Genomic DNA, 56,706 nt, shown 5'->3' on the forward strand with positions numbered 1-56,706 from the left:
GGCAGGATATATTCCCGATGCAACTCCGGTAAAAAGAAGAATAGACCCAAGGAATATCCAAAGATTTGGATCGGTGAGTCGAAGACCGAGGTTAATGGTAAAGAGGTTATTGAACCAAGGAAGAAAAACAAAGGCACCAAGGAGGAGCCCAAAAAACAAAGCAAAGAGTGTCACAAAGATGTTTTCGGCAATGAACTGGATGATAACTAAGCGCCTATTGGCTCCTATCACCTTCCGTACACCAATTTCTTTCAACCGCTTTGATGCGGAAACGATGGCGATATTGATGTAGTTGAAGCATGCAAGCAGGAGCATAAACATGCCGATGATTGGCAATATCAAACGAGCTTCATCCTCCACTCCAGAAGAAATGTCACTGCTGATATCTCCAGATTTATTGTGCAAATCTGCAAGCTTTACAAACTCAAACTTAGAGATGGCCCAGTCCTCTCGCGCAGCGTTCTGAAGGGTGCGATATTTTTCCATACCATTCTCGATGATGGTCAAATCTGAAGGCTGTTCTACTTGTATCAGTGTGGCATTGACGAATCCACGCCAGTTGGTCAAATCATAATCGGGATGGGTGGTGTTTAGGTTTTCAAAATTGACAAGGAAGTTGAAGTCAATGGCATGTGCTAGCGGGAAGGGCTCAGCGACTCCTGAGATGGTGAAAGTTTTGCGTACATCCCCAAATTTCAAAAGAACACTCTTGCCTATAGGATTTTCATCTCCGAAGTACTTGATTGACATCCTTTCGCTGAAGATGATGCTATTCATATCCGTAAGTGAACTGGCCTGGCCCCATTTCAAGGGGAAGGTGAACATTTCCAGGAATTCGGGATCAACGAAACGAACGCCTTCATTAAATACTTTGTCTTCATATTTTACAACCGTGCCAAAATCTTCCACTCGGCAAACCTTCTTAATGTGTGTGAAATCTTCTTTGAGCATTGCACCGAGAGGTGTTGGAGATAACCCTAAATGTCTTTCGGTACCATCTCTATCCACATGAAAAGTTGTTAAATAAACCTCGTGTTTATTTTCATGGAAGTCGTCGATCGTGTAATCAAATTCCATAAATGAATAGACAATCATGCAGACACCAATGGCTACTGCTAGTCCGAACAAGTTGATGAATGAGCTTAATGGGTTTTTTAGTAAGCTTCTAAGGGAGGTTTTGAGGTAGTTTTTGAACATTGGGTTTCCTTTTTTAGTCCTGAATTGGGTGATCGGCACCACCATTGAGGTAGAGCTACGCTCTAATAGATGCCCATTTTGAGGAAAGGTTGCGTAAATGGCGAAAAAATTGGCTTAACACCTTTGATTTGCTGAAATAGCTCATTTAATGCCCAAATACTCATTGGCAAACGCATTTTTTTGAATAAGTTTTAAGAACTTACCATGAGCTGACGTTGTTCCATAAATCAGTCAGGTATGGTTTCCAAGTTTATTCCAGATATAAACAAAGTTTATTTCATAAATAAGTACACCATCTTTCACATCATGGATGGGGCAGGGTTGATCCAGGTAGACTTTAAAAATTACGACGATTGGCGCGACAAGATCATCTACCTGGAGCCGGGGCAATACATCAAATTTTTTTCAGACAATTTCAGCGTTAGAAAGATCGAATTTGAAGACGAAGCTTTTTTTAAGAATAAAGAAGTGCGCGTTCTCTTTAAGCACCTGATTTCGCTCGGATACATCGATTTTGAAGAATGTGCTGAATGTCAGCAATACCTATCCTCAACTGTATTGTCACCTGAGGTTGGAAATATCATTGATGTCTCATCTCAGCAGTGGTTTTGGCAAAATCCCTTTCAAGCTAGCAAAGAAGAGTATCACATTATTTTTGACATAAAAGAAGTGATTGACCGGGAGTTTCATCACAATATCACACAGCAGCAAGTCACCGAATTGATCAATTCCAATGAATTGTCTGCTCAGAAATTGATGAAAAATAAGGTGGGGATATCCGTGAAAAAATTGATGCTCGAAAAGCGGTTGTTAGAAGGGAAGCGTGCACTTGCCTTCACAGATAAAAACGTACAAGAAGTGGCGTATGACCTTGGCTACAAGGATCCGGCCTATTTCAATCGCCTGTTTACGCAGACGGTGGGTACTAATCCCAAAGAATTTAGAAAGACCGTAGACTTCAAGCACAGGGATTCCTTTGTGGAGGATATCCTGGAGCTTTTAAAGATGTACCACAAAGAGCATCATTCCATAGGTTTTTATTCTGATAAGATGAACCTGTCAGTGAAAACACTATCGAAAAAAGTAAAATCCAGGCTAAGCACTTCCTTGGGGCAGCTCATCAGAGAAGAGATAGTTCATTCAGCCAAGCAAATGCTAATGAGTGGCGAGTCGGTGAAGCAAGTTTCCCAAGCCCTTCATTTTGAAGAGATAAGTCATTTTTCATCTTTTTTCAAGCATTACACAGCTCAATCACCCTCTGATTTCGCTGACAAAAAGTACAATTAAAAACGACTTTTTTGTAAGTACAACTCAGCTCACCCATTCCACTTTTGTGAAAACAAAAATTAACAAAAATGGAACTAAGAGAACACGTACAACAGATAGACGAACTGGTATCACAAGGTGATATGGTTGGTGCTATAAATCAATTTTTTTCAGAAGATGCGCAAACATCTGACTATGCCAATGTAACAACCACTGGGAAATCTCAGATGATAGAGAAGATGAGTGGATTTCTTGAAGCTATCGAGAAGGTAAATGGCATTGAGCACCATCGCACCATGGTTGATGGGGATGCTTCCGCTTCAGAATTCACTTTTGATTTTAACATGAAAGACGGCAGCAAGATTTACTGGCATGAAATCATTCGTAGAATTTGGAGTGAGGGCAAAGTAATCCAGGAGCAATACTTCGACGCAAATTGAAAAAGACAACAAAATATTAAAAACAATAGATTATGAGATTTGTAACTAAGCAAATACATGCGTACCTGGATTACCCAGTAGCAATCGCACTAGTAGCACTTCCATTCGTTCTGAAATTGGGAGAAACTAACTCATCAGCTCTTTACCTGTCAGTAGCTACAGGAGTGGCTGCTTTCATTCTGACACTCTTGACAGACCACCAGCTTGGGGTCTTTCGAGTGATCTCTTACAAGCTACACTTAGCAGTAGATTTTGCTGTAGCCCTTGTGTTTATACTCGCCCCTTTCATTTTCTCATTTGAAGGGCTGGATGCCTACTACTATTGGATCAATGGAGCGGCAGTTTTAACTGTGGTGAGTTTGCATAAATCAGAGCCTGCGGAACAACAAAATCAAGACTTTTAAAAACAAAAAATCATGAAAAAAATAAATAAAATAGCATTCGCATTTTTAGTGACCATCTTAAGCACGATGACTTATGGTCAAGACAAACAGAAATACAACATTGACAATAGCAACATTGCTTTGCAAGGATATAGCGCCGTTTCCTATTTGGATTTAGGACTCGCACAAAAGGGTTCACAACAGTACAAGTCTGAATACGATAAAGTGATCTATTACTTTACTTCTGAGGAACAGAAGCAGGCTTTTGAAAAGAACCCGGAAAAGTACTTGCCTCAGTATGGTGGGTATTGTGCTTTTGGTACATATGCCGGCGCTAAGTTCAGAGTGGATCCGAACAAGTTTCTTGTGAAGGAAGGAAAATATTTTCTTTTCTTAAACAACCTGGAATTGGATGCGCAGCAGCTATGGTTAGCTGAAAAAGATCATAAGAGATTGGTGAAAAAAGCCGATGAAAACTGGAATAAGCTAAGTACTACCTATAATTAATGTAATATGGGAGGCAGGTTTTACAATCTGCCTCTGTTTTTTGCTTACTAAATCAATTACACGCATAAGTCAGTCCCATGGAAGAGCTCTTAAGTGAAATAAAAAAATGCACGATCTGTATTGATAAGCTGGAACTGGGAGCTAACCCCGTCTTGGCAGCCCATCCAAAAAGCAGAATAGCGATTATTGGACAAGCACCAGGATCGATTGTTCATAAATCAGGTATTCCGTGGGATGATAAGAGCGGGGAACGCCTGCGAGACTGGTTGGCTATTGACAATTCCTTGTTTTACAATCCAGAGAAAATTGCGCTGATCCCGATGGGATTTTGCTATCCAGGGAAAGGAAAAACAGGAGACTTACCACCAACACCCGAATGCGCCCCCCAATGGCACAACATGTTATTCAATGAGATGAACGACCTTAAATTAGTTATTTTGATCGGAACCTACGCTCAGTCATATTATCTGAAAGAAAGAAGAAAGAAAACGCTCACTGAAACAGTGAAGAACTATGCAGAATACTTGCCTGATTTTTTTGTCTTACCCCATCCTTCCCCAAGAAATAATATTTGGATCAAGAAAAACCAATGGTTTGAAAAAGAGCTAGTTCCTGAATTAAAAAGACAGGTGAATAAGGTGCTGGAATAGGTATGAAGCTATTCATTCCGCGCTCATAACACATCCTTAGCCTATGGAATTGAAATACAATTAAGAGGCTAAATATTCCTTCGCTTCCTCTACTGTGTCAAAGGTTGAAATATCCGTGTTTGTAAAGAGCTTGTACCCCCTCAGAAGTAACTTTTTTGCACCTTTAATGCCCACTACAGCACGTTTTCGGGACTTACCTTTGAATACGGTTTTACCATAATGCTTCATTTTCTCCATTACCTCTGGATCATTAAAAGCGTCCCTTACATCCAGTAGGAGGTAAATTTCTTTCTCAGATTCTTTGTACGCTTTTACCCAGTCATTGAGTGTATCCATGACAGGATCCTTCTTTTTCAGATTGCTAAAATCTACATAAAGGATTTCTCGGTTTTTATGATTGATGGTAGATACAGGCATAGTCGCAAAATTAATTTTTTTTGTATAAAACGGGAGGAATGAAATAGAGAGAAATGAATTCCTTGATACTTTTGAGGTTGCATTCAAAAAGGCTTAATCTTATGAGCTATACATGCGACTTATTACATGCACTTTTTTCGCAAAAATCATCCACCTAGAAGTAACGCTGTACCCCCTATAATATTCGTCTTTGGAATTTTGGGTTTCACCGAGGTGAATCCATGATTGAAATAAAAACCCCGAAAGCATATTATCAATTGATAATTTTTTTCCATATCTTGGTTAAGTCTTTAAGACACACCTTATCCACACCCAATCGCACACTGATCGTGCGCCTAGCTTGAGAACCTAGGCGATTAACCGTACCAACCATTATTACGATGACAGAACCTAACAAAGATCTGATTGGAAGAAATGTGCGCGTCCTATTCCAATCCTCAAAGCGAAAAAAGGTCAACAAGATCTTTATAACTATCGAAGGAAAAGTTGTTATAAACGAGATTCGTGATATTCAGCGAACGATTCTACCGACTTTTGATATATACGATTCCCTATCCATTACGCTCAAGAATATTACTGAAATTGATGTTTCAGGCATTCAGCTACTTCACTATATAAGCCAGTTTGCCAAGAATGTAAGTATAGACTCTTACTTCTCAGAAAAAGACAGGCAGTTAGTTTCACTTTCAGGATTTTCCGAGTTTTTACACAAACCTAAATTGGCCTGAAGATGGAGACAGAAGTAAATGTGCTTGTGGTAGATGACTCTGAAAGTATCAGAGAGGTGGTTTCTGCAGAACTATCTGATCAAGGGTTTTACACAGAAGAAGCGATCAATGGAGTCGATGGTCTGGATAAGTTGAAATCAAATAAAAATTATCAATTGATAATAACGGATTTGAATATGCCAGAGATGGATGGTATTTCCTTTCTGACCGAGGTAAGAAAACTAGAGGAGTACAAATACATTCCAATTCTTATTCTAACAACGGAATCTCAACAAGCAAAGAAAAATGAGGCTCGAGCTGCAGGTGCCACAGGGTGGATCATCAAGCCCTTTGACCAAAGACGGCTCATTTCTGTAGTACACAAAGTTATTAAATCATGAATAACGCACTAAAAGCATACATCATTGAGGTAAAGGAATTGCTGGCTGAACTTGAATCGGCACTTCTGATTCTGGAAAACAACCCTAATGATAAATCTTGCATAGAAAACGTATTTAGAGTGATGCATACCCTCAAGGGTAATAGTAGCATGTTTGGTTTCGATGTTATATCAGAGACGGTGCATGAGCTGGAAACTATTTATGACAATGTGAGGACAGGGAAAGTGCAGCTGGGACAGAGGTTGCTCAATTGTACCCTGGAGGCACTGGATCACCTTCGAAAAGTCGTTGAAGATCCTGATTTAGCAGTAAAGTCCAATAGCGTCAACCATGAGAGAATCTCCAATGAAATAAAAAAACTTATCGAGTCAGACGACCTTGAGCGATTGGAAATTGAGATGAATGACCTTCCTCAAGATGCCGTGACTTACTATGTTTTGTTTCAGCCATCCGTCGATTTTTTCGATGATGGATCAAATCCATTAATTCTCATAGAAGAACTGGTAAATCTCGGAGATATACTCAGTGTTCCACATTTCAAATCGATCGAATCCTTCTCGGATATGGATCCGGTTAAAAACTATACTTATTGGGAAATCTATATAGAGACAAGCGTCTCTAAAAAGGAAATTCAAGACGTATTTGTCTTTGCAGAATTCAATTCGGAGATTGAAATCATCGAGCTTTTTTATACGGGCTTAGTAAAGGATGCTACTTTCCGTGAGCAGGTAGAGCAATTTAAACATGAGGATAAAAGGATTGGGTCGGGCGACCTGCTGACCATTGCTCAGTCGGTAGGAATTCCAGCAATTCCGGAAGTGCCTAAAACAGAAGACAATCAGGAAACTGTAATAAAAAGCAATTCAATATCAAGTATCCGAGTAGGCTCTGACAAACTGGACGAGCTCATGAACCTTGTGAGTGAGCTAATTACAACACAGGCTGGACTCACATTACATGCCAACATGCTTGGCGATATGAAACTTGAGGAAATCGCAGAAAATATAGAGAAGCTATCCAGAAGATTAAGAGATGTTTCTTTCGGAATGACACTCATACCAGTGAATAGCCTCTTCAATCGATTCCAACGAATGATAAGGGATACTGCAAAGAAATTGGATAAAGAAATTTCTTTCAAGTCTGAGGGCGGTGAGACTGAGTTAGATAAATCCATCATTGAGTCATTATCAGATCCCCTGATGCACATCCTTAGAAACAGCATAGATCATGGAATTGAAACTCCAGCCGTACGAACTGAGCTAGGAAAACCTAAAAAGGGAAAATTGACCATCAAGTCGTACTATTCAGGGGTTTTCGTGTATATCCAGGTGATAGATGACGGGAGAGGAATAGACACTGCCGCAATTCGCGCAAAAGCAATTGAGAAGGAAATCATTACAGAGGGAGATGAGCTGGATGAAAAGCAACTCATTGATTTGATCTTTCATCCCGGTTTCTCCACATCAAAGGACGTATCCGATGTTTCAGGTAGAGGCGTAGGCATGGATGTGGTAAGAAAGGATATTGAAGACATGCGGGGAACCGTTTCAGTTTCTTCCGTTGATGGTAAAGGAACCAAAATCACCATAAAGCTACCGTTGACGCTATCGGTGATCGATGGATTATTGGTAGAAATAGATCAGGATAAATACGTGGTTCCTCTTTCGGTTGTCTCAAAATGCTACGAAGTGATGCAAGAGGAACTTGACAACAACTTCAACGATCTCCTTGTGCTAGATGGCGAGCAAGTCCCATTCATCAATCTAAGGTCGCAATTTGGGTACTCGGCATTCGAAAAGACGTTCACTCAAATTATTGTGATAAACAATGAAGATAGAAAAGTAGGTATCAGCGTGGATAACATCATCGGGGAATATCAAGCAGTAGTTAAAACTGTAGGGAAGTATTATAAAAATCAACCATTTGTTTCTGGAGCTACCATTCTTGGAGACGGAACTATTGCACTGATCTTGGATACAAGCAAGCTTATAGAGATGTATCGAGATCAAAAATTAAATGAATATGACAATGCAATCAACTAATACAGACGAGGCTTTGGTAGAGGATGTAGGTATTGAAACCTTTCAATCCTTTGTATCATTTCAACTAGACGAGGAACTCTTCGCTATTCCGGTGATGCGAGTGATTGAAATTCTGGAGGTTCCAAAAATCACCAAAATACCAAAATCACCTGCCTTCCTCCGAGGCGTAATTAACCTAAGGGGGAGTGTGCTCCCGGTTATAGATAGCCGGATCAAGTTTGGAATGGAGACGACAGAATTTACAGTGGATACCAGTATTCTGGTAGTGACTGTAAAGTTGAATGACGAGGAGATAAAGGTAGGTACCATCGTAGATTCAGTTCTTGAAGTCTTCGAATTAGACCAAGAACAAATTCAACCATCCCCAACATTGGGTTCAAAATACCAATCAGATTTCATTGATGGAATGATTAAGGAAAAAGAGCAATTTATGATGCTCGTGAATATAGATAAGGTGTTTTCGACTGAAGAAGTAGAAAGCCTTAAAGAACAAAATCAATAAAACCAACCACTAAAGATTAACCATGAAAACCAATAATAAAACTTTAGCCATAGTCGCAGGGATTGTACTGGCAGCCCTCTTCACGCTATGTGCACTTACGCTTGAATTACAACATTTGATAGTAGGAGGGATTGGAGTAACCCTCACCACATCTCTTGTAGTCCTATTCATCAAATCCGAGCATGCAAAAAAAGAGACCATGGCAGATTTCAGCGGTCAAATAGCCGCCATTAGTAAGTCCAACGCCGTGGTAGAATTTAACATGGACGGAACGATAATCAGAGCCAACCACATCTTTCTCAACACCATGGAGTACAGTGAGCAAGAAATTGAAAACAGGCATCACCGAATGTTTTGTGAACCGGCATACATCCAGAGTGCGGATTATCAAGATTTCTGGGACAGACTGAATAAAGGAGAATTCATCGCTGAAACATTTAAGAGACTCACAAAAAGTGGCAAAGAAGTCTATTTACAAGCCACTTATAATCCAATAAGAGGACTCAATGGCAAGCCGTTCAAAGTGGTGAAATATGCTACAAATGTCTCATCAGATAAAATAAGAAATAGTGATTTCAAAGGTCAGCTAGAGGCAATCAATAAGTCCAATGCAGTGATTGAATTCAACATGGATGGTACCATTATCTATGCCAATGATAATTTCTTAAATACAGTAGGGTATAGTATGGGAGAATTGAAGGATAACCACCATCGAATGCTTTGTGAACCTTCATATGCCGGGAGTTTGGAATACAAACAATTTTGGGATAGACTCAACCGGGGTGAGTTTATAGCTGAATCGTTTAAAAGAGTTACCAAATCAGGCGAGGAAATTTATCTGCAAGCCGTTTACAATCCGGTAAAAGATGCTGAAGGTAACCCATATAAGGTAGTGAAAATCGCCACAGATATAACAGAGGAAAAAATGAAGTCCATGGATTTTTCAGGGCAACTGGAGGCGATAGATAGATCCAATGCGGTAATCGAATTCAACATGGATGGCACAATCATCACGGCTAATACTAATTTCTTAAAGACCGTTGAGTACAGCTTGGAAGAGATTCAAGGCCAGCATCATAAAATTTTCTGTGATGCCAATTATTCCAGCAGTGCAGCATACAAAATGTTCTGGGATACCTTAAACAGAGGAGAATTCACATCTGAAACATTTAAGAGAATAACGAAAACAGGACGTGAAATTTATCTGCAAGCTACCTACAACCCAATAAGAGATTTGGAGGGGAAACCCTACAAAGTAGTCAAGTTTGCCGCTGATGTGACAGAAGAAAAAATGAAGGCCACAGATTTTGCCGGTCAGCTGGAGGCCATAGGGAAGTCAAATGCGGTTATTGAGTTTAATATGGATGGCACAGTGCTTAAAGCCAACGATATTTTCTTACAAACAGTGGAATATTCATTCGATGAAATAAAAGGCAATCATCACCGAATGTTCTGCGAAACTCAATACGCGAATAGTTCTGAATATCGAATGTTTTGGGAAAGGCTAAACCAGGGAGAATTTGTGTCGGAGACCTTTAAGCGAATTACTAAAACAGGTAGAGAGATTTACCTTCAGGCTACCTACAATCCGATCAAGAATCTGGAAGGTAAGCCTTACAAAGTAGTCAAGTTTGCATTAGATGTCACGGAAGATAAAGTTCGCTCTGCTGATTTTTCAGGACAATTGGATGCGATCAACAAATCAAATGCAGTAATTGAATTCAACATGGATGGTACTGTGAGGTGGGCAAATGAAAATTTCCTTGACACAGTCAAATACAAGCTTGATGAAATTGAAGGCAAGCATCATCGCATTTTTTGTGAACCGGGATATTCTAGCAGCGCCGAATACAAACTGTTTTGGGATCGATTAAATCGTGGAGAATTCATTACTGAAACATTCAAAAGAGTGGATAAGAATGGGGAGGAAATCTTCCTGCAGGCTACTTACAATCCAATTAAAGATTTGAATGGAGTCCCATATAAGGTTGTGAAATTTGCCATTGACGTGACGCAGCAACGAAAAGCTAATGCAGCGACGCAAGAAGCAGCAAATGAGGTGAGTAGAGTAATCAATGCCTTGGATGAAGGCGATCTGACGCAAAGATATTCTGTTGAGTCAGCAGGTGAGCTGGGTAGAATGGGTGAAAGTTTAAATAAAGCCTTGCTGAAGCTTAGCAATTTAATAAGCACCATAATTTCATCCGCATCCAGCCTTGGATCAGCCAGTAGTCAAATGTCTGGATCTTCGCAAGAGATGTCGCAGGCATCTACCGAACAAGCAAGCTCGGTGGAAGAAATCTCATCTTCCATGGAGCAGATGTTGGCGAACATCCAGCAAAACAATAACAATGCGCAGGAGACGGAAAAAATTGCTTCAAAAGCAGCAACAGAAATTGTCGAGAGCAATGAAGCCGTAGATCAAACCGTAACGTCTATGAAAATGATCGCAGATAAAATATCGATCATTGGAGAAATCACGCGCCAAACCAACTTGTTGGCACTGAATGCAGCCGTTGAAGCTGCGCGAGCTGGTGAGCATGGCAAAGGCTTTGCTGTAGTAGCCGCGGAGGTTAGGAAGTTGGCTGAAAGAAGCCAGGTGGCAGCTTCAGAGATCAATAAGGTTTCTTTTGAAAGCGTGGATATCGCTCAGAAATCAGGCGATTTTCTTAGAAATGTTGTGCCAAATATTCAGAAAACATCAGACTTGGTACAAGAAATATCAGCTGCTAGCATTGAGCAAAACTCAGGAGCAGAACAGGTAAATTCAGCGGTTCAACAGCTCAATCAGATTGTACAGCAAAATGCTTCAACAGCGGAAGAATTGGCTTCCAGCGCCGAAGAGCTCGGCGCACAAGCGGACATGCTGAGAGAGGCTGTTTCTTTCTTTAAAGTGGAAGAGGTAGAGGAAGAAATAATACCTGTGCCTAAAAAGAAAGATATTCCTGCATTCCATTCCAATGGAAATAATGGCGCTAATGGAAATCATAAGAAGCCTCATAAGAATGGAAAGAAGAAAACAAAAAGAGAAGTAGAGATCGTTTTGGACTCAAATGATGGTTTAGATAGTGGATACGAAAGATTCTAATCTGTACGTGATACCCCAAAAATCAGGTGTTATTAAGATTGGAGATAGAGAGTTTTCAAAACTAAGCTCTTTCATAAATACCAATTACGGAATCAAGTTACCTGATGTCAAACGGACGATGCTCCAGGCACGATTGCAGAAGAGACTGAAAGAAAACAATCTCTCATCCTTCAAAGACTATTGTGATCTGGTCTTTTCCGATAAAGGTGAGCAAACAGAAATTGTCCATATGATTGATATGGTATCCACCAACAAAACAGATTTTTTCAGGGAATCAAGTCACTTCGATTTTATGAAATCAACCATACTCCCCGCCTTTAGTCAAAAGGGTAAAGGAATCTTGAAAGTATGGAGTGCTGCCTGCTCGAGTGGAGAGGAAGTCTATACAATTGGCATGGTCATTAGCGAATTTATTCGCAGCAAACCTGGCTTTGATTATGCGACGCTGGGATCTGACATTTCACAACAAATGCTTCAGCGATCCAGTACAGCAGTCTATTCCATGAAGAGCGTGGAGATGCTACCAATGGAGTTAAAAAAGAGGTACTTATTGAAGAAGAAGGCAGCCGTGGACCCTGATGTCCGCATCGTTCCTGAATTGAGGAGTAAAGTACAATTTCAAAGAGTAAACTTGATGTCTGAGTCGTATCAAGTCCCTGCTGATTTTGATATCATCTTTTGCCGAAATGTCTTGATCTACTTTGAACGGGAAGTTCAGGAATTAGTCATTTGGAAATTGCTAAAGCACCTCAAGCCCGGTGGCTACTTATTTTTAGGTCATTCAGAGTCGATCATGGGAATGAACCTTCCGATCAACCAAATAAAACCAACCATCTATCAAAAAAGAAGCTTATGAAACCTAACCTAAAAAGCGTAGACCCTTTCAGTACGATCATTACACGCTTGGGGCTCAGAAATGATAAAGTAAGTGAGGAACAGCGAAAAGTGATCAAGGAACTTGCCACGTCAAACCAGAAGTTGCTCGACGCTGAACGGATGAAGTCCAATTTTCTGTCGAATATCAGAAATGAAATCAATAATCCAATTACCTCCGTTTTGGAGCTATCTAAGCGAATTACCGAAGGTACGCTGGACGAGAAGCAAACAAGAAAATATGCTGACCTAATCTATTCTGAGGCATTCAATCTGGATTGTCAAATGCGCAATATCATTGCAGCGGCTGAAATAGAATCCGGAGAGCTTGGAATCTCATTGGCAAGAATCAGCGTCTACTCCATCATTTTCGACACATTAAATTGCTTTAAACACCTGATAGCAAAAAAGAACCTCCGCCTTGAGGTAAACAATTCAGCAGAAGATAGCTTTTGCACAGATCCTGAAAAACTGGAATTGATTTTAAGAAATCTCATCGCAAATGCCATTGAGTTCAACAATGATTCAGCATCAATTGGTATAGATGTAAAACAAGTAGATGATCAGCTCATTGTTAGTATTTCTGATAACGGAATAGGAATAGATGAAGAAAAAAGAAATTACATCTACAACAGGTTTCAGCAATTGGAGGAAGGTGTCACAAAACCTCACAAAGGCCAAGGGCTAGGGCTTTCCTTAGTGAAATCTTTATTGGACTTGCTCGGGGGAACCCTTGAAGCTGAAACCAACAGTGGAGGAGGAAGTGTTTTTACGGTTTCTATTCCACAAAGTAATTCCCAAGGGCCACTGTCATCAGACAGCAATGGTTTTCTGTTTGATTCGGAAAATGAAATTGCCTTTTGATGCCAACGTTAGATCCAGACATACCAGATCACTACCTTTTCCCTTGTGCATTATTTGCAAACAGGCAGCCTCATGTTGTAAATACGATTTTAGGTTCTTGCATCTCGGTGTGTCTCTATGATACCAAGTTGAAAGTGGGGGGGATCAATCATTTCATGTTACCATTCTGGAATGGTGATGGGCTTGCGTCACCCAAATACGGAAATATTGCGGTTCAAAAACTTATGGAGCGAATGGTAGCTCTAGGTAGCTCTAAACCAAACATCATAGCAAAGGTATTTGGAGGCGCCAATCAGATGCAGAGTTCTTTGAGTGTCGGGGAAAGGAATAGGGAGATAGCCATGGAGCAATTGGAACTGGTGAACATAAAAGTAGTTGCAGAGAGCACGGGAGGATTTAAAGGAAGAAAAATCCAATTTCATACAGGCACTGGAGAAGTGCTTATGAAATTTTTGGTAAGTCAAGATTCCAATAAAGTACCAGAGTTAGACCATGTTGATAATCTAATTCGAAACAAAGCCATTTGATGATGAAAAAAATTAAGGTGCTTATAATAGATGACTCAGCTTTAGTAAGACAAACGATAAGCGCCATTCTGGAGTCGGATTCACGAATAGAAGTTTCGGGTGTGGCGTCAGATCCTTATGTAGCTGTGAAAAAGATCAAGGAAAACCTTCCGGATGTAATTACCCTTGATATTGAAATGCCAAAAATGGATGGCCTTACTTTTTTGCGGAAGCTGATGTCGCAGCATCCCATACCCGTTCTTGTTATTTCCACGTTGACGGAGAAAGGAACCGCCTCCGCGATTCAGGCATTGGAGCACGGTGCAGTGGAAGTCATCTCCAAACCCAAAATCAACACAAAGGAATACCTAGAATCTGCCAGAAAAGAGTTGTGCAGAATGGTAGTAGAAGTGTCACACGCCAACGTGTCTCGAAAGGTAGATCGGTTGATACCTACTTCTAAATTGACGGCAGACGCAGTGATAACTAAGCGTTCTTCCAGGAGTATGATCAGAACAACCGATAAGGTCATTGCCGTAGGTGCGTCTACTGGTGGAACAGAAGCTATTAAGGATTTTTTAATGGCACTACCAATCGACTGCCCGGGAGTAGTGATCGTTCAGCACATGCCCGAAATGTTTACGCGACAGTTTGCCAAGCGCTTGAATGATCTTTCTAACCTCACCATTAAGGAAGCCAAAGACAATGATCATGTACTTCGAGGACAAGTACTTATTGCTCCGGGGAATTATCATTTGCTTTTGAATAGAAGTGGTGCAAACTACTACGTGCAAGTGCAAGAAGGGCCCGTTGTGAATCGGCACAGACCTTCTGTCGATGTACTGTTCAGATCAGTAGCTAAATATGCTGGCAAAAATGCCATAGGCATCATTATGACAGGAATGGGAGACGATGGAGCAAGCGGACTATTGGAAATGAGGGAGGCAGGAGCGCACACCATCGCGCAAGACGAAAAGTCTTGTGTGGTCTTTGGTATGCCCGCAGCAGCCATTAAAATGGGTGCGGCGGAAAGAGTATTACCCCTGGATAGAATAGCTCATGCCATTCGAGAAAATGAAGAAATTATTAACACATAAGATAGATTTTAAACTTTACGATAACCACAATATACGATCATGAAAAATAGAGTTTTAATAGTAGATGATTCAATATACATGCGACTAACAATCAAGACGGCTCTGGAAAAAGCTGGTTACGAAGTAGTAGGAGAAGCTGCGAATGGAGAATCAGCTATTGAGATGGCATTGGATTTGAAGCCAGACTTAATTACGCTTGATAATGTATTACCCGATATGTTTGGAAAAGAGCTTTTAAAAATCCTCACCGAAGAGGAGCTTGAGACGCACATCCTTATGGTAAGCGCGGTAGGTCAGGATTCTGTTGTCAAAGAAGAGCTGTCCCTGGGAGCTATGGACTATATCGTCAAACCTTTTGATGAAGACCAGTTAATCAATGCAGTAAATAACATTATGCATCATGAAGTTTGATATGTTGATGGCATATCAAGAACAATAGTTAAGAGGACAGCTATTGCTACATAGCAGTCAAGACTTTTTGATGTGCTCTATCTCGGCTAACCTCGCGACAAATCGATTATTTCTGGTGACAAGTCATGATTTGATGCACAAGGATAAAGTAGATTGCATAGCAGAATCCACAAAAATTCAACCATAAATTAGTCCGCTTTGAAATACTTGATCTTACTCATACCGATATTGTTTCTCTCCAACAATGCACAGTCGCAGGAAAAAGAGAAACTAAAAAAAGCCGATGTAGCAAAGGAGTTTTCGAAAGAAGTAGCCTTACTTTTGAAAGACCCAAAGATTATGCAAGCCTTTGATTTTATCGATGAGAATGATGAGGCCTTGATGACAACTTTGATGAGCCTCACGGAGATACCAGCTCCACCATTTGGTGAGATGACTAGAGCAAAGGCATTCAGGGAGCTTTTGGAAAAAGCAGGAGCTGACAGCACCTGGATAGATGAGGGGGGCAATGTGATTGCGCTGAGAAAAGGTAAAAAATCCAGCAAAATGGTGGCACTTGATGCTCACCTGGATACGGTATTCCCTCTGGACACGGATGTAAATGTTGTGCGCAAGGGAGATACGTTGTACGCTCCAGGAGTTGGGGATGATACCCGTGGACTCGCGATGGTCTATCAGGTTTTGAAAGCCATGAATGAAGCACAAATTGAAACAGCAAGTGATTTGGTATTCATTGGAACGGTGGGTGAAGAAGGATTGGGTGATTTACGAGGAGTTAAGCATTTATTCAGTGATAAAAGCGATTTGAAGATCGATTCCTGGATAGGCATAGATGGAGGGTCAGTGGGCCGTGTGAATTATAAAGCGCTTGGCTCCATTCGATACAGGGCGAAGTTTAGTGGGCCTGGAGGGCATTCCTGGGGCGCCTTTGGATTGGCCAACCCCCATCATGCATTGGCAAAAGCAATTGATTACTTCGCAATAGCAGCTAGTGAGTACGTCGCAGAGGGGCCAAAAACATCCTTCAACATTGGCCGAATAGGAGGTGGGACATCTGTAAATTCCATTCCTTTTGAATCTTGGTTTGAAGTAGATATTCGATCACTTGATCCATTAAGGATTCGAGCCATGGACAGCCTTTTCAAGGCCAATATGCAAAGAGCAGTTAAAGACTACAACCAGTCAGGAGTAGAAGATGAAGTGGTGTTGGACTTGGAATTGATTGGAGATAGGCCATCAGGAGCTCTTTCCAGAGATTTACCTTTGATACAGCGATCAATAGCTGCCACCATACTATTGGGTGCTCGATTGCGCGAAACAACGGGTTCTACCAATGGCAACATTCCAATTTCACTGGGTGTACCGTCTGTCACATTGGGCAGGGGAGGCCAAGGAAAGAATGCGCATTCATTGGATGAATGGTGGGCCAATATTGACGGTGTGCGAGCAATTAAATTGGCGCTTCTGATCACAGTTGCTGAGTCTGGACTAGCAAAGTGACTTTATGTTATTTGTGTGCTAGGGAGAAAATCATAAATCAAATTTCTGTTGAGCTAGCTTTTGAAAAACAGCAGCGTCTGAAGCCTCAGAATACTATTTGCTATCTTACTACTCAGCTAGAACTGGAGCATATGATGAAATGAAGATTTTCAGGAAAGTAAGGAATGCGCTAATCAAAGAAGGAAAATTGAAAAAATACCTACTGTATGCCGTCGGAGAAATTTCACTTGTTATGATAGGCATCCTTTTGGCTTTTCAAGTCAATGATTGGAATATGCAACGCCTTAAGAATAAAGCAGCACGTGTTACCTACGCCAATATTATGCGTCAAATCAATGAAGATAAGAGCCTGATCCTTGGCAATATTGAGTACAACAATCGCTACATGACTGAATATCTTTTCGCAATAGAAATTATTGAAAACAATGACCGAAAGAATATAGATACCCTGGGATACGCTGCATTAAACCTCACTAAGTATTCTGATGTCAATAGAAATAGTAATATTTATCAAACTCTGTTAAACAGTGGAGAGTTGAGTCTGCTCTCTAATGATGAAATTATTGAAGGAATCCAGAGATTAGAAGAGACGTATTCATACATGAACAGAATGGAGAAAATCCACTTGGATGTAATCCTTATGTCAGTTGCTAAGGAGTTACATTCTGTAATGAAATATTCAGACAGAACTGTTCAAAAACCTGAAGCCATATATGGATACGCATTTCAGAATTACTTTATTACTATGGTTAACCTGATGAAAGAAAAGGAGCAGGTTTATGTGAGAGCAATCAGAGAAATTGATATGATTACAATGCAAATCGAAGAAGAGTTAGAAACAGATTAGTTTTTTAGAGATTTAGCGACATAAACTCATTGTTTATTTTCCCTTATTGACAGACTATCCGACCAACCCGAAAAGAACTACGTATACTGCGAACTTGCGATTTTCAATAGTTTGTCACGATCCTGTATTTTGATGATCTTGTTGTTTACCTCTATCAGATTTTCCTCCTTAAATTCTTTGAGTAATCTTCCAAGACTCTCCCGTGCGGTTCCAACAATGTTTGCCAGGTCTTCTCTGGGCAGCAGAATTTCTCCATCTTGTTCAGCATACTTTCCCTTTAAAATCAATAAGTAAAGCGCTAATCGCTCCCTTAGAGGCTTTTGCGCAAGTATTGTTATGGTATTCACCAATACGCCAAATTCGTGACTCATATTTTGAATAAGCAACTGATTTAAGTTCTGGATTCTCTTCAGCAGAATGTCAAAATTGGTCTTGCTGACAAATTTGATTTCACACGCTTCCAATGCCTCACAGGAATCTTCATATTGCTCATTGCAAAGGAGGGCATGATAGCCAAGTAAATCACCTGCCTTGTAGACATAGAATATCTGATCTTTTCCATCCAGTCCAGTCTTATAGATTTTCGCACGCCCACTTTCTATCAAAAAAACCCCGGTAGGGATTCCGCTCTCATAGAAAATAAGTTTCCCCTTCTTAAACGATAAGGGCTCTGCGTGTTCAAAGAACAGCTTTCTATCCTGTGCCAAGAGAGACGATAATATTTTATCGCTTTCAAACTCAAATTTTTCAATGTTTACTTTCACTTGAATGGTGATTTAGGTGAAAGTAAAATGTAACATTTATCACATTTTAACAATACTAATGTTCTATTTTTTGATTTTTATCCAATGTTTTTTTGCCCTGTGATTCGCAATAAATTCTTATTGATCCTTACTTCATTGTTCCTCCTGGGAGCCATGACCTTCATTGATACAAGGCACTATTACCTTGAAAGTGAAGAGCTTGTTGAAAGTAGAGAAGCTGAGCGCGAAGAACTGAAGGAAGGCGCGGAAGGAAAAGATTGGATGAAATGGGTGCATGGAGGATTTGATTTCTATGCGAAAAATCAATCTTTCCGATTCCCACCACTCACTCACTTCCACGGTCAAACAAATGCCCCAAAAAACATCTTTTTTAATAAAAAGGAGCTACCCCTTTTTCTCAAATATTGCTGCCTAAAGCTGAATCTTTAATCTTTTTTATTCTTTCACTCGAATCCAATTCCGGATTCGCTAAGTCCTGATTTTCTCAGGCATAAATCTCAATATCCCACATGATTGAGCACATATGCTCGATCCCAAAAAAGAATAAGATGATAAAAGAACGTCTAAACGAATCCATAAAAAACATTAAAAGAGATGCACTTGCCGGAACTGTAGCAGGTGTGATGGCTGTACCCTTGACTGTAGGCATATGTCTCATGTCTGATTACCCGATCATGACAGGTTTGTATACCGTCATTTTTGCAGGTGTGATCAGTTTCATTACCTATTCATTTAAGCCTGGCAATTACACTGGAATGCCTGGTGTTGCTGCTGGTTTAGCACCAGCACTCGCTCTCGGAGTTCATACTTTCGGGATCGATAATATGCCATTCGTGATTCTACTCACAGCATTGTTTCAAGCGGTGGTATGGAAATACAAACTAGAACGCTACATACTCAGGATAGTCCCTCATTATCTAGTGGAGGGTCTTCTGGCAGGGGTTGGACTCAAGATAGCCTTGAAGTTTATTCCATTTCTGTATGATGTAGCGCATGAAACTTCTACGTGGCTGAATTTTGAGCGTGAAGTGATTATTGCGCTCAGTTTAGTGTCCTTCGTGTCTTTCGTACTGCTGTACAAGTACTATAAGAAGAAGATGCCTGCTCTCCCTTATTTTGTCATCATGGCTACAAGCTTTGTCTTAAGCTTCTTCATGCCATTGCCTATGATCTCCATTGATTCTGTTCCTTTCCAGCTTGTTTTGCCTCTGCCACATTTTGCAGATTTAAACGAACAAGAAACCTTTTTCCTCATCTTAAAAATGATCGGTTTTGCAATGATGCTTGGAACCATCGATGTGATAGAACAGGTGATGAGTAATGTCGCCATTGAGAAGATGGATCCACTCCAAAGAAAAGCGGACTCCAACAATAGCCTGCTGGCCATATGGATTGCGAATATGGGAGCGACTTTCTTCGGTGGGATGACCAATCTCGATGGGTTAGCAAAAAGCACAACAAATACAGTTGCTGGTGCTGTTACCAAGCTCTCGAATGTATTTACCTCATTGGTAATTCTGTTGGTTGTTTTATTTCCGATCATCCTTGAGCATACACCAGAGTATGCATTGGGTATTATCATGGTTTATTCTGGCTGGAAGATGATTGCCAATATTGCCCATGTAAGATCCGAAGGTCGATATGCACTTATAATGGCTGGGATATGTGGCTTCCTGGTGTTTGAATTGGGAATTTTTGAAGGACTCTTACTTCTTCTATTGGCACATGCCATCATTCAGTTTGTATTTATGAAGAGGACAGGTAAGTCAACTCAGGAAATAATCGCGCTTTTTAGAGACACCTTTAAACCGGATACAGATAAAGCGGCAATGGAAAGAGAGGACATGATTGCTGAACCCAGTGTGCCTATTTTAGATAAGTGGGTTACGGCGGTAAATAGTCATGACATTAATGCACTGATGCAAGTATATAGCGATGAAGCCATGATGATTCCTGCATTTTCTACCCGTATCAGGAGAAATAAAGATCAAATCAAAGATTTATACAGAGATCTGTTTGAGAAACACAACCTGACAGTGGCTCCCTATCAAGTAATCAGTCAAAAGGTCGATGGTGTCAAAATAGATAGTGGTCAGTATAAGATAAAATGGAAATCAGGAGGATTTCAGGAAACCAATGACTTAAGGTTTTCATTTGTAATAAAGGATGGAAAGATAATGAGCCATCATTCGAGTATCGAGCCTGGTGATGATGTTTCTGTTTCTCACCCGGAAGCTTATGACGAAAGCTACATTGAGTAAATAAGGTATGATTTAAGAAAATAATGAAGTCAAACCCCTGATACTATTTGTATAAGGGGTTTTTGTAAACTTCCATGTGCTTCATTTCGAACATTGATCTAAAATTCTTTACTACCTGGTAATCAAATACCTTCAAGAACCTACATTTCGCGATATGGGTTTATTGAAAAATACAGTAAACGTTTAGCGATCCAAGAACAAGTTCGAAGATCAAACCTTGGATTAACTGCTTGTTTGGCTTCCCATCAATCCCAATGCTAAATATTCTTCCTATCGCAAATCCAATGAAAACCAAACTAGCTACAACAAATGAAGAATCGGTCAGGGCAGGCATTGCCATCCCGAGCAAAATGATTATCCCGGAACAAAGCATTAAAGAACTAGCACCTCTGATTTCATTTAATAAATTGACATTCCTTTCGAGTGTTATTCCTGAATTTTTTGCGTAGGTTTTGATAGGACTCGTTAATCTCATTAGACCAACAAATGATAATAGAAGACCCGATAACCCGAGGGTGATAAGTTTGATGATTTCCATTTTATACGTTTTTAATTGATAATAACGCAAAGCTAAAATGACGTTGTGACAGAGGTGTGTCAGGGGTATTCTTGATTTTTCACATATTTCTCAAAATACTCTTTAATCGTCATATCATGTGGTGTGAAAGTCTCATTGAGTGTACGTATGTTTTCTATATAATCTATTCTGAACACTCTAAAATCCTTTCTGAGTCGACAAAAGGCAATGAGTAGAAAGTTGCCATGAATGCTATAGAGCGCGAATGGTTCTATTAGTCGAGTGGTAAGCTCTTCCTGTGAGGAAATGTACTCGATGTGCAAGACTTGAAAATGGATAATTGCAGCTTGTATCTGCATCAAGTTGTTGCTAGTTTTCTCTTTTGCTTGGTGATCGCTGAAGTAGATTCTTTCTGTCAATAGATCAGCATTGCCCTTCTGAGAATACTTCAAAATGGCTTTTATCTTTTCTACAGCGCTTGAGACGTTTTCACTCAATGATTGATCCTTGTTTCTAATTGCCAACTGTTCGATTGTTATTAGGGCGTTGGCCTCATCTTCGGTGAATAAGACAGGGGGGAGGTGATAGCCTTCCATGATAGAATAACCCTTTCCTTCCTCAGTAATGATTGGAATACCTGATTGTTCAAGCGTTCGGATGTCACGATATATGGTGCGCACGCTTACGCTATGCTTTTCTGCCAGATAGGTGGCAGTTACGATCCGTTTGGATTGAAGCTGAGTTATAATAGCCGTTAATCTCGACAGTCTTGGTTTTTCTTCCATTTTCACTTCCGACCATTAGGGCGTTGGAGCTGTTCTATTCAAAGTAATATAAAAATATGGAAGAGAATAGACTCGAAATCAGTTGACATGCACCATTATGATAAATGAATTTATTTGCTAGCAAGATGAATGAGGATTGTGATCCAGCCAATAGAACACAGAGAAGCAAATACAATGAGTCCATTTGCCCAGTGATGCAAACCAGATGCATAGCTAACTGCTATCGTAAGTATTGCCGCCACTACCATTAGATAGGTAAACATCCAGAAAACGCGTGCTTTTGTTACCTCTTTCATGACTATTTGATTTTGAATTCTGAAAAAATAGTAGCTAAAATCAAGTTGGCACCGATAAGCTTAAATGCCACCAGGAACCATACGCCCAAGTTGTTCAAAAAGGTGTTGCCAGTGCCACCCACTTGTTCCAGGAGATAATGGATATAGATGGATATGGCAATCAAAGGGAGGTTTACTACTACCAGCCAAAAGGTGATAGTGTTCTTCGAAAGGGACTGTTCTGTAGTTTTCATGATTAATTCAGATAGAAATATCCGAGTTATGGTTAAAAAAAATTATCTGTTCAAAAAAGCCAAACCTCCGTTCACATCGTTCGACATTTCCACGAGGCTTGTTTCGGATAATATCTTGGTTAAATCATTTCTTACACCAATGAAGCGATGGTGAATAGGACAGGGTTTGCTGGCGTTACACTCTTTTAGTCCAAGTCCACAACCCACAAATAGTTGATCTCCGTCAATTGTTTTCACAATATCTATCAGCTTTATTTTCCGCATTTCGTCTTCCCGAATCTCGAACCCGCCGTGGGCTCCCATGACGGAATGGATGAGTTTGCTTCGTGAAAGCTGTTGAAGAATCTTGGCAGTGAATTGCTCAGGAGAGTCGATGTTCGCTGAAATCTCCTTGAGGTTTGTTCGCTGACCTTTCGCGGATTTGGTCGCGATTGAGATCATAGCCTTTAGTCCGTATTCACATGCTTTACTAAACATAATGTAAGTATTGATAATGCAATGTTAAGCATATTTTTTTATCTCGGACAAATTTATCTGAGATAATTCTATCAGAGTTATGATTCAATTTTTTAATGAGAGATTATTTGCACCTAATTTCTTAAGCTATATCTAATTAAATTTATGTCACTCCAAAATCGAGGCCTATGAGGATTATCATCACATGTTTAATAGGGTTATTTGTATTCAATGCAAGTGCTCAGGACGACAAGCTTGTTGCTGCGGGAGTGCTTCCCTATACAGTCATTGACGATACTGTGTACTTATTGCTGGGCTATGATGAAGATAAACCAGGGTGGACAGATTTTGGTGGTGGCAGAGAAATGGTTGGAAGTTTGGATAATGAAACGAGACTGGAAACGCCTCAGGAAATTGCAGTGAGGGAGTTTTTTGAAGAATGTAGGATGGTTTATGGAAAGGAAGAGATTGACGATAACTTTAGACCAGATGCCTATATAGCTGCAGCGAATGGGATTTATGTAAGCTATGTGGTTAATATCCCTTACAAATCACGGCAAGAGATAAGACAAGCCATGATTCCACTCGATGATAAGTTTATCATCTTTAGAGAAAAATCGGATTTTTTGTGGATCACACTGGATGAGCTCAAGTCAGTTATCCGTTCAGGAAGCAACCGGCTTCCCAATTCACCAAATCAAGGGATTATTTACAAGCATTTTTACAACACTTTGAAAGTAGTGCTGCAGGACGACCAAATGGATTATCTATTTGTGAAAGAGTAGGAGGGATTACTCATACGCCCTTGCATGTGGAATATGCAAAAAAGCTATATTTCACAGCATAATTTCGTGGCATAAAAGGATCAATAATTAATTACCTTGAGGTCTTGCAAAACGAGTGATTTGTTGACTAGGAGTATGTTACTTTCTTCTTTCTTTAATCATCTTCTTTATTTTCTGTCTATAAAGTGCATTCTCCCCCAATATTGTTTTTCTGAAGTAACTCTATTAAGTAAGCGGCAAGAACACTCCCCAAAATATACATTGCTTAATGAGACAAGGTCTCCTTTACGAGATAGTTGGGAAGAAAACGCTATTCTGTAGGTTTCAAGTTGATAAGTACTTTAAAAAATAGGGGATCAGCATCTTATAGTCTTAGACTTTTCATAAAGAACCAATGTAACATTTGTTACAACTGTGTAAGGTTAGCTAAGGTATCTTGGCTAGATTAACACTATGGGTTTGAAAGAAAATAGAAGAGAATTCATCAAGAAAAGTGTTCTTGCGACCCTGTCTGCATCGCTTGGAACTAATATTGTTTTCGGAAAGCTTATACCAGACGGATATACTCCTCTGTTCTTCGAGCAGGATGATTTCTACAAACGCTTTGATAAGGATAAAAGCATGGTCATTTTAAATGATCGACCTTGGAACGCTGAGGCTCAAGCGCACATTTTGGATGATAAAGTAACGCCAGCTTCCAGGATGTTCGTCAGAAATAATGGACTCATCCCACAAAATATAGATGCCAATCAATGGGCATTAACGATTGATGGAGAATCAGTGGTTGGCAAAAGAACATATACACTTGATGATCTTAAGAAATTCCCTAAACAAACCTATCAACTTACGCTTGAGTGTGGTGGCAATGGTCGAAGTGAGTTTGACCCTCCTGCAAAAGGCAATCAATGGACTATTGGAGCTGTTTCATGTGCGGAATGGAGCGGAGTAAGGCTTAAAGATTTGTTAGATGATGTCGGATTAAAAAATGATGCGGTGTATGTTGGTTATTATGGTAAAGACACACATCTCAGTGGTGATCCAAGTAAGAATCCTATTTCCAGAGGAGTTCCAATTTCGAAAGCTATAATGGATGAAACTTTGGTTGCTTACGAGATGAATGGAGAAGCTATTCCTCTAGTACATGGTTTTCCTTTACGGTTGGTGGCTGGTGGCTGGCCAGCTTCTGTTTCGGGTAAGTGGATCGATAGACTAAGTGTTCGGAATAAAGTTCATGATGGTGCAAAAATGGGAGGAAGTTCTTATCGAATTCCTTGCGAGACGGTAGAGCCTGGCACTAAGGTGCTTGATGAAAATATGTGCATCATTGAATCAATGCCCATTAAATCAGTGATCACATATCCTAAGTCTGGTGCTCTTTTGAATCAGGGTCAAAGTTTACGATTAAGAGGCCATGCATGGGCTGGTGAATTAAAGGTTAAAGATGTAGAATACTCGATTGACTTTGGTGCGACATGGAATCCATGCATACTTCAAAACCCAGTAAACAGACTGGCTTGGCAACATTGGAATGCTAAGATAAATTTTCCAGAAAAGGGATACTATGAAGTCTGGGCCCGAGCAACTGATGAAAATGGAACTTCACAACCTATGATTCTTCCAGGATGGAATCCGAAAGGCTATCTGAATAATGCATGCCATAGAATTGCAGTAAAAGTTACCTGATGGACGACAAGAAATTAAATAAAGTCCTGAGTCAAATAACCTTTTTAGTACGAACAATAGTTGTTACTCTCACGCTTTTGGTGACTCTAACTATTCTTTTAGCAAGTGGTGCGCTTGATACTCTTCTACCAAGAAATGATCTTGATGTTAAAGAATCAAAAACACAGGAAATAGTTGATGGAATTCATATTGAAACAGGTCTGATAGATTCACCTGGTCTTCAACTTGTAATTCAGAACTGTACAAACTGCCATTCTTCAAAGCTCATCTCTCAGAACAGAATGAATCTGGCCGGTTGGTCAAGCACGATAAAGTGGATGCAAGAGACACAAAATCTATGGGATTTGGGTGATAATGAAGCAGTCATTTTAGAGTACTTAGCATCCAACTATGCTCCAAAGAAAAAGGGGAGAAGAGCAAATCTAGAAAACATAGAATGGTATGAGCTTGAATAAAAATGTATTCGGAATAGTTTTAATGACCATAGTTCTTCTCAACTGTAAAGACGCATCAAAGTCGGAGCACACAAGGATAAACAAGTACGTCATTGAAGTGGAAGAGCTAGTGGAGATTATTCATAGTGATTCAGTCACAATTCTGGATCTTAGAAAGCCGGATCAATTCATCACTAACCACATTCCAAACTCCATTAATATTTGGAGGAACGAATTACAAAGCGATTCCTTCCCTTATCAGGGTATGTTAGGTGAGAAGCATCTGCTAGAATCTGTGTTTGGATCAAAAGGGATAGCAACGGGTCAATTTTTGGTAATGTATGACGATAATGGATCTTGTGAAGCAACAAGACTTTGGTGGATGCTCCACTATTATGGCTACGAAAAAATGGCAATTCTCAACGGAGGTATTAGCGCTTGGCAAGGGGTGGATTCACTAACGATGAAAGTCAGTCACTCTACTAAATGCACTTTCAAACTCCCTAATATCAATAGATCAGAGACCTTAATAAACGTAGAAGACCTTTTCAATCTTAAGGACTCATTGACCCTTATTGATACTAGAACCAAATCTGAGTTTACTGGTGAGATATTGAAACAGGGGGCAATACTCAAAGGTCGTATCCCAGGAAGCAATCATATAGATTGGATGAACACAGTTGATCCGGTTACGAATAAGTTCAGGTCAATTAGTGAGCTAGATTCTATTTATAAAGGAGTTGTGGATTCAGAGAACTCCAGGGTTGTAACCTATTGCCATTCTGGTGTCCGTTCATCACACACATTTTTTATTCTATCAGAACTTTTGGGCTATAAAGATGTCCGAAATTTCGATGGTTCTTGGGTGGAATGGACATACCATAATTTGCCGGTTGAAGTTGACACTGAATTAATACAATAATTAACAATGGAAGAATATATAGATATAATAAAAAGTAGTTATGAAGGTTACGCTTCATACCTATGGAGGGAGATAACCACCCCAACCTGGCACAGCTATTTTTATTGGCTAATAGGAGTATCGGCCTTCTTTTACATATTAGAGCTTACAAAGCCTTGGAGAAAAGAACAGGCAAAATTCCGTAAGGACTTCTGGTTAGACTTTTTCTATATGTTTTTCAATTTTTTCTTATTTTCCTTGATTATCTACAATGCCGCATCCAATGTGGTCGTCCATTTTTTTAATGACCTCTTGGCCTCAATAGGCATTACTAATCTACTTGCATTCGAAGTGATGTCCTGGCCTACATGGGCGCATTTGATTATTGGGTTTCTCGTAAGAGATTTTGTGCAATGGTGGACACACAGGCTCTTGCATCGAGTTCCAGCTTTATGGGAGTTTCACAAGGTACATCACTCAGTAGAGCAAATGGGATTTGCGGCACATTTGAGATACCACTGGATGGAAAATGTTGTATACCGAACTATAGAGTATTTACCTTTAGCATTGATAGGTATTGGATTAAGGGATTTCTTTATCATTCATATTTTCACGCTAGCTGTAGGACATTTCAATCATTCCAATTTCAAGCTGAACCTAGGGCCTCTAAAATACATCTTCAATAACCCTCAAATGCATATATGGCATCACGCTCATGACTTACCAGATGAACGAAAATATGGGGTGAATTTTGGATTGACCCTTAGTGTTTGGGATTACTTGTTTAAGACAAATTATATCCCTCATGATGGTCGAGATATTAAGCTAGGCTTTCCTGGTGTAGAAGAATTTCCTAAAGATTTTGTTCATCAAAATTCACAAGGCTTTAAGAGCAACAAATCCTCTTAAAAAGAAATAAACTCAACAAATCTCTGTTCTTCTTACGTATTATTCATTTTGATCCAATTGAATCAAACATTGATTTTAAAGGAATTCCTATCGTGGAAAGCAAGAGAGAAATAGTAAAAAAAAATGAAGCATATCTAAATGACCTCCTTGGCTAATATTCATGAAATGAAACTGCTATGAAAAGTGAGTATATCAAGGAAAAAAATGAATTACCCCAATAAATAGAAAAGCCTCTTTAGATTAAATAATGAGGCTTTCAAGTGGAGTCGGAGGGATTACTCATACCCGCTCCATGCCCACAAGCCCTCGTGAAGCTTCGCTTTCGAACCCCCACTCGGGTTCCCATCCATAATGTTCAATAAAAAAAGCTGCACTAGGCAGCTTTTAAAGTGGAGTCGGAGGGATTCGAACCCTCGTCCAGCTAAGGAAACCATAAACCTTCTACATGCTTAGTTATTCTTTTAATCTCGAATCTCAGGCTGGCGAATAACTACCTACCTGAAAAACCAGTTACTTTATTTCACTCATGACCCGCAACACTGCCTTGAGCTAATCCTTATGTTCGACACCCCAATTCCTCGCCCTAAGGATAAAAGCAAGGTAGGATGTGACAGGGGGAACCTATATGGCTCAACCCTTAGTAACCTCTACTATTAGTTCGAGATTATGCTGCCATAGCGTAGTTAGACTCGCCAATTACAATTTTGAGCGCATTTATCATGGATGTACACTCCCCACCCAGCATGCTAGCGTATGCTTTGCACTTCCTGTCGATTCCGGTCGACCCCATTAAAACAAAGAACAAAAGCTAAATTCCGATACTCAAACAATGTCCTTTTCGGAATTCAAAAGGCAAAGGTATAAGATTAGACGCCCAATTGTCTGGGATGGTTTGGAATTGATCAACAAAGAATCAAAGTTTTTTGAAGTAGCTGTACAATTGTTGCGGCTGATGATTGACTATTGTTCCTCTAGACTTAAGTGCATCCAATACCTTTGAGTTTTTCGAATCTTACGCAAAGTCTATCCAGTTATCATTTACTGATCTTCTTTTCAAACGGAGATCAGCCAGCGGTAAGGATATGCTCAATCAATTGAGTCGTTTAACTTAGCTGAAAATCAGAAGCGATGCTAAGGATAAAACTCACCATTCTTTCGCTGCTATTTGCAATTATTGCAGTAGGGCAGCCCAAACTAAAAGATTACGAAATTGTATCTGGGCCATTTTTCAAAGTAGCCAAAAGATCCGTGCCAGTTGACTTTGTTGGATATGATCAAACAGGTTTCTATATGGCCTATGCCAAAGGAAAGATTGGTTCAGGAGAAGTCTCACTTTCAAAATTCGGATTCGACTTGGCATTGGATAAAGAATTGATCCTGACATCTTCAATCGGAGGAGAAAGAGCGTATTCTGGTCATTTATTCATGCTTGACAAAGAACTTTATCAAATCACCAGGTCAACCACCATGTCGAGTAAGAAGATTTACCTCCAAAAAATCAACAAAGAAGCCTGGGAATTGGAAGAACCAAGATTGATCGCAGAGATCAAGGAGGAAGGTCGTTCGGCATACACGGCAAGAATGGCGGTTCATTTTTCGAAAGATTCCTCGCACTTGGCGTTGGTTTATACGCTACCTAAAAAGGGTAAAGAGAATGAAGCTATTGGCGTCCATGTCTTCAATCGTTCGTTGGAAGAAATATGGACGCAGCGTTTTGAGCTGCCATACACCAATAAGTTGCTAGACTTAACAACGCACCGCCTGGATAAAAATGGGATTTTACACATCCTGGCCAAGCGGTTTTATGATAAAAGAAGGACTAAAGTAGATGGGGAAATAAACTACGACTACCTGCTGCTAAGTTTTGACAACACTGGTGCTATCGATTCTTTCAAGATCGAGTCTGAAGGTAAATATTTGAAGGATATGCAAATTGATATTGCAGAGAATGGAGATGTAATCAGTGCAGGATTCTACTCCGATCAGGGCACCTTAATGGTAGGAGGAGCATACTATTTACGGATGAATCCAGAAAACAGGGAAGTTTTAAAGAGCTCTTTCGTCGATTTCGAATCAGATTTTCTATTGCAGAATATGACAGAAGCAAAGGCGAAAAGAATAAAGAAGAAACTAGACAAAGGAAAAGATGTTGAGCTTCCTTTTTTCTTCATTGATGAATTTATTCTTGGTGATGACGGGAGTACCAAGATCATTGCAGAACAACGGCACATTTATACATTGACATCCTACACCCAAAACGGAACAATCACAACGACTCACTTCGATTTTGATGATATGATGATGCTCAACATCAACCCCGAGGGAGAATTCACCAACACCATACGTGTGGCGAAAAACCAGCACACGGTAAATGATGGAGCAGCGTTCTCATCCTATTCGGCAGCTTATAATGAGGATAACATGTATCTGATATTTAACGACAACTCGCTGAATGTAGATTACAATGGAGTGGGACGGGTGGCACCCATGCAAAAGAATAGTACGACAATGGTAATGATTGCCAGAATCGATAATGAAGGGAATCTGGTGAGGGATGCCCTGTTCGATAGAGGTGATGTGGAAACAAAAGTTAGACCTGCACTCTGTACACAACTCAATGATTCCGAAATGCTTCTTTTTGGACACAAAGGACTAAAAACTCAACGGTTTTTTTTGTTAAGATTTAAGTAAGCTTTTAAGTAAGCTTTTAGGATACTATCTTGCTCCCCAGATGGAAAACTTTGTGGTATCGGCACGTAAGTATAGACCCCTCGGTTTCGAGGAGGTAGTGGGGCAGGAGCACATCACGACCACATTAGAAAACGCCATCAATTCCAATCACCTCGGGCAGGCATTATTATTTTGCGGCCCCAGAGGAGTAGGGAAGACCACCTGTGCGCGAATCCTGGCAAAAACCATCAATGGATTTGAGAATGAAGGGCTTGAGGGTACTTCCAACTTCAACATTTTTGAGCTGGATGCTGCATCCAATAACTCAGTAGAAGACATTCGAAACCTGATAGATCAGGTGAGATACCCACCTCAGCAAGGAAAGTACAAAGTATACATCATAGATGAGGTTCACATGCTCTCCACACAAGCTTTCAATGCTTTTTTGAAGACGCTGGAAGAGCCGCCCGAGTACGCCATTTTTATTTTGGCCACTACAGAAAAGCATAAAGTGATTCCTACCATTCTATCCAGGTGCCAGATTTACGATTTCAATCGTATAGAAGTAGGCGATATTGTAAAGCAGCTCGAGAAGATCGCTTCAAGTGAAAAGGTAGATGCTGAGAATGAAGCACTTCATCTGATAGCCCAAAAAGCGGATGGAGCCTTGCGAGATGCACTTTCCATTTTCGATCTGATCACTACATTTTCGTCAGATGGAAAGATTACATATCAGGACACAATCAAGAATCTCCATATTCTCGACTATGACTATTATTTCAAGCTTGTAGATGATCTGCTCGCTCAAAATATGTCTGGAGCATTGATCCTGTTTGATGAAATTCTACGGAATGGATTTGATGGAAATAACTTCCTCAATGGTTTTCAGCAGCATCTGCGAAACCTGCTGATCTCAAAAGATGGACAGACCATCACACTTTTAGAAGTTACCGATAATTTAAAGGCCAAATATGGAGAACAGGCCGCCAAGTGTAGTCCTTCTTTTCTGTTGTCTGCTTTGAATATTTCCAATCAGTTTGAGCTCAACTTCAAACAGAGCAAAAATCAACGCCTACATGTAGAGCTTTGCCTCATGAAGCTGGCGCATCTTACCAGCGCCCTTACACTTAGCTCCACCGACAATGGGGCAAAAAAAAAAGACCACATAACGACGTAGAAGAGGGCAAACAACCTGCAGAAAAAGAGGAGGAAACACCTCAAAAGATTCCCGAAGAAATTCCAGTAGCTCCTAAAGAAGAACCTAAACAGGAAGTGGGTCCTATTCACGATGATGCTCCACCTCCACCCATGGAAGAACCGGCGGGATTGGCGAATGAGGTGGAAACCCCGATTGAACCATCCAAGCCCAGAGCAAGCCCTGTCTTGAAGCCTTCAACTTCAGGTAAACCAAAGGAGACACCTAGCATATTTGGGAAGAAGAAATCCAAAGAAGAATCTGACGAGGCATCACCACTGGCAGAGAAGCAAGCCGCGGAGTTTTCGGAGGAAGATTTACAAACCGTCTGGAAAGGATTTGCTGAGCAAAAAACAAATGCTGGAGATACCGAAAGATTGGTGTTAAGTAAGTCGGTTAAGAAAGGCGATAATCACAGTGTCATCATCATGCTGGGGAGTCAACTGGAGGTTAGCTTTTTGGAGAAGTTCGATACTGAGCTCGTACAATACTTCAGAACTGAGCTAAAAAATGATCACGTGGTTATCCGAACAGAAATCGCGGAAATGAAGGAAGAGAAAAAACTGTATACCAGTACAGATATTTTCGACTACATGGTCAAGCAAAATCCTGATTTAAAAGACCTGAAGGATCGCATGGGATTAGATTTTGATTATTAGCCAGGTGTGGCGCTATACCAATACGCTCTTCTGTTTCAATTAGTCGATAGACTTATTAAAATTCTAAATTCTTACTCCCCATAAACCTTCAAGTCTTGCCCAACATTGAGGTCAAAGGTTTTCATCTCGTTGAGATCCATTACCTCATCGACGGTCATGTCATACTTTCGTGAAATAGCATACAGGGTTTCGCCCGGCTGTACGGTGTGAGTGATGATGTTTTTGTCGACAGAGGCTTCCTCGATTGGTGCTTTCACTTGAATGTTTTGTCCCACCTTTAAGGCGTCCGGATCAGGAAGCTCATTCCAACGTAACAAGTCATCCATTTTTACTTCATAATGCTGTGCGATTCCCCACAGAGATTCTCCTGAAGCCACCGTGTGAATTTTGACTTTGCGTAATCGTTCCTCTTTCATATCTACTTGAGGGACTTCAATAGAAGGCATATCATCATCGATGACTTCTTCATCAGCTGTTTCTTGAGTAAATACCTCATCCTCGACTGGATTTGTGCTGGCTGTTGGCTTGGCGACAGGTTTGGTGATGATTGGATCAGTGAGTTCATGGTAGGCGATGGGCTCGCTGGAAGGTCTGGTTTTGTCCATCCAAAGCACTCTTCCTGGCTTAAGCTCGTCAATGATACTCATCCGGTTTCTACTCGCCAATTTGCTCAATTTGATGCCGTATTGCTGAGAGATTTCCCAAAGTGTCTCATTCGATTTAGCTACATGAAATCCGACTTTGGCCTTTCCTTTTTTGCTTTTGATGTAATAAAATTCATTCGAAATGACTTTATCAGCGTCACTCATGTCATTGTATTTCCTGAACTTCTTCTCTGCAATGCCGGCTCTTGCCGATATGCTGTGAACATCGTCTGTGTCTCTCGCTAAAATCGATGGAACGCCATTCAGCGGGATGATAGTTGACTTGTTTGCTTCAGTGATCCCTGGCGTTAGTTCGGTTGGGTAGATTTTGGATTTGGGTGCTGAGATTTTATTCTTTTTCGCCGAATTCTCCGCAACCAATTTTTTAGGAGGAGTGCCCTTTTTCGGCACCATTACCGAGTAAGTTTTATCTGTAGGAACAGATCCACGCATCAGCCATTTATTGTATTTCTTAAGTTCCTCAACATCTACTTTTTCTTGCCGGGCGATTTGCTCAAGTGTTTTTCCTCCGGCATTGGTGATTTCCTCCAGCCAGATACCTTCTGAGTGTGGGAGACCAACGGATGGGGTAAAAGCTACTACATTAGCGATGAATTTTTTTAGATACCAATAGGTGTTTGTTGTTATAGTCAGTTTTTTCTTTCCGTAGTTCGATTTGTCTGTATGCTTTTTCGCTCCTCCGGCACCTGCCTGGTATGCAATCACCGCATAGGCCCAATTGTCAAAGTAGAAATTGTTTGAGTTGAAATATTTGCCGGAACCGCGAGAAGCGGAAACGATATTTAGCCGCTCATCTACTTTACGATCTACAACTAGTCCAACTTCCCTTCCTGTAAAATCTTTGAATTGCCAGAAACCAACGGCATTGGCTGATGAAACAGCATCAGAGATTAGGGCACTTTCTTGGATAGCTAGAAACTTAATTTCATCTGGAATTCTGGCTTTTTTATGTTCTCTTTCAATGTAAGGAAAATACAGATTCATTCGATCGACAATGATGCCATAGTAAGTCTGGCTTTTTGTGAGTCGATCTACTTCTTCTTGAATTTGCCTGCGAGCAGATTCATTGATGGTCAGGTGCACATCGCCAATGGTCATCTCCTTAGGAACTGTCTGGCCAAGTGTAGTTAGGCTTATAAGCAAACACGCTAGCCAACTTGTAACTTGTAACTTATAACTAGAATCCTTTCTCATATTTTTCTTAATATCATCAGTCCGTCACGGATCGGAAATAAAACGTTCTGTACTCTTGAATCCGTATGCATTTTAAGATTGAAGTCGCGAATGGATTCGGTAGCCTTGTCATGCTTGCTTGTATCAAACACTTTGCCACTCCAAAGCACATTATCAGCAATGATAAATCCTCCAGTATTTACCTTATCAATTATTAGATCAAAATAATTGGAGTAGTTCTCCTTGTCAGCATCAATAAAAACAAGATCCCATCGTGCATCTAAACTTGGGATCACCTCCATGGCATTTCCCACATGCATGTTTATTTGATGTGCAAAATCTGATTTTTCGAAATACTGCTTTGCACGTACGGAGAGTTCTTCATTATTGTCAATGGTGATAAGCTGACCATCTGCTTGCATACCTTCAGCCAGACAGAGTGCTGCATATCCTGTATAGGTTCCTATCTCAAGAATATTTTTTGGCTTGATCATATGTGAGAGCATGGACAAAACTCGCCCTTGGAGGTGACCCGAAAGCATTCGAGGTTTCAATACATGGAGGTGCGTTTCCCTGTTGATCTGCTGTAGCAAATCAGATTCAGGCTCGGAGTGATCTTCCACATATTTCTGAAGATCGTCTGCTAGAAATTCCATGTACGTAAAGATAAGTATTATTCCGGCAGATATGTCAAGGCACTCATCTGATCGGATGGTAAATAACTTGTGGCCAGTTCTTGGATTTGACCAGATGTAATGTTGTCGATTTTTTCAAAAACACTGTTGATGTCAGGTACCTTGTTGAGGTCTAGCTGGCTTTTGGCCATCATCAGCATGATGGCATTTTTGTTTTCCTCCGAAAGCGCCATCTGCCCTTTGATTTGATTTTTGGCCTTATGCAGTTGCATGTTTCCCAAAGGTTTGGTTTTCATTGCCTCTATTTCCCGTAAGATGATCCGTTGGCTCTTCTTGAGATTTTTAGGATCGGTTGCAAAATAAACAGCAAACTGTCCTACTTCTAAGTAAGGAGCATAACTGGCATCCACCCCATAAACCAAACCGTGCTTTTCCCTCAAGCTGAGATTCAAACGAGAGCTCATGCTCGGACCTCCTAGAAGGTTGACCAAGAAAAAAAACGGTATGCGGTTTGGATCCTTGATACTTAAAGAAGGCATGCCCATGGCAAAATGCGCTTGCGTGATGGATTTCTTAATTTCTTTCCTGTCTGGTGTATAGCCGGAAAACCAACTCCGGTCAGGCGTATGATTTTTATGTGGGATGTCTTTCAGATATTTTGTGGCAAGCCGTTGGATTTTCTTAGCTGAGTAATTTCCTACGCTGGAAAGGATGATCTTCTCCGTATTCAGATTCCTGTTCAGAAAAGATCTAAAATCACCTTTTTGAAAAGATTTAACGGTTTGTTCGGTTCCAAGAATATTTCGCCCCAGTGGATGATTTGGAAAAAGTAGCTCATCAAATTCGTCCTGAATGGAATCTTCAGGGGTATCCCGATACATACTCATCTCCTCCAATATGACACTTCGTTCCTTTTCTATCTGCTTTTCTGGAAATGTAGAATTGAATGTGATGTCACATAAAAGCTCCACAGCCTTATCTAAATGAATATCTAGTAAAGAGGCGTAGAAGCAGATCTTTTCCTTGGTAGTATAGGCATTTAACTCACCGCCCAGGGATTCTAACCGATTGATGATGTGATAAGAACTTCGCTTTGAGGTGCCTTTGAAGGCCATGTGTTCCAGAAAATGCGCAAGTCCCTGTTCCTCTGGAGATTCATCACGACTACCCATGTCCAGCATGATGCCCACGTGGGCGATTTTAGTGTGATTTACCTCTTTATGGATGATCCGAATGCCATTCGGTAACTCGATCAGCTCGTATTCCTTCTTGCTCATTGGAGCGCAAAGGTAGGCTTTACTTGCTAGTAATGTGCTGTGCGATTAAAGTATTGAGACTATTTAGGCACAGCGACTTCTGGCAGCTTCTTCATCGCTTTTTCAACAGCTGCCCAAATCTCAGTCTTATCATAAACAGGGTTTAATTCCATATACCGAACAGCATTTGACCTCCAGACGATTTCAGATTTTTTTCGATCGATTATATCTATGATTAAGCTCCCTTTCAAAAATCTTTCATAGGTTGGGTATGCTTGATCCATCCATCCAATTTCAGGCATAAATCCATCATACGTATCCGCTATTTCTGCGGAATCTTCTTTTACAATCATGAAAAAGTTGACGACCAAATCTGAGGAGTCATCGCTCTGTTCAAATCCCTTCTGATACATATTGTAAGCTACTGCATTAGCGATTTCGTCTGCTACTTTTTGATCGTACAGGTAGTCGGGTCCTTGATAAGTGACTTCACAGCCTTTCATCCAGCACCAGGTTTTGTACGCCTCGAATGAGTGCTCCGGTTTTTGATACGTTTTTACTGTGACAGCACATCCGGAGAGCATAAGGATCGTGAAAATTATTGCTAGCTTTTTCATGGTTCTTAACTTTGGTGCAAGATATGAAGTAAGGGATTGTTTTTAGTGATACGGATCAGCTAGATGGATGAATTATGTCAACTGCACCAGCTTCTGCTTAAAAAGAGAATAGGTTGTCGATTACTTAATTTTCGAAAATTTCATTCTCAAATAGCTCTTCTCCTTTTCATTTTTCGTCAGATCAATGGCTTTATGAAGCGCTTGTATTGCTTCATCATTATTGCCCAGCTTATGTAGCATTTCGCTTTTTATGGCATAAAAAAGATAGTACTCATCAAAGAATTGGGTTGTTTCCAAACGTTCGATCTCCTTTACTCCGAGTAGTGAACCGTGAACCTTCTCAAGAGCAACGACTCTGTTCAACTCCACAATTGGACTGGGAGTTATTTGCAGCTGAAGATCATAAAGCGCAAGAATGTTTTCCCAATCGGTATCTTCGAAAGTTTCGGCACGACAATGGGTGGCACTAATGGCCGCTTGAATGAGGTATTCGTTGATAGCGCCTTCCTCAGAAGCATGATTGAGGGATGTTAAACCTAGCTGAATCAATTCTTGATCCCATTTCGACCGATCTTGATCTTCCAACGAGATCGGATTCCCTTCTTGGTCTGTGCGAGCAGAAAATCGCGAAGTATGGAAATACATAAGGGCGATAAGCGCATTTGCTGCGGGTGTATTGCATATTTCACTTTGCAACAATACCTGATTCAAGCGGATAGCATCTTCGCAAAGCTCTTCACGAATGAGATTCTCCCCCTCAGCGGACTTGTATCCCTCATTGAAAAGCAAATAGATGATCTTAAGCACCATGTCCAGGCGGTTCTCGATCTCATGAGCTGGTGGAAGGAGTAGCTTTATTTCGTCTTTCTTGAATTTCTTTTTTGCTCGAGTGTATGCCTTGGCCACAGTCTCTTCCTTCTTGAGTAATGAACTGGAGATTTCACGAATAGACAATCCCCCCAAAATTTTAAGCGTAAGAATGATTTGATACTCCTGACTCAACGAAGGATGGCAGCACGCAAACATCATCCGTATCATGTCATCATTGATGGATTCCAGCGATAGGTCTTCATTCATTTCTTCTGCTAGTTCCGGTACTTCTTGATTATTCGTTTTTTGATTCCTCCTAAGCTGATCGATCATTTTGTTTTTAGCCACACGAAAAATCCATCCGGTTGGGTTGTCAGGGATTTGGGCGTAGGGCCAGGTTTGCATGGCCTTAATCAATGCCTCTTGTACACTGTCCTCAGCAAGCTCAAGGTGGGACGCACCAAACTTGCTGGTAAGATGCGATACGGCCTTACCATATTCTGTTCGAAAGAAGTGATCTACGAGCTGTGATGTTTGCATTGAATGAACTAGCAATTAGATGTCATCCTGAACGCAGTGAAGGATCTTTTTTACATTGGAAGTTAGATCCTCGTTTCACTCAGGATGACAATTTAAAGAAATTGATCAAACACCCATGTCGGTGATAATCTCTCTTACTTCGGTGGTTCCACCAAATTCGAAAATCGGGCAGTCTTTGGAAAGTTCAACCGCATGATCCAGATCATTGGCATCCAGGTGCACGTAGCCCCCTACGATTTCTTTTCCTTCAGTGAACGGTCCATCCGTGACAATTTCACCACCTGGGCCTACCACTTTTCCTTCTTGCTGAAGTGGATATCCTTCTGCTTTTACTTTGGCCATCCATTCTCCCCAACGCTGCATGTGGGCTTGCATTTGCTCAGGTGATTGATCTGCAAAACCTGAATCGCCGCCTCGGAATACATATAAATACTTTTTCATAGTCTTAAAGTTGTCTTTTGTTAAGTTAAATATTTCACTAGAGACGAAGAAAAAGATTGAAAATGGACACTAGAGAATTGAATATTTCTTTCTTTTTTTGAAAAATCATCACAACGTCCATGATCGAATTTGAAATTGCGGATAATAACTTTTCGACACAGCTAGTTCAATTCTGGAGGGAAAGCTTTCTAGCGGCTTATTCAGATGTCCATTCAGCAGAAAACATTCAAGCATACTTTTCAGCTAGTTACACCATAGAGGAGGCCAATAAAATGCTTTCGAGTGAGCATTTTTTTTGCTTAAAGGCCAATCGAAATCAGCAAACAGTTGGAATAGCTATTGTCAATTATCGTAGATGCTCATTGAATGAAGGGCTAGATACCGCAGAACTGAAGCATTTATATTTGCTTCCATCGGCGTATGGGACTGGCCTTGCGCATAAAATGATGGACGAAGTATTTCGGAGTGTGAAGAAGGAAAGTAAATCTCATGTATGGTTAAGTGTCTCCAAGCTCAATATACGGGCTCAACGATTTTATAAGAAACTTGGATTTGAATGTATCGGAGATGGAGATGATATTCACGTTGGGAATGAGGTGTTGGCGAGTTTAATCATGATCAAAAAGTTAGTCAACTGATGGCATTACCTCTTTGATTTGAGTCATTTGATGAGGTAATTTTGCAGTTGAATTTAACACAATGAAATCACCAATCTTAAGAACCTTGTACATTTCCATTTTCTCATCTGTGCTGATGATTTCATGCACATCTGATGACGGACCGGACTTTGACACAAATACCAATTTTCTGGATTACCTGGTCTTCTATGACAGTGATTTGAATAGTACAATCATTACGGCAGAGTTTAAAAAAACGGATGTCTTTGGTAGTAACATTACACTTGAAAAAAATGAATCCATAACTTTTAGAGGTGAGGAGCTAACTTACGATGAAAGCAAGGTTTTGTATTCTAAAGAATATGCAGGATTAATAACATCAGGGGATATTGTATATACTAGTTCAGAAGGAAAAGTGTACACAAGTTCATTGGTAGAATACCAATCCGTAGATTTTTCTCAGGCGATTTCAAGCTTTTCAAAAAGTAATGGCTTAGTGATAAGCTGGACGGGAGAGCCGCTGGTCGAGAGGGAATTTATAGAGTTTTTAATAGGTGTGCCTGAGCAGAATAATTTTGCTGGCCTGGTTTTAGAAGAAGAGGGCACTGCCGATTTAGTGTTAAAGAGTGAGGACATGGCAGGACTTACATCAGGTACTTGGCCTGCGTATCTCCAGCGTGGACAGCTAACATATCCCCCAGATTTGACAAGCGTTGGGGGAAGAATTGTAACAAAATATCGGTCCAAAACCATCGAGATTGAAGTGACGGAGTAATTAAAAAATTAATCTTCCCATACCACTTCCAAACTTCCACCTTCCCAAATCACTGTGCTTGTGTCAGCGCCTTCTTTTTGTTTGATTTTTACTTTGGTTTTATCCGTCCGTATAATTTCTTTCTTAAGAACCTTCCAGCCTTCTTTGTGGTAGACCGCTACATATATTGAAGGGGCATCTAACTCAACACTAATGGACTTTCCTGTGGTACCAATTTCAGGACCAAAGAAAATACCTTCAGGCTTTATAATTAATTCTAATGCTCTTTTGCTATTAGGCACACCATAGCCGATATAATTATTTGGAGACATTAGGTTTCCGGCATCCATAATTATTTTCTTAAGTTCAATCCTAGTTAAGGACGGATCCTTTTCAAGAAGACAGGCTGCAAGTCCAGTTATTATTGGTGCAGAAAAAGAAGTGCCGAGCGACGAATAGCAGGAGATTTCTGGTTTCACGTAATCGAGCCAGTCAGGGCCTTTAGAACTATAACCCATCGCATCCCACACCTTAATCTTTGTTGCACCTACAGTTAATGCATTTTCAGCATCCCCAGGGGTGCCTACTATTTCCCACTTTTTATTGCCGTCGTTTCCAGCAGCTACTACAAACAAAATTCCATGCGCTTTTGAAATACGATCTATGGCTTGAGTCAAAATGGTGCTTTTGCCATCCATTTGATTGCGCGAATAATTTTCACGCTTATCATTGAATCCGAAATTGTAACCCAATGAGATGTTAATGATCCGAACACCTTCTCTTGCCATCCACTCCATTGCTTCAATGGCGTATTTTTCTTCTTGCCTACGCTCATATCCACCATGGTCGGTTCGAGCCAGATAATAAGTAGCTCCCGTTGCGAGCCCATATTGCACTCGCTTTTTTTCATTGTAGCCACCTATGAGCTCCCATACTTCCGTCCCATGGACATCATCAAAAGCAGCGCTACCCGTAAATTCCTCAGCATCAGGATCCAGATAATCCCGATATCCCGCCACTTGACCACTTTTAAACAACTTTTGAAGTGATTCTGTCTTGTTAGCTTTGAGAAACCCTCCATCAATAATCCCAATCTTCACGCCCTTTCCGGTAAGTCCGGCATCAATGATCGCTTGTCCGTTGATTTGCTCCAGCGCAAAGCCTAATTGCTGAGCAGATAGCGGTATGGAGAGAAAAAGAAATGCTAATTTTAGCCACCTCATGAATATCGATTTTTTTAAAATCAGAACTAAGATAACCCATGCGATACGATCCAATTGACAACCAACTATTTATTCAGAATCGTGACAAGCTTGCAAAACGCATGAAGCCACGCTCTGTAGCTATTGTTCACTCCAACGATATAATGCCTACGAATGCGGATGGAACAATGAAGTTTGTACAAAATGCAAATATGCTGTGGCTTACTGGCGCGGATCAAGAGGAGTCCATTGTATTGATTGCACCTAATTTCCCAGACGAAAAAATGAGGGAAATCTTGTTTGTAAGAGAGACAAACGAAGAAATCGCAGTTTGGGAAGGACATAAGCTCACCAAAGAGGAAGGAACTGCTATTTCAGGTATCAAGAATGTAAAATGGACCTCAGAATTTGAAAAGATCTTTTATACCATATTGGCGGAGTGTGATCACATCTATCTGGATAGTAATGAACATATCCGAAATGCAAGCGAGGTAGAAACACGAAACGCTCGATTTGTCAAAGAATGCCGTGCATTATACCCACTCTATCAGTATGAACGGCTTTTCCCCATTCTTCAGGATTTGAGATGCATTAAGTCTCAGTTTGAAGTGGATATCATCCAGGCAGCTTGCGACATCACAGAAAAAGGGTTTAGGAGGGTTTTAGATTTTGTAAAACCAGGTGTGATGGAGTATGAGATTGAAGCGGAGTATTTGCATGAGTTTGTAAGAAACAGGTCCAAGGGATTTGCTTATACACCTATTATCGGTGGAGGTGGGAGTTCGTGTGTACTTCACTACATAGAAAACAATCAAGCATTGGAGGATGGAGATGTTTTGTTGATGGACGTAGGTGCTGAATATGCCAACTACAATTCCGATATGACACGCACGATTCCAGTTAGTGGGAAGTTTACCGACCGTCAACGTAAAGTATATGATGCAGTATTAAGAGTGAAAAATGGGGCAACAGAAATGCTCAAGCCTGGCAACAGAATACCGGAATACCATGCGGAAGTAGGTAAGCTGATGGAGGAGGAGTTATTGAATCTAGGTTTGATAGATAAAACAGATATCAAAAATGAAAACCCGGATTGGCCGGCTTACAAGAAATATTTCATGCATGGCACGTCACATCACATAGGCTTAGATGTCCATGATATAGCATCTATATACAAAGTTTTTGAACCAGGGATGGCCTTTACAGTTGAGCCAGGGATTTACATTCCAGAAGAGAATATTGGGTGCCGCCTCGAAGATGATATCGTCATAACAGAAAACGGGCACATCAACCTGATGAAGAATATTCCAATCGAAGCAGAAGAGATCGAAGAGATAATGAATAAATAAGCTTTATGAGTAGTACGAAATTTGATTCAGACAAAGCTCCTGAACCCGTTGGGTTATATCCGCATGCCCGACAAGTTGGCAACTTGCTGTTTCTATCAGGAGTTGGTCCCAGAGAGCGTGGAACTAAGAAAATTCCAGGCGTAGAGTTGGATGATCAAGGCCGAATAATAAGCTATGATATAGCTGAGCAATGTCATTCCGTTTTCAAAAACGTGAGACTCATCCTGGAAGCATCCGGCGCTTCCTGGGATGATTTGATCGATGTTACGGTCTTTCTCACAAATATGAAAGATGACTTTAAAACGTACAATGAGCTTTATGCGGAATACTTCAAGGACAATCAGCCCTGCAGAACTACCGTCGAAATCAATTCACTACCAACTCCCATCGCGATAGAGCTCAAATGCATTGCAGCAATAAAGAAATAGAATAATGGAAGAGAATGAATCAGTGTTAACAGAAGTGAACGAATTAGTTCTAACCAAGGCAGATAAAAATAATTTTCTAGAGACAGCTAAATGGGGGAAGTTTCTTGCTATTGTCGGATTCGTAATGAGTGGATTAATGATTTTAGCAGGTTTTTTTATAATGGGAGCAGGCTCAATGATCGATGAGATGCCATTTGAGCCCGGAGCATTTGGTATCATTTATATTCTTATTTCATTGATTTACATTTTCCCATCACTTTACCTGTTTCGATTTAGTTCCCAAATGCAAAGAAGTATCAGAGAACAAAGTCAGCACCAATGTTCCGAAGCTTACAACAACCTTCGAAGGCTATTTGTGTTCATGGGAGTGTTTACCATTATTATGTTATCCATTTATGCGTTAGCCATTCTATTTGGTGTCCTTGGAGGAATGATGTGGGGAATGCTTTAATCTATTGTTGAATTACCTATTTTTGAGGCTTAATATTATTATGGAAAGATCATTGGAATACAATACTCAGCGTGCTCATTTAAAATTGAGAGAGTATGGAAGGAATGTGCAGAATCTGGTAGCGCACTTAAAAACGATTAAAGAACAGGAAGAGCGAAACAAAAAAGCAGCTACTTTGGTGGAGTTGATGAAACTTATCAATGCTGATTTGGGTAACGATAGCGAGACGGATCAAAAAGTATGGGATGACCTCCACATCATCTCTAATTTCGAACTGGACATAGAAGGTCCGTTCCCTAAGCCAGATGCTTCCGTATTGAACAAAAAGCCGGAAAGGCTAAACTATTACTCCAACGAGATCAAATACCGTCACTATGGGCGTAGCGTAGAGCTTTTGATCGATCAGGCTATTGCCATGGAGGATCCCAAGGAGAAAGAAGGGGCTGTAGTGGCTATTGGTAGATTGATGAAAGGATTTTTCCAAACCTGGAATAAAGAGAGTATCGAGGATGAGCAAATCCTAAAGAATATCAAAAAGATGTCGAATGACCAATTAGACATCAATATTGAGACGGTAAAAGAACTTGGACTTTTCGATTCTGATAAAAAACCATCAGGAAGAAGAAGCAATAGCAACAGCAATCACAAAGGCCGTCGCACCAACAATCAAGGTGGCAAGGGCCGTCGCAACAATAACCAGGGCGGAAGAAGCAATAATCGAAGAAGGAATTAATTTCTTTTCAAGAAATAGTTGAATAGTTGATTGGTGATTTACTCAGGTAACTCTTTATTTGTTGATACTAATCCATTAACTAATCACTAAATAATGTCATCTTTCCGGGTAGAAGGCGGTCACCAGCTTAACGGTGAAATCATCCCTCAGGGAGCAAAAAACGAAGCACTTCAGATCATTTCCGCAGTTTTATTGACGGATCAGGAAGTGGTAATCAATAAAATTCCACAGATCCGGGATGTACTGAAACTAATTGACTTACTCGCGGATATGGGAGTGTCGGTTTCTCAAAACAGTAGTGAGTCCTACACCTTTCAGGCAGCCAATGTCAATCTTGACTTTTTGAATACAGAAGATTTTAAAGAAAAGGCGTCTGCTCTACGTGGTTCAATTATGATTCTGGGGCCACTGTTAGCACGTTTCGGTACTGGCCGTATGCCAAAACCAGGAGGGGATAAAATTGGTAGACGAAGACTGGATACACATTTCGTAGGCTTTGAAAAGCTGGGGGCAAAATTCAATTATGATTCAAAAACCTCTTTTTACACCGTAGACGGCACCAACCTAAAGGGTGCATACATGTTGCTGGATGAAGCATCTGTCACGGGGACTGCAAACATCATTATGGCAGCTGTAATGGCGGAGGGGTTAACAACCATCTACAATGCGGCTTGCGAACCCTACATCCAACAATTATGCAAGATGCTCGTACGCATGGGTGCAAATATTGATGGGATTGGTTCGAATTTATTAAAAATTGAGGGTGTAAAAACGCTTGGCGGAACCGAGCACACAATGCTACCTGACATGATTGAGGTTGGTAGCTTCATTGGCTTAGCCGCCATGACAGGGTCTGATTTGACCATCAAAGATGCTCAAATCAAAGAGTTGGGCATTATTCCAGATACATTCAGACGACTGGGAATCAAGATGGATTTTCAAGGTGATGATATCCACATTCCAGCACAGGAGCATTATGAAATTGAATCCTATATTGATGGATCCATCTTAACCATCGCTGACGCGATTTGGCCAGGATTAACCCCTGACTTGCTGAGTGTGATACTTGTTACAGCCACTCAAGCAAGAGGAACTGCATTGATTCATCAAAAAATGTTTGAGAGTCGCCTCTTCTTTGTAGATAAACTTATCGACATGGGAGCACAAATTATTTTATGTGACCCACACCGAGCGACTGTTATTGGATTGGATCGAGCATATGCATTGCGAGGAATAACGATGACTTCTCCGGATATACGTGCAGGAGTTTCCCTACTAATTGCCGCTATGTCAGCGGAGGGAGTTAGTACGATTCATAACATAGATCAAATTGATAGAGGCTATCAATTTATAGACGACCGACTCAATGCCCTTGGAGCAAAAATTGAAAGAGTCAATTAATTTGAAGAATCTTCAAAAGTGGTCACGCGATTAATTTTCGCTTTTCGGGTGTTCAATTGAATCTTATATCTAAAACTTGCACGGCAATCATTGGCAATGATGTTATAGTACATATGCTTATGATCGTATTTCCCAGGGGAAAAAGTAAAAGTATCACTGTCAGCATCTATTTCTATTAGATCAATAAATCCGTTATTGTAAAAATCCCTTATCACCAGATGGTATCCTCCCGAATATCGGTAGTCGGGGTTGGCCCATTTGAGGGTTAGAGATGCGGTATCTGAGTTTATGACGGTGACGTTTTTTTGATCCAACTCAATGCGATCTACTTCAAAATGTCGATCGCTTCCAGGTACAACCAATGTTTTATAGGTGAACTTACACATGATCATTCCTTTCTTCTTCAGCTCTTTCGTCAAATTCAGATGTGTTTCATACCATTTATTGTGTCTGGCGCTTTCCGCTCCAACGAGGTAATGCCCTGCTGCAAGCTTCATGTGCATTGCAGATTCTACATCCAGCGTCAGATAACCTTTCTCATCAATTGAAATGGCATCCTCTTTTGATAGGAAATCACCTTTCTTGACTTTGTCTCCCTGTTGGTTTTTAACCTTTCTGGCTTCAAGGACTTCATATTGTCCTAATGTGACAAAAGGATATACGAATATGATTAAAGACAAACAAATGAATTTCATTAGATATTCTCTATTACATCTGATACACGGTCTATTTCAGTTAAAGTATTGAAATAGTGTGGTGAAAGTCTAACGACCCAATCAACGTTTTTCTTATTGAAATCAATAAATCCCCATTCTTTCTTGCTTACGCTGTAAAGAATCTTATTCTTGTCTAGTACTGTTTTGATCTCATCAAGTGATTTTCCATCTTTTCGAAAAGTAAGAATATTACCCTGACTACTGCCACGGTCGTACATCTGCACACCACTAATATGGCTTAGGTTATTTCTAAAGTGAGTCATAAGCTTTTCATTGTATGATTCGATAGAATCTAATCCAATACTGTTTGCATAGCGAATAGCCTCTGAAAGACCGAGTTGTAGAGCGTAAGATTTTTCCCACATCTCAAAACGTCCAGCACCCGAAATCATATCATAGTCGTTCTCCTGATTCCAAATGGCTCCAAAGCCATCAATCATGAGTGAATAAATACCTGAATCAAGTAATTTGTCCGAAATGAAAAGAAGTCCGGTACCTCGAGGACCTCTGAGAAACTTTCGCCCAGTTACGGTAAGGAAGTCACAATTCAGCTCGTTCACATCCAGCTTTAGCTGTCCAGCAGATTGGCAGGCATCCAATAAAAATGGAATGTTTTGTTTTTGACAGATATCACCTATGGGTTTTACATCCTGAATCAAACCAGAATTGGTAGGAATATGACTAACGGAAACAAGTTTGGGGTTAGTATCTTTTACCAACGTTCGGAAGCTGTCAATATTTAAATCACCATTTTTAAGATTTTCGATTCGAAGTACCCTTACTCCAGATTTTTTTTGAAGTGAAATAAAATGAATGTAATTGGACGCATAATCATCATCGGTGGTAATGATCACATCATTTTTTTTGAAGTCAAAAGATAGCAAGGCCCTGAGGTAAGAATCCGTGGCACTGTTAGTGAAAGCAATATTTCTTGGGGAGCATCCAAGCATTTGAGCAGCATTTTTGTAGAAATTGGAAATGTCATCACTTACTAGATTGGCTGCTTCATAGCCACCCATGTGCTCTTCTAGATCGAGGTGCCTTTTTATGGCCGCTGAGACAGACTTTGGCGTGAGCGAAGATCCTGCACTGTTTAAAAAAATCTTATCACCGTAATCCTTGATATCATTTCTGATTTTATCAATATCTATGCTAATCATATCTTTTTCCCTGCTCAGCTATATTATAACCTTTCTTCAATACATTTATTTTCGTTTGCCGATCAAACAACAGTGGGTTGGTGTGATTGAAGTGAATAAAAACAACTTTACGCTTCAATGTGCGAGATTCATCTTTGAATAGGTTCATGGTTTCTTTTACAAATGGATGAGGAACTTCACTCATTGCTCGATTAGGAAGCTCACCATCTGCATAGAAAGTAGCATCAAGAAACGCATATTCGATAGCGGTATCTTTAAGTATATCTACGATGCTTTGATCCCACTTGCTCCACTTATCTATGTCAGGGATGAATAAGTAGCTTTTGCCTTTCTTATTTATTTTAAATCCTGCCGTTTCAGAAAACTCGTCCCTGTGTGGAACGGTAAAAGCCGCTACGGTAAGGCCCTGCTTTAGCTCAACAGCTAAATCCTTAGTCAAGACCACAGGATCAATGTTTCCGAGTTTTACCAGCTGACTCCAAGGGCCATTTGTTTGAAGAAATTCTATCATGCGTGGTAGTGCATACACCTTCACTCCCTTAGCACCCATTGCTTCTCTTCCAAGCGTTATCAGTCCGGCATAGTGCCCAATGTGCGCATGTGTCAGAAAGATGCCAGATGGAAGGTAAGGGTATACCCCCTCTGTCAATTCACTGAAATATTGAAGTTGATCATCCATATCTGGAGATGCCTCAAATAGCCACCATTGCTTAGTTTCAGAATCCACAAGTGCGAGTGATGTGATAAATTTTGCCAGTTTCGGATCTTTATATGCCTTTTGACACTCGTTTTGACATCCGATGTGCGGAAACCCACCATCCTGAGCAGTGCCCAAAACAATGACTTCCTGACCTAAACACAGGTGTGCAAGAAGTGAGAGGGAGATGATCATTTTTAGTCTCATGATATAAAACTACAGGCTTAACATCTCATTAAGAAATATTAAGAATCCATTAACAGTGACCGTGAAATGTCCTCGTCTTCTTTGAAGAAAAAAAATATGAAGACACTAGCACTATTACTTTTATCGACATCATCCATCCTTTCATTTGCACAGCCACTTAATCGAACCTTCGAAAGTGCCAGTGGTAGAACAATGTTGCTTGGAGAAGTCAGCCTCGATCGACTGGCTGAAGACCCTTTTGGGGAATGGTATACGAAAAATTATGCTGAATATCAGATTGAGAAAGCTGATATGGATTTATCTCAAGCCGATTCCATAACCATTTTCATGGGCACGTGGTGTGGAGATAGTAGAAGAGAAGTACCTCGTTTTGTTAAAATCTTGACGGCAGCCAACTACGACTTGGCAAAACTTAAAATACTATGCTTGAATACTGGATTTCAAAATTATAAGCAAGCCCCAGAGCGAGAGGAGAGAGGGATGAATATACATCGTGTACCCACATTTATCTTCCATGATCAAACGGGGGACGAAATTGGTAGAATTGTGGAAGAACCGGTTACTTCGCTTGAGCAAGACATAGCTGCAGTACTTGCTGGTGAAGAGTACAATACAGCTTATCCGGTGGCCAATCAACTCATCAAATATTTTGATAAATACTCCTTGAAGGAGCTCAAAAAAATGAAGCCTAAGCTACTGGACGAATTTAAATCTGGAGAGAATATGTATGAACTCAATACCTACGGGTACGTGTTATGGTCATCTTTTCAAATACCCGAGGCTCAGTTTGTGTTTGAGCTAAATGCAGAACTATTCTCCAATGAGATCATGGTTCATCAAACGAAGGCAAGGTTTATGGATTCACTTGGTAAAAACAAGGAAGCCCTTGCTTCAGTGAAAAGAGGGCTTAAAATAGAACCAGAAAATGAGCGGATGGTTGAGATGCAGACACGCCTGAAAGCTGAAGCAAATTGATTGAAAAAATGGGATAACTTCCATATTCCTTAGAAGTTATCCCGTTTGTATTACCTACGTTGGAGGTTTACTGTGGTATTGATCCAGCATCCAATAGTCACCTGATCCCCTTCTTCTTTTGATTCATTAAAAATATCTTCGATGGAAGGAAATTGCTCTTTGGAGGCTGCCATCTGTGCAGTATTTCCTGCTTTTTTGTACATGTCATACGCGGCAATGAATATTGCCCGATCTTGAACTTGACTCTTTTCACCCTTACAATCATCAAAACTCGTGAAGTATAAATTGCCAATGAGGTTGTATGCTTCTTTGCTTCCTGGTTTAGCACTCAGTGCTTCATAAGCCAAAGCTCGTGAGCGAGACTTATTGCCAAGCTTACTGTTTGCTATCGCTTGTCCCATGTATGCACTATATTTTTCATCATTCGTAGATGCTAGCTTAAGTGCTTCAGAATGATACTCAAGACCTTTGTTGACCTCACCATTGGCTAAATACTTGTTTCCAATAGCACTGGCAAGAACAAACGATGGCATCTCCTTAAACACCGGCTCACTTGCTTCTAAGAAGTACGGTTTAGAAGTACATTTAGCTTCCACAGAATATTTAAAGATCTTCTTAGCGGTATTCAAATCAGAAGGATTAGCTCGAAACTTGGGAACTAATTTCTCCTCAATAAACTCGCAGGTTAAGATTCCGGGGATTGAACTTAACCAAGCATCTGTTTTTGCTTGTTCTTTATTCAGTTTCTCGATATTTCCACCGTCTTGCTTCTTCATTTCAATGGTTTCTGAAACTAATGTGTGTATATCAAGGACTCTTTCTGGTGTCATTTTGGTAGGAGCAACCTTGTGATAGTTCTTTGCAAGAAACATGTAGGTGTTTAGATTACTTATAAGAACTTCTGGACCATTCATTTCGTATGCTTTGGCAAAAAGTTCGGAGAGCATCTCGTATTTTTTTGGATTCCTGTAGTACAGCTGAAATGCTTTGAATGCTTTGTAGTTTACTGTAGATGCATCGTTATCGAAATACTCGATTCGCTTATCAAACATCCAAAGAACAGAATCTTGCAAACCGTCCTTTCGAGACTTGTCGGTAGTCTTTTTCATTATTTCGTCCAGACAGTCTACTCCCTGAATATAAATGGATGGATTTAGGTTTGGATTGTTTTCATAAAGCCAGTTGAGTGGAACCATGGCCTCATCAAATTTGCTTTGAGCAATCAAAAGCTTGTAATAGGCTTGCTTTTCCATTGCCTGAGTCTTCATTTCTGGATCTTCGGGCCAGTTCCAGCCCTGTTGAGCAATGGAACAAGTAGAAGCAAACACAAGTAGTGTAAAAAAAATAGTTTTAGTCATGTCCTTTTGAGTTGAAATTTTCGTTTTCCCTTTTGTAATATTATTCAGGCGAAAACAGTGCCAAATGATTCTTGCTAGGTGCTCATTAAAATGATTTGCAAAATGAATAAATTTTTATGCTATTACGGCTGTTCAGCACATTAGTTTTGTGTTAAATTTTACATAACAAACTAAGCTGATGTTCAATTTTAAAGAAATCATTAGTGTTTCGCTTATTCTTTTCTCTGTAATAGACATTATTGGGAGTGTTCCAATAATTATTGATTTAAGAAAAAAGTTTGGTCATATACAGTCAGGGAAAGCTACGCTGGTCTCCGGGATAATCATGGTTATTTTCCTTTTTTTAGGCGAAAGCATCCTTCAGCTCTTCGGAATAGATATTAGTTCATTTGCCATTGCAGGAGCTATCATTATGTTTCTGCTGGGAATGGAAATGATTTTGGGTCTGCAATTTTTTAAATCGGATCCTGAGGAATCCAAAAGCGCGTCCATTGTACCTCTTGCTTTCCCGTTGATCGCAGGGGCTGGAACAATGACAACTCTGGTGTCTTTAAAAGCAGAATTTGCCACCACGAATATTCTCATCGGTGTTGTTGTAAACCTGGCGTTTGTTTACCTCGTTTTAAAAACGAGCGGATGGCTGGAACGAAAAATTGGAAAAGCAGGCTTCAATGTTCTTAGAAAAGTTTTTGGAATTGTATTGTTAGCCATTGCTATTAAAATCTTTAAAAATCATTTGCTTACATGATATCAATGTTTACTGATGGAGCAGCGAAAGGCAATCCAGGCCCAGGTGGATACGGCACCATTTTGAGATATGGTGAAAAAGAAAAAGAACTATCTGATGGCTTTCGAATGACAACCAACAATAGGATGGAGCTACTGGCGGTGATTGCAGGATTAGAAGCAATAAAGAAACCCGGATGGAAGGTGTTGGTAGTTTCCGATAGTAAGTATGTGGTTGATTCTGTAACAAAAGGCTGGCTCAAAGGCTGGGTGGTGAAAGATTTTAAAGGAAAAAAGAATCGCGACCTTTGGGAACGCTACCTTAAGGCGGCAGCTCCACATGATGTGAGATTCAAATGGGTGAAGGGACATGCAGGCCATGCAGAAAATGAAAGATGTGATCAACTGGCTGTAGAGGCCGCTGAACGAAAAAAGTTAAAAGTAGATGAGGCTTTTGAGAAAGGAATGAGCTGATGGCTTATTTTAGTACGTAAATACATTAAAGAACCGGAATGAATTCAAATAGAGGCTTTTATTATTTCCTATTTGCAGCGATTGTGATAGGGTCGTTGGTTACCTACTTTAAAATCCAGCGCGATTATAAAATGGAGAATCCAAACTTAACTGATTTGGCCACAGAGCCTGACCTGTTGATGAATACCGCCGATAGGACCTTGCAAGATCATAAATCGCTAACAGCAATCAAATTTCTGGAGGATGCCATCAAGATGATGAAGCTTTTGGAAAAAGATGGTGATAGTGTAAGCACTGGTGCCATCGAAGTAGCCATCTATGACCTTGAAGTTGTGGAAGGACATATAAAAGCGGAAGACATTAATGAGGATTTGATGTATGAGGCCTTTGCAGATGCGATGAATTCCTTAGCGTTTGCTTCATTGAGGGTTTCTGAGCAATTTATCAGAGAAGGAAAAAAAGAGGAGGCACGAGTGACCATCAATCATGCAATGGATCACCTACAGAATTCGATACGTTTTGCTAGAGGCCAACAGAAAGAAGATGAAATTAAGATTGCAGGTCATCTGCAACGACTGATTGATCAGCATCTGGACGGTGATCTTACACAAATTGATCTGATAATGACTGAGATTGATTCAGTGATCAAGGCTCACGTTATTAAATAATCAATAAAAAGTAGGCTCTACCTCACGCTCATTAAACACCAAACCTGTCTTAGTGAGCTCAGCGAGCACTGGCTCGTATATCTGTTTCTTAATAGGTACATGAACGCCTGTTAAGCTTATTTCACCTTTCAAAATAAGTTTTGCAGCGATGGCAAGAGGTAGACCCACTGTCTTAGACATAGCAGTGTTTACATCATCGTCACCCAAAGCGACCATACTCGACTCTATCTGACGTGGTTTGCCATCCGAAAGGAAGTTGAATTTGTGCCACATCACAATCATGTCCTTGTCATTTTCATCTAAGGTCCACTTCTTTTTAAGAATATGTTCAAGTATTTGTGCAGGAGTACCTTTTTTTAGACCTACAAGGTCTTCATCAAACATACCCAACCACTTGAGCTTGAACATGATGCCATTGTCTAAATCAAGATTTAGGTAATGAGCAAGCTTAAGTTCGATGGAGTCATTGGGATTGTATGAAAGAAATGAATTGATGAATTGACGATGAGTCATTTCTGACACATTTTCCATCTCATATGTATCATCGGTAGCACCAAGCTGCACAAAGACGTCCCATGCTGAGCAATATCCGGGCCTTCGCAGGGTGCCACGGTAGAGTGTGCGAATTCCCCTTAAATTATAGACATCCAGGTATGCGAGCGAATCTCGATTGGCATAGCCTTCGAAATATCCGTAATCTGGGATGTAGATCGTCTCTGTTCTTCTGAATAGTTTCTGGTAGGGAATGTACTTATAGCGTCCTTCCTGAATAAACTTGCAGCTTCCCTGACCCGCTAAAACTACATTCCTCGGATTCCATGTAAATTTATATTTCCAGGGATTGTCACCAACAGATTCTTCCGCCACAAGACCTCCAGTAAAAGTCTCAAAACCAGTAAGTTCACACCCTTGCTCACGTAACTCGTCCAATACCTTCATGGCAGACATGTGGTCAATTCCTGGATCAAGCCCCATCTCCATGATCATCAACTTACCTGCATTTTCAAACTGATCATTCAGGGCTTTAATCTCTTCGGTAAGGTATGAGGCTGTTAAAAAATGCTTTTTTAACTCCGCGCATTTACGCGCTACGTGGATGTGCAGAGAGGCAGGAAGCATCGATATAATCAAGTCATGATTGCCAACCAGATTTTCTAAAAGCTCAGCATCAAAAACATCGAATGGTACAGCCTTGGCATTTTTATGACCGCCTATTTTTGTTTCAGCTAGTTGGGGGTCTTTCTCAGCAATGGTAATAGTCCAATTTTCTTCAACGGTATGCGTAAGTAGATAATTGATAAGCGCGGTGGATGATTTGCCTGCGCCAATGATCAGGATGTTTTGCATGCAGCAAATATGTGTTTATCGGAATACTTAAGAAAAGACTATGAGCTTTTTTTATTCACAATTGTGCTACTTGCCTGATCTGTAGGCAGAATGAGTAAATCTCCAATCATGACATGAGGTGGACGGCTGAGCACAAACTCGATTGTTTCGGCAACATCAATGGCTTTTAGCGGAGTATAATTTTCATAGACTTTACCGGCTTTTTCAGAATCACCTTTAAACCTAACCTCACTAAATTCTGTTTCCACTAATCCTGGATCAATGGAAGATACCTTGATTCCATGCGCATTAAGATCCATGCGCATCCCTTTCGTTAGGGCGTCTACAGCATGTTTAGATGCACAGTACACATTTCCACGCGTATAAACCTCCAGACCTGCAATCGAACTGATGTTGATGATGTGCCCTTTCTTTCGTTCCACCATTCCCGATATCGCCGCTTTGCTCACATAAAGCAAACCTTTTACATTGATATCCATCATGGCATCCCAGTCTTCCGTACTACCATCTTGAATGAGATCGAGACCGTGCGCATTTCCAGCATTGTTGATCAGTACATCTATTGCTTGCCATTCTTCTGGGAGTGATTCAAATGCTTCAAAAACTGCTTCTTTGTCTCTTACATCGAAAGACAAGATTTGGCATTCACTTTCAAGCTCACGCTGAAGTTTTTCTAATCGTTCTTTTCTACGACCACAGATGATGAGGCGATATTTTTTGGACAATAAACGAGAGGTTGCTTCTCCTATGCCGCTTGTGGCTCCTGTGATGAAAGCGATAGGTTGACTCATTTAGCTCCTTCCTTTACTTCCTTTTAATCTTTTCTTTTGTCTTGCCTTGATCTGGCCAGCACCTTTCAAAGTCTTGCCAAGCTTTCTTTTAGAACTAGGTCCACCCTCGAACGTAATGAAAATGCCCAGATTTTGTGTGGTGAGCTTTTCCAGTCCAATGCTAAAATCATTTGGATTATCAGATAGCATATTTCTAAGCCCATAAGAATACCTGATCTCTGGGGAGAATTTAAAAAATGGATAAAAAATATCAAGACCCACGCCCACATCTATCGCCAGATTCCAGTTTTTCAACTCCAACTTTTGTGTTACATCCTGCTCATCCCCCTTACCGGATGCCTCCAGCGATGGGTTAACTCCAAAAACCATATACATTGCGATATTCCCTCGCCTGGCAGATTTATACTTTAAAAGCAGCGGTAATTCAACCATCGTAGCATCCTTGAGCTCTCTTTGGGTGATGCCATTGGTAAATCGGTAATTCAAATCGTTTTCATAGAATCCGACCGTAGGAAGCAGCCTGAAATCAAGGTATTTGGAGATTTTCATATTAATCACAAATCCCAACTTGAAACCACCAAGATTTCCAGGGACGATGGAGTGGACAGTGTCCATCGCAGGAGATGTGAAATAGTCCGAGTACTTAATGACATATTTGGAAGAATGCACACCGATGAGGAATCCATAATGAATCCATTGATCTTCATAATTGAGCAGATTGTCAGAAGGATTGTTCTGCGCAACCGATGAATGTGCCAAACCTAAAATCAACAGGCAGGCGAGAGCTATTTTTCTCCCACGTATATAGAGCTGATTCCTAGCGTTAATGGCTTGCATTTCGTGTTTTTATATCCTGTTTTCGCTAGAACCTTGAGAAATTCATCTCCAAACGGAAATTCATTTACTGATTCTGGCAAGTATGTATAGGCAGCATTGTCTTTAGAAACAATTTTGCCAATCTTCGGTAATATCCAACGAAAATAAAAATTATATAATTGTTTGAATGGAAATACCGTAGGTTTTGAAAATTCAAGAATAATAGCTCGTCCTCCAGGCCGCAGCACGCGGTTCATTTCAGAAAGTCCTTTTTCCAGGTTTTCAAAGTTCCTCACCCCAAAAGCAACGATGACTGCATCGAACTTATTATCCTCAAAATGAAGGTTTTCCGAATCACCAGACTGCATGTCAATGATATCGGAGTAGCCTCGTTTCTTCATTTTCTCCCGACCCACATTTAACATTCCTTCGGAAATGTCTACACCTATGACCTTTTCAGGATTCAACTTCAAAGACTCTATGGCAAAATCCCCTGTACCTGTGGCTATGTCAAGGATTTGCTTTGGTTGAAGGTCATGTAGCAACTTGATGCCTTTTTTTCTCCATCTGATGTCAATTCCAAGACTTAGGAAGTGATTTAGAAAGTCATACTTGCCAGAAATGCTGTCAAACATTTCAGCTACCTGCTTCTTCTTTGCATCCGACTTATCTTTGTAAGGTAGTACCGTCATAATTGCCGCAATATTAGTGGATTAAACCCGTGTTCGGCTCAAATGTTATCAGTTTCTTCTCCATGCAGATAAAATCAGCAGAATTTGTAAAAAGCAGTCCCAATGTGGCTGATTGTCCTGATCCGAATACTCCAGAGTATGCCTTTATTGGGAGATCAAACGTGGGAAAGTCCAGTTTGATCAACCTCATGACTAACCGCAAGAAGCTGGCCAAGACTTCTTCTACACCAGGGAAAACACAGCTGATCAATCACTTTTTGATTAACGATACCTGGTACTTGGTAGATTTACCAGGTTATGGATGGGCGCAAACAAGTAAAGTGAATAAAGCTGCCTGGAAAAAGATGATTAATTCATACCTGGAAGAGCGCCAAAACCTCGCATGTGTATTTGTGCTGGTAGACTGCAGGCATGAAGCTCAAAAAATTGATCTCGAATTCATGGCTTGGCTGGGCGAAAATGCGATTCCATTTGGTATAGTGTTTACCAAGGCTGACAAGCTGGGGAAAACTCAAATCCAATCCAATGTGGCAGCTTACAAGAAAGAGATGCGTAAAACCTGGGAAGAACTACCTCCTACCTTTGTGACTTCTTCTTCTGAAAAGATCGGGGGTGAAGAAATATTAGATTTTATTGACCGAATCAATGCAGAGATAGCAGGATAGGATATTTTTGCCCTCTCAAACAAATCAACATATGGAATTTAGCGATATCGCATCTGTTTCAGGAAAAGGAAACTTGTTTAAAATAATTCAACCAAC

Annotated in this window: 63 protein-coding genes and 1 other RNA gene (2 of these 64 cut by a window edge); 40 read left to right on the forward strand and 24 right to left on the reverse strand. The window is 40.4% G+C overall.

Annotated elements, in window-relative coordinates; translation table 11 throughout:
- Positions 1-1,197, reverse strand: partial view of an ABC transporter permease gene (locus tag ABJF57_RS15630; RefSeq protein ID WP_462232263.1) — the 5' portion only. 1,164 nt of this gene lie to the left of the window's left edge; only the first 1,197 of its 2,361 coding nucleotides appear in the window; it begins with the start codon at positions 1,195-1,197; its stop codon lies off the left edge, out of view.
- 237 nt (positions 1,198-1,434) lie between these two features.
- Between ABJF57_RS15630 and ABJF57_RS15635 the strand changes: the two genes are divergently transcribed.
- The 5 genes from ABJF57_RS15635 to ABJF57_RS15655 all read left to right on the forward strand — a co-directional run bounded on the left by ABJF57_RS15635 (position 1,435) and on the right by ABJF57_RS15655 (position 4,443).
- Positions 1,435-2,484 (forward strand): helix-turn-helix transcriptional regulator, encoded by a 1,050-nt coding sequence (locus tag ABJF57_RS15635; RefSeq protein ID WP_462232264.1) that lies wholly within the window; start codon positions 1,435-1,437, stop codon positions 2,482-2,484.
- Between the two features lie 68 nt (positions 2,485-2,552).
- Positions 2,553-2,903, forward strand: a complete 351-nt coding sequence (locus ABJF57_RS15640) for a SnoaL-like domain-containing protein (protein WP_462232265.1) — start codon at positions 2,553-2,555, stop codon at positions 2,901-2,903.
- Positions 2,904-2,935: 32 nt separating this feature from the next.
- The gene (locus ABJF57_RS15645) at positions 2,936-3,307 is read left to right on the forward strand and encodes a hypothetical protein (protein ID WP_462232266.1); all 372 of its coding nucleotides are present in this window, start codon (positions 2,936-2,938) and stop codon (positions 3,305-3,307) included.
- A gap of 12 nt (positions 3,308-3,319) precedes the next feature.
- On the forward strand, positions 3,320-3,793 hold the full coding sequence (locus ABJF57_RS15650) for a YHS domain-containing (seleno)protein (protein WP_462232267.1): 474 nt from the start codon (positions 3,320-3,322) through the stop codon (positions 3,791-3,793).
- 77 nt (positions 3,794-3,870) lie between these two features.
- Positions 3,871-4,443 carry a uracil-DNA glycosylase family protein gene (locus ABJF57_RS15655; protein ID WP_462232268.1) on the forward strand — a complete coding sequence of 191 codons (573 nt, stop codon included), beginning with the start codon at positions 3,871-3,873 and terminating at the stop codon, positions 4,441-4,443.
- 60 nt (positions 4,444-4,503) lie between these two features.
- Here ABJF57_RS15655 and ABJF57_RS15660 read toward each other — a convergent pair whose 3' ends face one another.
- Positions 4,504-4,860, reverse strand: a complete 357-nt coding sequence (locus ABJF57_RS15660; RefSeq protein ID WP_462232269.1) for a hypothetical protein — start codon at positions 4,858-4,860, stop codon at positions 4,504-4,506.
- A gap of 380 nt (positions 4,861-5,240) precedes the next feature.
- Here ABJF57_RS15660 and ABJF57_RS15665 point away from each other — a divergent pair, with 380 nt between their 5' ends.
- The 12 genes from ABJF57_RS15665 (at position 5,241) to ABJF57_RS15720 (ending at position 17,698) form a co-directional block, all read left to right on the forward strand.
- The gene (locus tag ABJF57_RS15665) at positions 5,241-5,588 is read left to right on the forward strand and encodes a hypothetical protein (RefSeq protein WP_462232270.1); all 348 of its coding nucleotides are present in this window, start codon (positions 5,241-5,243) and stop codon (positions 5,586-5,588) included.
- Between the two features lie 2 nt (positions 5,589-5,590).
- The gene (locus ABJF57_RS15670; RefSeq protein ID WP_462232271.1) at positions 5,591-5,968 is read left to right on the forward strand and encodes a response regulator; all 378 of its coding nucleotides are present in this window, start codon (positions 5,591-5,593) and stop codon (positions 5,966-5,968) included.
- Positions 5,965-8,010, forward strand: coding sequence for a chemotaxis protein CheA (locus tag ABJF57_RS15675; RefSeq protein WP_462232272.1), 2,046 nt, complete (start codon positions 5,965-5,967; stop codon positions 8,008-8,010). Before ABJF57_RS15670 ends, ABJF57_RS15675 begins: the two co-directional genes overlap by 4 nt.
- Positions 7,997-8,512: a chemotaxis protein CheW gene (locus ABJF57_RS15680; RefSeq protein WP_462232273.1), complete on the forward strand. Its 516-nt coding sequence runs from the start codon at positions 7,997-7,999 to the stop codon at positions 8,510-8,512. Before ABJF57_RS15675 ends, ABJF57_RS15680 begins: the two co-directional genes overlap by 14 nt.
- 22 nt (positions 8,513-8,534) lie before the next feature.
- Positions 8,535-11,600: a methyl-accepting chemotaxis protein gene (locus ABJF57_RS15685; RefSeq protein ID WP_462232274.1), complete on the forward strand. Its 3,066-nt coding sequence runs from the start codon at positions 8,535-8,537 to the stop codon at positions 11,598-11,600.
- Complete coding sequence (locus tag ABJF57_RS15690; protein ID WP_462232275.1) at positions 11,581-12,456, forward strand: CheR family methyltransferase; 876 nt, start codon at positions 11,581-11,583, stop codon at positions 12,454-12,456. The genes ABJF57_RS15685 and ABJF57_RS15690 overlap by 20 nt, the downstream gene beginning before the upstream one ends.
- A complete protein-coding gene (locus ABJF57_RS15695) occupies positions 12,453-13,337 on the forward strand; it encodes a sensor histidine kinase (RefSeq protein ID WP_462232276.1) in 885 nt (294 codons plus the stop codon). The genes ABJF57_RS15690 and ABJF57_RS15695 overlap by 4 nt, the downstream gene beginning before the upstream one ends.
- The gene (locus ABJF57_RS15700; protein WP_462232277.1) at positions 13,337-13,864 is read left to right on the forward strand and encodes a chemotaxis protein CheD; all 528 of its coding nucleotides are present in this window, start codon (positions 13,337-13,339) and stop codon (positions 13,862-13,864) included. Before ABJF57_RS15695 ends, ABJF57_RS15700 begins: the two co-directional genes overlap by 1 nt.
- On the forward strand, positions 13,864-14,940 hold the full coding sequence (locus ABJF57_RS15705) for a protein-glutamate methylesterase/protein-glutamine glutaminase (RefSeq protein WP_462232278.1): 1,077 nt from the start codon (positions 13,864-13,866) through the stop codon (positions 14,938-14,940). Before ABJF57_RS15700 ends, ABJF57_RS15705 begins: the two co-directional genes overlap by 1 nt.
- A 39-nt stretch (positions 14,941-14,979) precedes the next feature.
- Positions 14,980-15,351 (forward strand): response regulator, encoded by a 372-nt coding sequence (locus ABJF57_RS15710; protein ID WP_462232279.1) that lies wholly within the window; start codon positions 14,980-14,982, stop codon positions 15,349-15,351.
- Positions 15,352-15,549: 198 nt separating this feature from the next.
- Positions 15,550-16,851, forward strand: coding sequence for a M20/M25/M40 family metallo-hydrolase (locus ABJF57_RS15715; RefSeq protein WP_462232280.1), 1,302 nt, complete (start codon positions 15,550-15,552; stop codon positions 16,849-16,851).
- Between the two features lie 139 nt (positions 16,852-16,990).
- Positions 16,991-17,698, forward strand: coding sequence for a hypothetical protein (locus tag ABJF57_RS15720; protein ID WP_462232281.1), 708 nt, complete (start codon positions 16,991-16,993; stop codon positions 17,696-17,698).
- 77 nt (positions 17,699-17,775) lie between these two features.
- On the opposite strand, the gene ABJF57_RS15725 is transcribed toward ABJF57_RS15720, so the two are convergent.
- The gene (locus tag ABJF57_RS15725; RefSeq protein WP_462232282.1) at positions 17,776-18,462 is read right to left on the reverse strand and encodes a Crp/Fnr family transcriptional regulator; all 687 of its coding nucleotides are present in this window, start codon (positions 18,460-18,462) and stop codon (positions 17,776-17,778) included.
- A 99-nt stretch (positions 18,463-18,561) separates the two neighbouring features.
- Between ABJF57_RS15725 and ABJF57_RS15730 the strand changes: the two genes are divergently transcribed.
- Both ABJF57_RS15730 and ABJF57_RS15735 read left to right on the forward strand, forming a co-directional pair.
- Positions 18,562-18,891: a hypothetical protein gene (locus tag ABJF57_RS15730; protein ID WP_462232283.1), complete on the forward strand. Its 330-nt coding sequence runs from the start codon at positions 18,562-18,564 to the stop codon at positions 18,889-18,891.
- A 119-nt stretch (positions 18,892-19,010) separates the two neighbouring features.
- Positions 19,011-20,723, forward strand: a complete 1,713-nt coding sequence (locus ABJF57_RS15735) for a SulP family inorganic anion transporter (RefSeq protein WP_462232284.1) — start codon at positions 19,011-19,013, stop codon at positions 20,721-20,723.
- Between the two features lie 160 nt (positions 20,724-20,883).
- Here ABJF57_RS15735 and ABJF57_RS15740 read toward each other — a convergent pair whose 3' ends face one another.
- The 5 genes from ABJF57_RS15740 to ABJF57_RS15760 form a co-directional block, all read right to left on the reverse strand.
- Positions 20,884-21,261, reverse strand: coding sequence for a DUF4345 domain-containing protein (locus ABJF57_RS15740; RefSeq protein ID WP_462232285.1), 378 nt, complete (start codon positions 21,259-21,261; stop codon positions 20,884-20,886).
- Positions 21,262-21,320: 59 nt separating this feature from the next.
- A complete protein-coding gene (locus ABJF57_RS15745; RefSeq protein ID WP_462232286.1) occupies positions 21,321-22,025 on the reverse strand; it encodes a helix-turn-helix transcriptional regulator in 705 nt (234 codons plus the stop codon).
- A 110-nt stretch (positions 22,026-22,135) separates the two neighbouring features.
- The gene (locus ABJF57_RS15750; protein ID WP_462232287.1) at positions 22,136-22,321 is read right to left on the reverse strand and encodes a hypothetical protein; all 186 of its coding nucleotides are present in this window, start codon (positions 22,319-22,321) and stop codon (positions 22,136-22,138) included.
- Positions 22,322-22,323: 2 nt separating this feature from the next.
- Complete coding sequence (locus ABJF57_RS15755) at positions 22,324-22,554, reverse strand: hypothetical protein (RefSeq protein ID WP_462232288.1); 231 nt, start codon at positions 22,552-22,554, stop codon at positions 22,324-22,326.
- A 42-nt stretch (positions 22,555-22,596) separates the two neighbouring features.
- The gene (locus tag ABJF57_RS15760; protein WP_462232289.1) at positions 22,597-23,031 is read right to left on the reverse strand and encodes an RrF2 family transcriptional regulator; all 435 of its coding nucleotides are present in this window, start codon (positions 23,029-23,031) and stop codon (positions 22,597-22,599) included.
- Between the two features lie 167 nt (positions 23,032-23,198).
- Here ABJF57_RS15760 and ABJF57_RS15765 point away from each other — a divergent pair, with 167 nt between their 5' ends.
- The 5 genes from ABJF57_RS15765 (at position 23,199) to ABJF57_RS15785 (ending at position 27,722) form a co-directional block, all read left to right on the forward strand.
- On the forward strand, positions 23,199-23,795 hold the full coding sequence (locus tag ABJF57_RS15765) for an NUDIX hydrolase (protein ID WP_462232290.1): 597 nt from the start codon (positions 23,199-23,201) through the stop codon (positions 23,793-23,795).
- 453 nt (positions 23,796-24,248) lie between these two features.
- Positions 24,249-25,478, forward strand: coding sequence for a sulfite oxidase (locus ABJF57_RS15770; RefSeq protein WP_462232291.1), 1,230 nt, complete (start codon positions 24,249-24,251; stop codon positions 25,476-25,478).
- On the forward strand, positions 25,478-25,933 hold the full coding sequence (locus ABJF57_RS15775) for a cytochrome C (RefSeq protein ID WP_462232292.1): 456 nt from the start codon (positions 25,478-25,480) through the stop codon (positions 25,931-25,933). Before ABJF57_RS15770 ends, ABJF57_RS15775 begins: the two co-directional genes overlap by 1 nt.
- Positions 25,920-26,834 (forward strand): sulfurtransferase, encoded by a 915-nt coding sequence (locus ABJF57_RS15780; protein WP_462235961.1) that lies wholly within the window; start codon positions 25,920-25,922, stop codon positions 26,832-26,834. Before ABJF57_RS15775 ends, ABJF57_RS15780 begins: the two co-directional genes overlap by 14 nt.
- A 6-nt stretch (positions 26,835-26,840) precedes the next feature.
- Positions 26,841-27,722 carry a sterol desaturase family protein gene (locus ABJF57_RS15785; protein WP_462232294.1) on the forward strand — a complete coding sequence of 294 codons (882 nt, stop codon included), beginning with the start codon at positions 26,841-26,843 and terminating at the stop codon, positions 27,720-27,722.
- A gap of 387 nt (positions 27,723-28,109) precedes the next feature.
- Here ABJF57_RS15785 and ssrA read toward each other — a convergent pair.
- Positions 28,110-28,510: a transfer-messenger RNA gene (ssrA, locus tag ABJF57_RS15790) on the reverse strand.
- A gap of 340 nt (positions 28,511-28,850) precedes the next feature.
- On the opposite strand from ssrA, the gene ABJF57_RS15795 reads away from it, so the two are divergent.
- From ABJF57_RS15795 to ABJF57_RS15805, 3 genes are all read left to right on the forward strand, one after another.
- Positions 28,851-30,413, forward strand: coding sequence for a hypothetical protein (locus ABJF57_RS15795; protein ID WP_462232295.1), 1,563 nt, complete (start codon positions 28,851-28,853; stop codon positions 30,411-30,413).
- Positions 30,414-30,453: 40 nt separating this feature from the next.
- Positions 30,454-31,569 carry a DNA polymerase III subunit gamma/tau gene (gene dnaX, locus ABJF57_RS15800; protein ID WP_462232296.1) on the forward strand — a complete coding sequence of 372 codons (1,116 nt, stop codon included), beginning with the start codon at positions 30,454-30,456 and terminating at the stop codon, positions 31,567-31,569.
- 95 nt (positions 31,570-31,664) lie between these two features.
- Positions 31,665-32,246: a hypothetical protein gene (locus ABJF57_RS15805; protein WP_462232297.1), complete on the forward strand. Its 582-nt coding sequence runs from the start codon at positions 31,665-31,667 to the stop codon at positions 32,244-32,246.
- Positions 32,247-32,317: 71 nt separating this feature from the next.
- Here the strand turns inward: ABJF57_RS15805 and ABJF57_RS15810 are convergent, their stop codons facing one another.
- The 6 genes from ABJF57_RS15810 to ABJF57_RS15835 form a co-directional block, all read right to left on the reverse strand.
- Complete coding sequence (locus ABJF57_RS15810) at positions 32,318-34,105, reverse strand: lytic transglycosylase domain-containing protein (protein WP_462232298.1); 1,788 nt, start codon at positions 34,103-34,105, stop codon at positions 32,318-32,320.
- Positions 34,102-34,740: an O-methyltransferase gene (locus ABJF57_RS15815; RefSeq protein ID WP_462232299.1), complete on the reverse strand. Its 639-nt coding sequence runs from the start codon at positions 34,738-34,740 to the stop codon at positions 34,102-34,104. The genes ABJF57_RS15810 and ABJF57_RS15815 overlap by 4 nt, the downstream gene beginning before the upstream one ends.
- A 17-nt stretch (positions 34,741-34,757) precedes the next feature.
- Positions 34,758-35,996 carry a M16 family metallopeptidase gene (locus tag ABJF57_RS15820; protein WP_462232300.1) on the reverse strand — a complete coding sequence of 413 codons (1,239 nt, stop codon included), beginning with the start codon at positions 35,994-35,996 and terminating at the stop codon, positions 34,758-34,760.
- Between the two features lie 59 nt (positions 35,997-36,055).
- Positions 36,056-36,592, reverse strand: coding sequence for a DUF4136 domain-containing protein (locus ABJF57_RS15825; protein WP_462232301.1), 537 nt, complete (start codon positions 36,590-36,592; stop codon positions 36,056-36,058).
- Positions 36,593-36,712: 120 nt separating this feature from the next.
- Entirely contained in the window at positions 36,713-37,942 is a 1,230-nt protein-coding gene (locus tag ABJF57_RS15830) for an RNA polymerase sigma factor (RefSeq protein WP_462232302.1), read from the reverse strand.
- A gap of 105 nt (positions 37,943-38,047) precedes the next feature.
- Positions 38,048-38,383 carry a YciI family protein gene (locus ABJF57_RS15835; protein WP_462232303.1) on the reverse strand — a complete coding sequence of 112 codons (336 nt, stop codon included), beginning with the start codon at positions 38,381-38,383 and terminating at the stop codon, positions 38,048-38,050.
- Positions 38,384-38,502: 119 nt separating this feature from the next.
- On the opposite strand from ABJF57_RS15835, the gene ABJF57_RS15840 reads away from it, so the two are divergent.
- Both ABJF57_RS15840 and ABJF57_RS15845 read left to right on the forward strand, forming a co-directional pair.
- On the forward strand, positions 38,503-39,021 hold the full coding sequence (locus tag ABJF57_RS15840; RefSeq protein ID WP_462232304.1) for a GNAT family N-acetyltransferase: 519 nt from the start codon (positions 38,503-38,505) through the stop codon (positions 39,019-39,021).
- A 61-nt stretch (positions 39,022-39,082) separates the two neighbouring features.
- Entirely contained in the window at positions 39,083-39,775 is a 693-nt protein-coding gene (locus tag ABJF57_RS15845; protein WP_462232305.1) for a hypothetical protein, read from the forward strand.
- 8 nt (positions 39,776-39,783) lie between these two features.
- Here ABJF57_RS15845 and ABJF57_RS15850 read toward each other — a convergent pair whose 3' ends face one another.
- Entirely contained in the window at positions 39,784-40,977 is a 1,194-nt protein-coding gene (locus ABJF57_RS15850; protein ID WP_462232306.1) for a S8 family serine peptidase, read from the reverse strand.
- 38 nt (positions 40,978-41,015) lie between these two features.
- Between ABJF57_RS15850 and ABJF57_RS15855 the strand changes: the two genes are divergently transcribed.
- The 5 genes from ABJF57_RS15855 (at position 41,016) to murA (ending at position 45,318) form a co-directional block, all read left to right on the forward strand.
- Complete coding sequence (locus tag ABJF57_RS15855; protein WP_462232307.1) at positions 41,016-42,305, forward strand: aminopeptidase P family protein; 1,290 nt, start codon at positions 41,016-41,018, stop codon at positions 42,303-42,305.
- Between the two features lie 5 nt (positions 42,306-42,310).
- The gene (locus ABJF57_RS15860; protein WP_462232308.1) at positions 42,311-42,733 is read left to right on the forward strand and encodes a RidA family protein; all 423 of its coding nucleotides are present in this window, start codon (positions 42,311-42,313) and stop codon (positions 42,731-42,733) included.
- A gap of 4 nt (positions 42,734-42,737) precedes the next feature.
- Entirely contained in the window at positions 42,738-43,184 is a 447-nt protein-coding gene (locus ABJF57_RS15865; protein WP_462232309.1) for a DUF5362 family protein, read from the forward strand.
- Positions 43,185-43,224: 40 nt separating this feature from the next.
- Positions 43,225-43,917 (forward strand): DUF4290 domain-containing protein, encoded by a 693-nt coding sequence (locus tag ABJF57_RS15870; RefSeq protein ID WP_462232310.1) that lies wholly within the window; start codon positions 43,225-43,227, stop codon positions 43,915-43,917.
- Between the two features lie 93 nt (positions 43,918-44,010).
- Positions 44,011-45,318, forward strand: a complete 1,308-nt coding sequence (gene murA, locus ABJF57_RS15875) for a UDP-N-acetylglucosamine 1-carboxyvinyltransferase (protein ID WP_462232311.1) — start codon at positions 44,011-44,013, stop codon at positions 45,316-45,318.
- Here the strand turns inward: murA and ABJF57_RS15880 are convergent.
- Genes ABJF57_RS15880 through ABJF57_RS15890 form a run of 3 tightly spaced genes read right to left on the reverse strand, consistent with a single transcriptional unit; the run spans position 45,315 to position 48,086 of the window.
- Complete coding sequence (locus ABJF57_RS15880) at positions 45,315-45,998, reverse strand: hypothetical protein (RefSeq protein WP_462232312.1); 684 nt, start codon at positions 45,996-45,998, stop codon at positions 45,315-45,317. The two genes, murA and ABJF57_RS15880, sit on opposite strands and share 4 nt — an antisense overlap.
- Before the next feature lie 14 nt (positions 45,999-46,012).
- A complete protein-coding gene (locus ABJF57_RS15885; protein WP_462232313.1) occupies positions 46,013-47,194 on the reverse strand; it encodes an aminotransferase class V-fold PLP-dependent enzyme in 1,182 nt (393 codons plus the stop codon).
- A complete protein-coding gene (locus ABJF57_RS15890) occupies positions 47,187-48,086 on the reverse strand; it encodes an MBL fold metallo-hydrolase (protein ID WP_462232314.1) in 900 nt (299 codons plus the stop codon). The genes ABJF57_RS15885 and ABJF57_RS15890 overlap by 8 nt, the downstream gene beginning before the upstream one ends.
- Before the next feature lie 108 nt (positions 48,087-48,194).
- Here ABJF57_RS15890 and ABJF57_RS15895 point away from each other — a divergent pair, with 108 nt between their 5' ends.
- Positions 48,195-49,073 (forward strand): TlpA family protein disulfide reductase, encoded by an 879-nt coding sequence (locus tag ABJF57_RS15895; protein WP_462232315.1) that lies wholly within the window; start codon positions 48,195-48,197, stop codon positions 49,071-49,073.
- Positions 49,074-49,123: 50 nt separating this feature from the next.
- On the opposite strand, the gene ABJF57_RS15900 is transcribed toward ABJF57_RS15895, so the two are convergent.
- Entirely contained in the window at positions 49,124-50,431 is a 1,308-nt protein-coding gene (locus tag ABJF57_RS15900; RefSeq protein ID WP_462232316.1) for a hypothetical protein, read from the reverse strand.
- Positions 50,432-50,609: 178 nt separating this feature from the next.
- Here ABJF57_RS15900 and ABJF57_RS15905 point away from each other — a divergent pair, with 178 nt between their 5' ends.
- The 3 genes from ABJF57_RS15905 to ABJF57_RS15915 are packed head-to-tail and all read left to right on the forward strand — an operon-like array spanning position 50,610 to position 52,299.
- On the forward strand, positions 50,610-51,179 hold the full coding sequence (locus ABJF57_RS15905; RefSeq protein ID WP_462232317.1) for a MarC family protein: 570 nt from the start codon (positions 50,610-50,612) through the stop codon (positions 51,177-51,179).
- Positions 51,176-51,631: a ribonuclease HI gene (gene rnhA, locus ABJF57_RS15910; protein WP_462232318.1), complete on the forward strand. Its 456-nt coding sequence runs from the start codon at positions 51,176-51,178 to the stop codon at positions 51,629-51,631. Before ABJF57_RS15905 ends, rnhA begins: the two co-directional genes overlap by 4 nt.
- A gap of 38 nt (positions 51,632-51,669) precedes the next feature.
- The gene (locus ABJF57_RS15915; RefSeq protein ID WP_462232319.1) at positions 51,670-52,299 is read left to right on the forward strand and encodes a hypothetical protein; all 630 of its coding nucleotides are present in this window, start codon (positions 51,670-51,672) and stop codon (positions 52,297-52,299) included.
- Here the strand turns inward: ABJF57_RS15915 and ABJF57_RS15920 are convergent, their stop codons facing one another.
- The 4 genes from ABJF57_RS15920 to ubiE are packed head-to-tail and all read right to left on the reverse strand — an operon-like array spanning position 52,300 to position 55,945.
- Positions 52,300-53,646, reverse strand: a complete 1,347-nt coding sequence (locus ABJF57_RS15920; protein WP_462232320.1) for a saccharopine dehydrogenase family protein — start codon at positions 53,644-53,646, stop codon at positions 52,300-52,302.
- Between the two features lie 38 nt (positions 53,647-53,684).
- Positions 53,685-54,437, reverse strand: a complete 753-nt coding sequence (locus ABJF57_RS15925) for an SDR family NAD(P)-dependent oxidoreductase (protein WP_462232321.1) — start codon at positions 54,435-54,437, stop codon at positions 53,685-53,687.
- The gene (gene porT, locus ABJF57_RS15930) at positions 54,438-55,274 is read right to left on the reverse strand and encodes a type IX secretion/gliding motility protein PorT/SprT (protein ID WP_462232322.1); all 837 of its coding nucleotides are present in this window, start codon (positions 55,272-55,274) and stop codon (positions 54,438-54,440) included. It lies immediately after the preceding gene.
- A complete protein-coding gene (gene ubiE, locus ABJF57_RS15935; protein WP_462232323.1) occupies positions 55,223-55,945 on the reverse strand; it encodes a bifunctional demethylmenaquinone methyltransferase/2-methoxy-6-polyprenyl-1,4-benzoquinol methylase UbiE in 723 nt (240 codons plus the stop codon). Before ubiE ends, porT begins: the two co-directional genes overlap by 52 nt.
- A 62-nt stretch (positions 55,946-56,007) precedes the next feature.
- On the opposite strand from ubiE, the gene yihA reads away from it, so the two are divergent.
- Positions 56,008-56,610: a ribosome biogenesis GTP-binding protein YihA/YsxC gene (gene yihA / locus ABJF57_RS15940; RefSeq protein ID WP_462232324.1), complete on the forward strand. Its 603-nt coding sequence runs from the start codon at positions 56,008-56,010 to the stop codon at positions 56,608-56,610.
- Between the two features lie 31 nt (positions 56,611-56,641).
- On the forward strand, positions 56,642-56,706 hold the 5' end (the start) of the coding sequence (locus ABJF57_RS15945) for a DUF5606 family protein (RefSeq protein WP_462232325.1). 400 nt of this gene lie beyond the right edge of the window; only the first 65 of its 465 coding nucleotides appear in the window; its start codon is at positions 56,642-56,644; the stop codon falls past the right edge of the window.

It is taken from the genome of Ekhidna sp. (assembly GCF_039940915.1).
Lineage (GTDB): Bacteria > Bacteroidota > Bacteroidia > Cytophagales > Cyclobacteriaceae > Ekhidna.

Coding starts and splice junctions, on each gene's coding strand:
- ABJF57_RS15675 (WP_462232272.1), top strand. CDS start 5,965: ATGAATAACGCACTAAAAGCATACATCATTGAGGTAAAGGAATTGCTG.
- ABJF57_RS15850 (WP_462232306.1), bottom strand. CDS start 40,977: ATGAGGTGGCTAAAATTAGCATTTCTTTTTCTCTCCATACCGCTATCT.
- ABJF57_RS15760 (WP_462232289.1), bottom strand. CDS start 23,031: ATGTTTAGTAAAGCATGTGAATACGGACTAAAGGCTATGATCTCAATC.
- porT (WP_462232322.1), bottom strand. CDS start 55,274: ATGCAAGCCATTAACGCTAGGAATCAGCTCTATATACGTGGGAGAAAA.
- dnaX (WP_462232296.1), top strand. CDS start 30,454: ATGGAAAACTTTGTGGTATCGGCACGTAAGTATAGACCCCTCGGTTTC.
- ABJF57_RS15900 (WP_462232316.1), bottom strand. CDS start 50,431: ATGACTAAAACTATTTTTTTTACACTACTTGTGTTTGCTTCTACTTGT.
- ABJF57_RS15685 (WP_462232274.1), top strand. CDS start 8,535: ATGAAAACCAATAATAAAACTTTAGCCATAGTCGCAGGGATTGTACTG.
- ABJF57_RS15670 (WP_462232271.1), top strand. CDS start 5,591: ATGGAGACAGAAGTAAATGTGCTTGTGGTAGATGACTCTGAAAGTATC.
- ABJF57_RS15775 (WP_462232292.1), top strand. CDS start 25,478: ATGGACGACAAGAAATTAAATAAAGTCCTGAGTCAAATAACCTTTTTA.
- ABJF57_RS15820 (WP_462232300.1), bottom strand. CDS start 35,996: ATGAGCAAGAAGGAATACGAGCTGATCGAGTTACCGAATGGCATTCGG.
- ABJF57_RS15645 (WP_462232266.1), top strand. CDS start 2,936: ATGAGATTTGTAACTAAGCAAATACATGCGTACCTGGATTACCCAGTA.
- ABJF57_RS15835 (WP_462232303.1), bottom strand. CDS start 38,383: ATGAAAAAGTATTTATATGTATTCCGAGGCGGCGATTCAGGTTTTGCA.
- ABJF57_RS15660 (WP_462232269.1), bottom strand. CDS start 4,860: ATGCCTGTATCTACCATCAATCATAAAAACCGAGAAATCCTTTATGTA.
- ABJF57_RS15860 (WP_462232308.1), top strand. CDS start 42,311: ATGAGTAGTACGAAATTTGATTCAGACAAAGCTCCTGAACCCGTTGGG.
- ABJF57_RS15665 (WP_462232270.1), top strand. CDS start 5,241: ATGACAGAACCTAACAAAGATCTGATTGGAAGAAATGTGCGCGTCCTA.
- ABJF57_RS15795 (WP_462232295.1), top strand. CDS start 28,851: ATGCTAAGGATAAAACTCACCATTCTTTCGCTGCTATTTGCAATTATT.
- ABJF57_RS15755 (WP_462232288.1), bottom strand. CDS start 22,554: ATGAAAACTACAGAACAGTCCCTTTCGAAGAACACTATCACCTTTTGG.
- ABJF57_RS15815 (WP_462232299.1), bottom strand. CDS start 34,740: ATGGAATTTCTAGCAGACGATCTTCAGAAATATGTGGAAGATCACTCC.
- ABJF57_RS15840 (WP_462232304.1), top strand. CDS start 38,503: ATGATCGAATTTGAAATTGCGGATAATAACTTTTCGACACAGCTAGTT.
- rnhA (WP_462232318.1), top strand. CDS start 51,176: ATGATATCAATGTTTACTGATGGAGCAGCGAAAGGCAATCCAGGCCCA.
- ABJF57_RS15745 (WP_462232286.1), bottom strand. CDS start 22,025: ATGGAAGAAAAACCAAGACTGTCGAGATTAACGGCTATTATAACTCAG.
- ABJF57_RS15905 (WP_462232317.1), top strand. CDS start 50,610: ATGTTCAATTTTAAAGAAATCATTAGTGTTTCGCTTATTCTTTTCTCT.
- ABJF57_RS15825 (WP_462232301.1), bottom strand. CDS start 36,592: ATGAAAAAGCTAGCAATAATTTTCACGATCCTTATGCTCTCCGGATGT.
- ABJF57_RS15705 (WP_462232278.1), top strand. CDS start 13,864: ATGATGAAAAAAATTAAGGTGCTTATAATAGATGACTCAGCTTTAGTA.
- ABJF57_RS15925 (WP_462232321.1), bottom strand. CDS start 54,437: ATGAGTCAACCTATCGCTTTCATCACAGGAGCCACAAGCGGCATAGGA.
- ABJF57_RS15720 (WP_462232281.1), top strand. CDS start 16,991: ATGAAGATTTTCAGGAAAGTAAGGAATGCGCTAATCAAAGAAGGAAAA.
- ABJF57_RS15695 (WP_462232276.1), top strand. CDS start 12,453: ATGAAACCTAACCTAAAAAGCGTAGACCCTTTCAGTACGATCATTACA.
- ABJF57_RS15710 (WP_462232279.1), top strand. CDS start 14,980: ATGAAAAATAGAGTTTTAATAGTAGATGATTCAATATACATGCGACTA.
- ABJF57_RS15915 (WP_462232319.1), top strand. CDS start 51,670: ATGAATTCAAATAGAGGCTTTTATTATTTCCTATTTGCAGCGATTGTG.
- ABJF57_RS15845 (WP_462232305.1), top strand. CDS start 39,083: ATGAAATCACCAATCTTAAGAACCTTGTACATTTCCATTTTCTCATCT.
- ABJF57_RS15680 (WP_462232273.1), top strand. CDS start 7,997: ATGCAATCAACTAATACAGACGAGGCTTTGGTAGAGGATGTAGGTATT.
- ABJF57_RS15700 (WP_462232277.1), top strand. CDS start 13,337: ATGCCAACGTTAGATCCAGACATACCAGATCACTACCTTTTCCCTTGT.
- ABJF57_RS15810 (WP_462232298.1), bottom strand. CDS start 34,105: ATGAGAAAGGATTCTAGTTATAAGTTACAAGTTACAAGTTGGCTAGCG.
- murA (WP_462232311.1), top strand. CDS start 44,011: ATGTCATCTTTCCGGGTAGAAGGCGGTCACCAGCTTAACGGTGAAATC.
- ABJF57_RS15865 (WP_462232309.1), top strand. CDS start 42,738: ATGGAAGAGAATGAATCAGTGTTAACAGAAGTGAACGAATTAGTTCTA.
- ABJF57_RS15780 (WP_462235961.1), top strand. CDS start 25,920: ATGAGCTTGAATAAAAATGTATTCGGAATAGTTTTAATGACCATAGTT.
- ABJF57_RS15750 (WP_462232287.1), bottom strand. CDS start 22,321: ATGAAAGAGGTAACAAAAGCACGCGTTTTCTGGATGTTTACCTATCTA.
- yihA (WP_462232324.1), top strand. CDS start 56,008: ATGCAGATAAAATCAGCAGAATTTGTAAAAAGCAGTCCCAATGTGGCT.
- ubiE (WP_462232323.1), bottom strand. CDS start 55,945: ATGACGGTACTACCTTACAAAGATAAGTCGGATGCAAAGAAGAAGCAG.
- ABJF57_RS15740 (WP_462232285.1), bottom strand. CDS start 21,261: ATGGAAATCATCAAACTTATCACCCTCGGGTTATCGGGTCTTCTATTA.
- ABJF57_RS15735 (WP_462232284.1), top strand. CDS start 19,011: ATGATAAAAGAACGTCTAAACGAATCCATAAAAAACATTAAAAGAGAT.
- ABJF57_RS15890 (WP_462232314.1), bottom strand. CDS start 48,086: ATGATCATCTCCCTCTCACTTCTTGCACACCTGTGTTTAGGTCAGGAA.
- ABJF57_RS15920 (WP_462232320.1), bottom strand. CDS start 53,646: ATGCAAAACATCCTGATCATTGGCGCAGGCAAATCATCCACCGCGCTT.
- ABJF57_RS15650 (WP_462232267.1), top strand. CDS start 3,320: ATGAAAAAAATAAATAAAATAGCATTCGCATTTTTAGTGACCATCTTA.
- ABJF57_RS15785 (WP_462232294.1), top strand. CDS start 26,841: ATGGAAGAATATATAGATATAATAAAAAGTAGTTATGAAGGTTACGCT.
- ABJF57_RS15855 (WP_462232307.1), top strand. CDS start 41,016: ATGCGATACGATCCAATTGACAACCAACTATTTATTCAGAATCGTGAC.
- ABJF57_RS15870 (WP_462232310.1), top strand. CDS start 43,225: ATGGAAAGATCATTGGAATACAATACTCAGCGTGCTCATTTAAAATTG.
- ABJF57_RS15895 (WP_462232315.1), top strand. CDS start 48,195: ATGAAGACACTAGCACTATTACTTTTATCGACATCATCCATCCTTTCA.
- ABJF57_RS15655 (WP_462232268.1), top strand. CDS start 3,871: ATGGAAGAGCTCTTAAGTGAAATAAAAAAATGCACGATCTGTATTGAT.
- ABJF57_RS15770 (WP_462232291.1), top strand. CDS start 24,249: ATGGGTTTGAAAGAAAATAGAAGAGAATTCATCAAGAAAAGTGTTCTT.
- ABJF57_RS15765 (WP_462232290.1), top strand. CDS start 23,199: ATGAGGATTATCATCACATGTTTAATAGGGTTATTTGTATTCAATGCA.
- ABJF57_RS15885 (WP_462232313.1), bottom strand. CDS start 47,194: ATGATTAGCATAGATATTGATAAAATCAGAAATGATATCAAGGATTAC.
- ABJF57_RS15635 (WP_462232264.1), top strand. CDS start 1,435: ATGGTTTCCAAGTTTATTCCAGATATAAACAAAGTTTATTTCATAAAT.
- ABJF57_RS15830 (WP_462232302.1), bottom strand. CDS start 37,942: ATGCAAACATCACAGCTCGTAGATCACTTCTTTCGAACAGAATATGGT.
- ABJF57_RS15640 (WP_462232265.1), top strand. CDS start 2,553: ATGGAACTAAGAGAACACGTACAACAGATAGACGAACTGGTATCACAA.